Source organism: Caulobacter sp. FG7, assembly GCF_057808875.1.
This window is the reverse complement of sequence record NZ_JBMDIW010000008.1, coordinates 106041-160344: the sequence shown is the minus strand read 5'-3', so window position 1 is coordinate 160344 and position 54304 is coordinate 106041. Positions and strand designations below refer to the sequence as shown.

The 54304-nt window shown below is 68.5% G+C and carries 58 protein-coding genes, 3 tRNA genes and 1 other RNA gene (1 of these 62 running past the window's edge); 27 read left to right on the top strand and 35 right to left on the bottom strand.

The genetic code is table 11. The annotated features are described in order from the left end of the window. The 4 genes from argH to aroC all read left to right on the top strand — a co-directional run. Positions 1 to 1149, top strand: the 3' portion of a protein-coding gene (gene argH, locus ACODR1_RS09045) for an argininosuccinate lyase (protein ID WP_488880142.1). The gene continues 270 nt to the left of window position 1, outside the view; 1149 of the gene's 1419 nt are visible here — the last part of the coding sequence; its start codon lies beyond the left edge, outside the window; it ends in the stop codon at positions 1147 to 1149. Further along, entirely contained in the window at positions 1146 to 1460 is a 315-nt protein-coding gene (locus ACODR1_RS09040) for a hypothetical protein (RefSeq protein WP_488880141.1), read from the top strand. The genes argH and ACODR1_RS09040 overlap by 4 nt, the downstream gene beginning before the upstream one ends. Before the next feature lie 18 nt (positions 1461 to 1478). Continuing rightward, on the top strand, positions 1479 to 2744 hold the full coding sequence (gene lysA, locus ACODR1_RS09035; protein WP_488880140.1) for a diaminopimelate decarboxylase: 1266 nt from the start codon (positions 1479 to 1481) through the stop codon (positions 2742 to 2744). A 198-nt stretch (positions 2745 to 2942) separates the two neighbouring features. Next, complete coding sequence (gene aroC, locus ACODR1_RS09030) at positions 2943 to 4070, top strand: chorismate synthase (protein ID WP_488880139.1); 1128 nt, start codon at positions 2943 to 2945, stop codon at positions 4068 to 4070. Between the two features lie 156 nt (positions 4071 to 4226). On the opposite strand, the gene ACODR1_RS09025 is transcribed toward aroC, so the two are convergent. Continuing rightward, positions 4227 to 4442 carry a hypothetical protein gene (locus ACODR1_RS09025; protein ID WP_488880138.1) on the bottom strand — a complete coding sequence of 72 codons (216 nt, stop codon included), beginning with the start codon at positions 4440 to 4442 and terminating at the stop codon, positions 4227 to 4229. A 204-nt stretch (positions 4443 to 4646) separates the two neighbouring features. On the opposite strand from ACODR1_RS09025, the gene ACODR1_RS09020 reads away from it, so the two are divergent. Continuing rightward, the gene (locus ACODR1_RS09020) at positions 4647 to 4880 is read left to right on the top strand and encodes a hypothetical protein (protein ID WP_488880137.1); all 234 of its coding nucleotides are present in this window, start codon (positions 4647 to 4649) and stop codon (positions 4878 to 4880) included. A gap of 4 nt (positions 4881 to 4884) precedes the next feature. Here ACODR1_RS09020 and ACODR1_RS09015 read toward each other — a convergent pair whose 3' ends face one another. The 5 genes from ACODR1_RS09015 to queC all read right to left on the bottom strand — a co-directional run bounded on the left by ACODR1_RS09015 (position 4885) and on the right by queC (position 7708). After that, complete coding sequence (locus ACODR1_RS09015; RefSeq protein ID WP_488880136.1) at positions 4885 to 5280, bottom strand: YciI family protein; 396 nt, start codon at positions 5278 to 5280, stop codon at positions 4885 to 4887. Between the two features lie 68 nt (positions 5281 to 5348). Next, positions 5349 to 5822: a recombinase family protein gene (locus ACODR1_RS09010; protein ID WP_488880135.1), complete on the bottom strand. Its 474-nt coding sequence runs from the start codon at positions 5820 to 5822 to the stop codon at positions 5349 to 5351. 73 nt (positions 5823 to 5895) lie between these two features. After that, complete coding sequence (locus tag ACODR1_RS09005; RefSeq protein WP_101719387.1) at positions 5896 to 6264, bottom strand: 6-pyruvoyl trahydropterin synthase family protein; 369 nt, start codon at positions 6262 to 6264, stop codon at positions 5896 to 5898. Between the two features lie 71 nt (positions 6265 to 6335). Continuing rightward, complete coding sequence (gene queE / locus ACODR1_RS09000) at positions 6336 to 6968, bottom strand: 7-carboxy-7-deazaguanine synthase (RefSeq protein ID WP_488880134.1); 633 nt, start codon at positions 6966 to 6968, stop codon at positions 6336 to 6338. After that, positions 6965 to 7708: a 7-cyano-7-deazaguanine synthase QueC gene (queC, locus tag ACODR1_RS08995; protein WP_488880133.1), complete on the bottom strand. Its 744-nt coding sequence runs from the start codon at positions 7706 to 7708 to the stop codon at positions 6965 to 6967. The genes queE and queC overlap by 4 nt, the downstream gene beginning before the upstream one ends. 473 nt (positions 7709 to 8181) lie before the next feature. Between queC and ACODR1_RS08990 the strand changes: the two genes are divergently transcribed. The 5 genes from ACODR1_RS08990 (at position 8182) to ACODR1_RS08970 (ending at position 15373) form a co-directional block, all read left to right on the top strand. Beyond that, positions 8182 to 11175, top strand: a complete 2994-nt coding sequence (locus ACODR1_RS08990) for a TonB-dependent receptor (RefSeq protein WP_488880132.1) — start codon at positions 8182 to 8184, stop codon at positions 11173 to 11175. A gap of 143 nt (positions 11176 to 11318) precedes the next feature. Further along, entirely contained in the window at positions 11319 to 12842 is a 1524-nt protein-coding gene (locus ACODR1_RS08985) for a response regulator (protein WP_488880131.1), read from the top strand. Between the two features lie 163 nt (positions 12843 to 13005). Beyond that, positions 13006 to 13734, top strand: coding sequence for a helix-turn-helix transcriptional regulator (locus ACODR1_RS08980; protein WP_488880130.1), 729 nt, complete (start codon positions 13006 to 13008; stop codon positions 13732 to 13734). A gap of 274 nt (positions 13735 to 14008) precedes the next feature. Next, positions 14009 to 14830, top strand: coding sequence for an acyl-homoserine-lactone synthase (locus ACODR1_RS08975; RefSeq protein WP_488880129.1), 822 nt, complete (start codon positions 14009 to 14011; stop codon positions 14828 to 14830). Between the two features lie 111 nt (positions 14831 to 14941). Next, positions 14942 to 15373 carry a helix-turn-helix domain-containing protein gene (locus tag ACODR1_RS08970; protein ID WP_488880166.1) on the top strand — a complete coding sequence of 144 codons (432 nt, stop codon included), beginning with the start codon at positions 14942 to 14944 and terminating at the stop codon, positions 15371 to 15373. A 75-nt stretch (positions 15374 to 15448) separates the two neighbouring features. Here ACODR1_RS08970 and ACODR1_RS08965 read toward each other — a convergent pair whose 3' ends face one another. The 4 genes from ACODR1_RS08965 to ACODR1_RS08950 all read right to left on the bottom strand — a co-directional run bounded on the left by ACODR1_RS08965 (position 15449) and on the right by ACODR1_RS08950 (position 18378). Then, positions 15449 to 15802, bottom strand: a complete 354-nt coding sequence (locus ACODR1_RS08965; RefSeq protein ID WP_488880128.1) for a PilZ domain-containing protein — start codon at positions 15800 to 15802, stop codon at positions 15449 to 15451. A 96-nt stretch (positions 15803 to 15898) separates the two neighbouring features. Continuing rightward, the gene (locus ACODR1_RS08960; RefSeq protein WP_488880127.1) at positions 15899 to 16264 is read right to left on the bottom strand and encodes a hypothetical protein; all 366 of its coding nucleotides are present in this window, start codon (positions 16262 to 16264) and stop codon (positions 15899 to 15901) included. A 38-nt stretch (positions 16265 to 16302) separates the two neighbouring features. Then, complete coding sequence (locus ACODR1_RS08955) at positions 16303 to 17952, bottom strand: pilus assembly protein TadG-related protein (protein WP_488880126.1); 1650 nt, start codon at positions 17950 to 17952, stop codon at positions 16303 to 16305. Further along, entirely contained in the window at positions 17953 to 18378 is a 426-nt protein-coding gene (locus tag ACODR1_RS08950) for a TadE family protein (protein WP_488880125.1), read from the bottom strand. A gap of 262 nt (positions 18379 to 18640) precedes the next feature. Between ACODR1_RS08950 and ACODR1_RS08945 the strand changes: the two genes are divergently transcribed. Beyond that, positions 18641 to 19543 (top strand): PAS domain-containing protein, encoded by a 903-nt coding sequence (locus ACODR1_RS08945; protein WP_101719394.1) that lies wholly within the window; start codon positions 18641 to 18643, stop codon positions 19541 to 19543. Positions 19544 to 19673: 130 nt separating this feature from the next. Then, positions 19674 to 20063, top strand: coding sequence for a helix-turn-helix domain-containing protein (locus ACODR1_RS08940; RefSeq protein WP_488880124.1), 390 nt, complete (start codon positions 19674 to 19676; stop codon positions 20061 to 20063). 12 nt (positions 20064 to 20075) lie between these two features. On the opposite strand, the gene ACODR1_RS08935 is transcribed toward ACODR1_RS08940, so the two are convergent. The 3 genes from ACODR1_RS08935 to ACODR1_RS08925 all read right to left on the bottom strand — a co-directional run bounded on the left by ACODR1_RS08935 (position 20076) and on the right by ACODR1_RS08925 (position 21986). Beyond that, positions 20076 to 20558, bottom strand: coding sequence for a protein activator of alkane oxidation PraB (locus ACODR1_RS08935; protein ID WP_488880165.1), 483 nt, complete (start codon positions 20556 to 20558; stop codon positions 20076 to 20078). A 259-nt stretch (positions 20559 to 20817) separates the two neighbouring features. Then, positions 20818 to 20894 (bottom strand) — tRNA-Met (locus ACODR1_RS08930). Between the two features lie 42 nt (positions 20895 to 20936). Beyond that, positions 20937 to 21986, bottom strand: a complete 1050-nt coding sequence (locus ACODR1_RS08925; RefSeq protein WP_488880123.1) for a glycosyltransferase — start codon at positions 21984 to 21986, stop codon at positions 20937 to 20939. 173 nt (positions 21987 to 22159) lie between these two features. Here ACODR1_RS08925 and ACODR1_RS08920 point away from each other — a divergent pair, with 173 nt between their 5' ends. Continuing rightward, a complete protein-coding gene (locus ACODR1_RS08920) occupies positions 22160 to 23407 on the top strand; it encodes a PQQ-dependent sugar dehydrogenase (RefSeq protein ID WP_488880122.1) in 1248 nt (415 codons plus the stop codon). Between the two features lie 4 nt (positions 23408 to 23411). On the opposite strand, the gene ACODR1_RS08915 is transcribed toward ACODR1_RS08920, so the two are convergent. From ACODR1_RS08915 to ACODR1_RS08900, 4 genes are all read right to left on the bottom strand, one after another. Further along, positions 23412 to 23780, bottom strand: coding sequence for a hypothetical protein (locus tag ACODR1_RS08915; RefSeq protein WP_101719401.1), 369 nt, complete (start codon positions 23778 to 23780; stop codon positions 23412 to 23414). Positions 23781 to 23846: 66 nt separating this feature from the next. Continuing rightward, on the bottom strand, positions 23847 to 24968 hold the full coding sequence (locus ACODR1_RS08910; RefSeq protein ID WP_488880121.1) for an NAD(P)/FAD-dependent oxidoreductase: 1122 nt from the start codon (positions 24966 to 24968) through the stop codon (positions 23847 to 23849). Next, positions 24958 to 25251, bottom strand: coding sequence for a type II toxin-antitoxin system RelE/ParE family toxin (locus tag ACODR1_RS08905; protein ID WP_488880120.1), 294 nt, complete (start codon positions 25249 to 25251; stop codon positions 24958 to 24960). Before ACODR1_RS08905 ends, ACODR1_RS08910 begins: the two co-directional genes overlap by 11 nt. Beyond that, entirely contained in the window at positions 25248 to 25514 is a 267-nt protein-coding gene (locus tag ACODR1_RS08900; RefSeq protein ID WP_488880119.1) for a hypothetical protein, read from the bottom strand. Before ACODR1_RS08900 ends, ACODR1_RS08905 begins: the two co-directional genes overlap by 4 nt. Positions 25515 to 25626: 112 nt before the next feature. Between ACODR1_RS08900 and ACODR1_RS08895 the strand changes: the two genes are divergently transcribed. Further along, on the top strand, positions 25627 to 26445 hold the full coding sequence (locus ACODR1_RS08895; RefSeq protein ID WP_488880118.1) for a TonB family protein: 819 nt from the start codon (positions 25627 to 25629) through the stop codon (positions 26443 to 26445). 10 nt (positions 26446 to 26455) lie between these two features. On the opposite strand, the gene ACODR1_RS08890 is transcribed toward ACODR1_RS08895, so the two are convergent. Continuing rightward, positions 26456 to 29902, bottom strand: a complete 3447-nt coding sequence (locus ACODR1_RS08890) for an indolepyruvate ferredoxin oxidoreductase family protein (RefSeq protein WP_488880117.1) — start codon at positions 29900 to 29902, stop codon at positions 26456 to 26458. A 142-nt stretch (positions 29903 to 30044) separates the two neighbouring features. On the opposite strand from ACODR1_RS08890, the gene ACODR1_RS08885 reads away from it, so the two are divergent. The 5 genes from ACODR1_RS08885 to ACODR1_RS08865 all read left to right on the top strand — a co-directional run bounded on the left by ACODR1_RS08885 (position 30045) and on the right by ACODR1_RS08865 (position 32806). Continuing rightward, positions 30045 to 30542, top strand: a complete 498-nt coding sequence (locus ACODR1_RS08885; protein WP_058348122.1) for an Lrp/AsnC family transcriptional regulator — start codon at positions 30045 to 30047, stop codon at positions 30540 to 30542. Positions 30543 to 30665: 123 nt separating this feature from the next. Continuing rightward, positions 30666 to 31010 (top strand): Mpo1-like protein, encoded by a 345-nt coding sequence (locus ACODR1_RS08880; RefSeq protein ID WP_488880116.1) that lies wholly within the window; start codon positions 30666 to 30668, stop codon positions 31008 to 31010. Positions 31011 to 31250: 240 nt separating this feature from the next. After that, positions 31251 to 31751 carry a bactofilin family protein gene (locus ACODR1_RS08875; RefSeq protein WP_488880115.1) on the top strand — a complete coding sequence of 167 codons (501 nt, stop codon included), beginning with the start codon at positions 31251 to 31253 and terminating at the stop codon, positions 31749 to 31751. A gap of 82 nt (positions 31752 to 31833) precedes the next feature. Further along, positions 31834 to 32346 carry a DUF3617 family protein gene (locus tag ACODR1_RS08870; protein WP_488880114.1) on the top strand — a complete coding sequence of 171 codons (513 nt, stop codon included), beginning with the start codon at positions 31834 to 31836 and terminating at the stop codon, positions 32344 to 32346. A gap of 148 nt (positions 32347 to 32494) precedes the next feature. After that, on the top strand, positions 32495 to 32806 hold the full coding sequence (locus ACODR1_RS08865) for a hypothetical protein (RefSeq protein WP_488880113.1): 312 nt from the start codon (positions 32495 to 32497) through the stop codon (positions 32804 to 32806). 74 nt (positions 32807 to 32880) lie between these two features. Here the strand turns inward: ACODR1_RS08865 and ACODR1_RS08860 are convergent, their stop codons facing one another. The 11 genes from ACODR1_RS08860 to ACODR1_RS08810 all read right to left on the bottom strand — a co-directional run bounded on the left by ACODR1_RS08860 (position 32881) and on the right by ACODR1_RS08810 (position 42907). Further along, positions 32881 to 33450, bottom strand: coding sequence for a DUF3035 domain-containing protein (locus ACODR1_RS08860; RefSeq protein ID WP_488880112.1), 570 nt, complete (start codon positions 33448 to 33450; stop codon positions 32881 to 32883). A gap of 126 nt (positions 33451 to 33576) precedes the next feature. Then, entirely contained in the window at positions 33577 to 34077 is a 501-nt protein-coding gene (lspA, locus tag ACODR1_RS08855) for a signal peptidase II (protein WP_488880111.1), read from the bottom strand. A 127-nt stretch (positions 34078 to 34204) separates the two neighbouring features. Further along, on the bottom strand, positions 34205 to 37114 hold the full coding sequence (ileS, locus tag ACODR1_RS08850; protein WP_488880110.1) for an isoleucine--tRNA ligase: 2910 nt from the start codon (positions 37112 to 37114) through the stop codon (positions 34205 to 34207). A 321-nt stretch (positions 37115 to 37435) separates the two neighbouring features. Beyond that, positions 37436 to 38188 carry a YebC/PmpR family DNA-binding transcriptional regulator gene (locus tag ACODR1_RS08845; RefSeq protein ID WP_488880109.1) on the bottom strand — a complete coding sequence of 251 codons (753 nt, stop codon included), beginning with the start codon at positions 38186 to 38188 and terminating at the stop codon, positions 37436 to 37438. Positions 38189 to 38308: 120 nt separating this feature from the next. Next, positions 38309 to 38725 carry an organic hydroperoxide resistance protein gene (locus tag ACODR1_RS08840; RefSeq protein ID WP_165257709.1) on the bottom strand — a complete coding sequence of 139 codons (417 nt, stop codon included), beginning with the start codon at positions 38723 to 38725 and terminating at the stop codon, positions 38309 to 38311. Positions 38726 to 38838: 113 nt separating this feature from the next. Beyond that, the gene (locus ACODR1_RS08835; protein WP_488880108.1) at positions 38839 to 39660 is read right to left on the bottom strand and encodes a TIGR00282 family metallophosphoesterase; all 822 of its coding nucleotides are present in this window, start codon (positions 39658 to 39660) and stop codon (positions 38839 to 38841) included. Positions 39661 to 39666: 6 nt separating this feature from the next. Beyond that, positions 39667 to 40281, bottom strand: coding sequence for a 5-formyltetrahydrofolate cyclo-ligase (locus ACODR1_RS08830; RefSeq protein WP_488880107.1), 615 nt, complete (start codon positions 40279 to 40281; stop codon positions 39667 to 39669). 41 nt (positions 40282 to 40322) lie between these two features. Then, positions 40323 to 40485, bottom strand: a non-coding RNA gene (ssrS, locus tag ACODR1_RS08825) — 6S RNA. 46 nt (positions 40486 to 40531) lie between these two features. Then, positions 40532 to 41917: an SRPBCC family protein gene (locus ACODR1_RS08820; RefSeq protein ID WP_488880106.1), complete on the bottom strand. Its 1386-nt coding sequence runs from the start codon at positions 41915 to 41917 to the stop codon at positions 40532 to 40534. A gap of 209 nt (positions 41918 to 42126) precedes the next feature. After that, positions 42127 to 42453: a cell division protein ZapA gene (locus ACODR1_RS08815; RefSeq protein WP_058348093.1), complete on the bottom strand. Its 327-nt coding sequence runs from the start codon at positions 42451 to 42453 to the stop codon at positions 42127 to 42129. A 4-nt stretch (positions 42454 to 42457) separates the two neighbouring features. Further along, positions 42458 to 42907, bottom strand: a complete 450-nt coding sequence (locus ACODR1_RS08810) for a hypothetical protein (protein ID WP_488880105.1) — start codon at positions 42905 to 42907, stop codon at positions 42458 to 42460. Positions 42908 to 43124: 217 nt separating this feature from the next. Between ACODR1_RS08810 and gap the strand changes: the two genes are divergently transcribed. The 3 genes from gap (at position 43125) to fba (ending at position 46797) form a co-directional block, all read left to right on the top strand. Continuing rightward, complete coding sequence (gene gap / locus ACODR1_RS08805) at positions 43125 to 44132, top strand: type I glyceraldehyde-3-phosphate dehydrogenase (protein WP_101719418.1); 1008 nt, start codon at positions 43125 to 43127, stop codon at positions 44130 to 44132. Positions 44133 to 44308: 176 nt separating this feature from the next. Then, positions 44309 to 45499, top strand: a complete 1191-nt coding sequence (locus ACODR1_RS08800) for a phosphoglycerate kinase (protein WP_488880104.1) — start codon at positions 44309 to 44311, stop codon at positions 45497 to 45499. Between the two features lie 206 nt (positions 45500 to 45705). Next, positions 45706 to 46797, top strand: coding sequence for a class II fructose-bisphosphate aldolase (gene fba, locus ACODR1_RS08795; protein WP_488880103.1), 1092 nt, complete (start codon positions 45706 to 45708; stop codon positions 46795 to 46797). A gap of 119 nt (positions 46798 to 46916) precedes the next feature. On the opposite strand, the gene ACODR1_RS08790 is transcribed toward fba, so the two are convergent. From ACODR1_RS08790 to ACODR1_RS08780, 3 genes are all read right to left on the bottom strand, one after another. Further along, complete coding sequence (locus ACODR1_RS08790) at positions 46917 to 47579, bottom strand: DUF1109 domain-containing protein (protein WP_488880102.1); 663 nt, start codon at positions 47577 to 47579, stop codon at positions 46917 to 46919. A gap of 214 nt (positions 47580 to 47793) precedes the next feature. Then, a complete protein-coding gene (locus ACODR1_RS08785; protein ID WP_488880101.1) occupies positions 47794 to 48174 on the bottom strand; it encodes a ribosomal maturation YjgA family protein in 381 nt (126 codons plus the stop codon). A gap of 45 nt (positions 48175 to 48219) precedes the next feature. Further along, complete coding sequence (locus tag ACODR1_RS08780; RefSeq protein ID WP_488880100.1) at positions 48220 to 48792, bottom strand: TspO/MBR family protein; 573 nt, start codon at positions 48790 to 48792, stop codon at positions 48220 to 48222. A 58-nt stretch (positions 48793 to 48850) separates the two neighbouring features. Here ACODR1_RS08780 and ACODR1_RS08775 point away from each other — a divergent pair, with 58 nt between their 5' ends. Next, positions 48851 to 49393, top strand: coding sequence for a GNAT family N-acetyltransferase (locus ACODR1_RS08775; RefSeq protein ID WP_488880099.1), 543 nt, complete (start codon positions 48851 to 48853; stop codon positions 49391 to 49393). A 73-nt stretch (positions 49394 to 49466) separates the two neighbouring features. On the opposite strand, the gene ACODR1_RS08770 is transcribed toward ACODR1_RS08775, so the two are convergent. Continuing rightward, the gene (locus tag ACODR1_RS08770; RefSeq protein WP_101719426.1) at positions 49467 to 50438 is read right to left on the bottom strand and encodes a glycosyltransferase family 9 protein; all 972 of its coding nucleotides are present in this window, start codon (positions 50436 to 50438) and stop codon (positions 49467 to 49469) included. Next, on the bottom strand, positions 50435 to 51631 hold the full coding sequence (locus ACODR1_RS08765; RefSeq protein ID WP_488880098.1) for a glycosyltransferase family 4 protein: 1197 nt from the start codon (positions 51629 to 51631) through the stop codon (positions 50435 to 50437). Before ACODR1_RS08765 ends, ACODR1_RS08770 begins: the two co-directional genes overlap by 4 nt. Before the next feature lie 57 nt (positions 51632 to 51688). Here ACODR1_RS08765 and ACODR1_RS08760 point away from each other — a divergent pair, with 57 nt between their 5' ends. Next, a complete protein-coding gene (locus ACODR1_RS08760; protein ID WP_488880097.1) occupies positions 51689 to 52561 on the top strand; it encodes an alpha/beta fold hydrolase in 873 nt (290 codons plus the stop codon). An 85-nt stretch (positions 52562 to 52646) separates the two neighbouring features. Then, on the top strand, positions 52647 to 53036 hold the full coding sequence (locus ACODR1_RS08755; protein WP_488880096.1) for a hypothetical protein: 390 nt from the start codon (positions 52647 to 52649) through the stop codon (positions 53034 to 53036). A 3-nt stretch (positions 53037 to 53039) separates the two neighbouring features. On the opposite strand, the gene ACODR1_RS08750 is transcribed toward ACODR1_RS08755, so the two are convergent. Beyond that, positions 53040 to 53900: an SDR family oxidoreductase gene (locus ACODR1_RS08750; protein WP_488880095.1), complete on the bottom strand. Its 861-nt coding sequence runs from the start codon at positions 53898 to 53900 to the stop codon at positions 53040 to 53042. A gap of 170 nt (positions 53901 to 54070) precedes the next feature. Between ACODR1_RS08750 and ACODR1_RS08745 the strand changes: the two genes are divergently transcribed. Together ACODR1_RS08745 and ACODR1_RS08740 are read left to right on the top strand one after the other, a co-directional pair. Continuing rightward, positions 54071 to 54145, top strand: a tRNA-Gly gene (locus tag ACODR1_RS08745). Positions 54146 to 54191: 46 nt separating this feature from the next. Next, a tRNA-Gly gene (locus tag ACODR1_RS08740) sits at positions 54192 to 54266 on the top strand. Positions 54267 to 54304: the final 38 nt, after the last annotated feature.

The window sequence follows — 54304 nt, the reverse complement described above, 5'->3', positions numbered from 1 at the left end:
TTCCGCGACGAATACGAAGACATCCACATGAACATCGAGGCGCGGCTGCGCGAGCTGATCGGCCCGACGGCCGGCCGGCTGCACACCGCCCGTTCGCGCAACGACCAGGTGGCCGTCGACTTCCGCCTGTGGGTGCGCGACGCCGCCGACCGTTCGGCCGCCCAGCTGGTGGAGCTCCAGAAGGCGCTGCTGGCCCAGGCCGAGACCTATGCCGACGCCCTGATGCCGGGCTTCACCCACCTGCAGCCGGCCCAGCCGGTGACCTTCGGCCACCACCTGATGGCCTATGTCGAGATGTTCGGCCGCGACGCCAGCCGCTTCCGCGACGCTCGCGCCCGCATGAACGAGTGCCCGCTGGGCGCCGCCGCCCTGGCCGGCTCGCCCTTCCCGATCGACCGCCACCAGACGGCCGCTTCGCTGGGCTTCGACCGTCCGACCGCCAACTCGCTGGACAGCGTCTCGTCGCGCGACTTCGCCCTGGAAGCCCTGTCGGCCGCCTCGATCACCGCCACGCACCTGTCGCGCCTGGCCGAGGAGATCGTGCTGTGGACGACGCCGATGTTCGGCTTCATCAAGCTGACCGACGCCTTCACGACCGGCAGCTCGATCATGCCGCAGAAGAAGAACCCCGACGCGGCCGAGCTGATCCGCGCCAAGGTCGGCCGGATCCTGGGCAGCCTGACCACCCTGACGGTGGTGATGAAGGGTCTGCCGCTGGCCTATTCGAAGGACATGCAGGAAGACAAGGTCCCGACCTTCGAGGCCTTCGACGCCCTGGAGCTGTCACTGCTGGCCATGGCCGGCATGATCGCCGACCTGACGCCCAACACCGAGAAGATGGCTGTCGCCGCCGGCGCCGGCTTCTCGACCGCGACCGATCTGGCCGACTGGCTGGTGCGGGAGTTGAACATGCCTTTCCGCGACGCCCACCACGTGACAGGCTCGGCCGTGAAGGCTGCCGAAACCAAGGGCGTGGATCTGGCCGAGCTGAGCCTGGCCGAGTTCCAGGCCATCGAGCCGCGGATCACCGACGGGGTCTACGCCGTCCTCACCCCGGCCGCCTCGGCGGCCAGCCGCATGAGCTATGGCGGGACCGCCCCCGCCCAGGTGCGCGCCCAGATCGCGCGTTGGAAGGAAACCCTGGCATGATCCGTCCCGCCACCCTGATCGCCATCGCGGCCCTGGGCCTGACCGGCGCCGCCCTCTCCGCCTGCGGCAAGCAGGCCGAGCTGGAGCGTCCGGCTCCTCTGTGGGGTCCGGAGAAGAAGGCCGCCGAAGCGTCCAAGCGCCGCGAGGCCTCGGCCCGCGCCAACCAGCCGGCTCGCCCGAACGGCACGCAGGAGAACGTCGACCCGGCGTCGAGCAACCGCACCACCCGTGCGGCCCCGCTGCGCGGCGCGCCGTCCGACCCGTTCGGTGGTCCGTCCGCCGCCGGCTTCCCGTCCTCGACGCCGAACTGATCCCCTGAAAGCCCAACAGTGAACCACTTCGAATACGGCCCCGAGGGCCTGGCCTGCGAAGGCGTCCCCCTGGCCAGGATCGCGGCCGAGGTCGGCACGCCTGTCTACGTCTATTCCCGCGCCACGCTGGAGCGGCACTTCACCGTGTTCCGCGATGCCCTGATCCAAGCCGGCGTCGTCGATCCGCTGGTCGCCTATGCGGTGAAGGCCAATTCGAACGTGGCCGTGCTGAAGGTGCTGGGCGACCTGGGCGCCGGCGCCGACACGGTGTCGGAGGGCGAGGTCCGCCGCGCCCTGGCCGCCGGCATCCCCGGCGAGCGCATCGTGTTCTCGGGCGTCGGCAAGAAGCGCGAGGAGATCGCCTTCGCCCTGAAGGCCGGCGTCGCCGAGATCAACGTCGAGTCCGAGCCGGAGATGGAGCTGATCGCCAGCGTCGCCGCCGAACTGGGCGTGCGGGCCAAGATCGCCTTCCGGGTCAATCCGGACGTCGCCGCCGGCGGTCACGCCAAGATCGCCACCGGCAAGTCGGAGAACAAGTTCGGCGTCTCGTTCGCCGAGGCCGCTCGCCTCTACGCCAACGCCAGCAACAACGCCGCCCTCGAGCCGATCGGCGTGGCCTGCCACATCGGCAGCCAGATCACCGATCTGGAGCCCATGCGCGCGGCCTTCACCAAGATGCGGGGCCTGGTCGAGCAACTGCTGGGCGAGGGCCTGTCGGTCGAGCGCCTGGACCTGGGCGGCGGCCTGGGCGTGCCCTACTTCAACCACCCCGAACCGCCCCCGCCGGCCGAGTTCGCCGCCATGGTGGCGCAGGTCACCAAGGGCCTGCCGGTAAAGCTGGCCTTCGAGCCCGGCCGGGTGATCGCCGCCAACGCCGGGGTGATGGTGTCGGAAGTGATCCACGTCCACGAGCGCCCGGAAGGCCGCAAGTTCCTGGTCATCGACGCGGCCATGAACGACCTGGTGCGCCCGGCCATGTACGACGCCTTCCACGACATCCGCCCTGTGCTGCCGAAGTCGGGCGAAGCTGTCTACGACGTGGTCGGCCCGGTCTGCGAGACCGGCGACACCTTCACCCGAGACCGCGCCCTGCCGCCGTTCGGCCCCGGCGACCTGGTGGCCTTCATGTCGGCCGGCGCCTACGGCTCGGCCATGGCCAGCGAATACAACACCCGTCCCCTCGTGCCCGAGGTGCTGGTCGACGGCGACCGTTACGCCGTGATCCGCAAGCGCCCGACCTATGACGAGATGCTGGCTCGGGACCTGGTTCCGGACTGGGTGTAGCCAATCGAGAACCTCGCCCTTCGACAGGTTCAGGGTGAGGTTCTCTACTGGTCCGCAGCGCCTGCCCTGGTCCTCATCCTGAGCCTGTCGAAGGACGAGGACCACGCACGGCGGCAAGTTTTTGCCGATTGGAGACCGTTGGGCCTCACCGCCCGCAAAGTCTCGCCCCCAAACGCCCTTTGGGCTAGAAGCCTCGCCATGTCGCACAACACCTTCGGTCACCTGTTCCGCGTCACCACCTGGGGCGAAAGCCACGGGCCCGCCCTGGGCTGCGTCGTCGACGGCGTGCCCCCGGGGATCCTGCTGACGGCCGAGATGATCCAGGGCTTCCTCGACAAGCGCCGCCCGGGCAACGGCAAGTTCGTCACCCAGCGCCAGGAGCCGGACGCCGTGCGCATCCTGTCGGGCGTGTTCGAGGACGAGCGCACCGGCGGCCAGCGCACGACCGGCACGCCGATCAGCCTGATGATCGCGAACACCGACCAGCGGTCAAAGGACTATGGCGAGATCGCCCAGGCCTTCCGCCCCGGTCACGCCGACTATCCCTATTTCGCCAAGTACGGCGTGCGCGACTATCGCGGCGGCGGCCGCAGCTCGGCCCGCGAGACCGCCGCCCGCGTCGCGGCCGGCGCCGTGGCCCGCCTGGTGATCCCGGGCGTCACGGTGCGCGCGGCCCTGGTGCAGATCGGTCCCTACAAGATCGACCGCGCCAACTGGGACTGGGCGCAGACCCAGGAAAATCCCTACTGGTCGCCCGACGCGGCGATCATCCCGGTGTGGGAAGAGCACCTGGAGAAGATCCGCAAGGCCGGCTCCTCGACCGGCGCCGTGGTGGAAGTCGAAGCTGTCGGCGTGCCGGCCGGCTGGGGCGCGCCGCTGTACGGCAAGCTCGACGCCGAACTGGCCGCCGCCCTGATGTCGATCAACGCCGCCAAGGGCGTCGAGATCGGCGAAGGCTTCGACAGCGCCGCGCTGACCGGCGAGGACAACGCCGACATGATGCGCCTGGGCCCCAACGGTGAGCCGGAGTTCCTGTCCAACCACGCCGGCGGCGTTCTGGGCGGCCTGTCGACCGGCCAGCCGGTAACGGCCCGCGTGGCCTTCAAGCCGACCTCGTCGATCCTGATACCGCGCCAGACCCTCAACGAGGCCGGCGAGGAGATCGACCTGCGCACCAAGGGCCGCCACGACCCCTGCGTGGGCATCCGCGGCGTGCCGGTGGTGGAAGCTATGACCGCCTGCGTCCTGGCCGACGCCTTCCTGCGTCACCGGGGCCAGACGGGCGGCGGCGCGTTCCTGCCGGGCGGCGGCGGCGAGCGGGTCTGAGGACATTGTTCAAAACGCTCCCCCTGAAGGGGGAGCTGTCGGCGAAGCCGACTGAGGGGGAAGAGATTGCTGGTTCAGCAACCGCCTCAACGTCACAGGACAATTCCCCCTCCGGCCCTCTGGGCCACCTCCCCCTTCAGGGGGAGGATCTAGTCCCTACCCCCGCCCTCTCCGCTCGCGCCAATCCTCCGGGCGCGTAATCATCGATGACCTGAGGAAGGGCGACTGGACGCGGTCGTACTCGGCGATGTCGAGGCCGCCGCAGATCCTGTCGAGCAGTTCAACGCCGCTCAGATCGGGGACCGGCTCGCCGTGCAGCTCTCGCCACAGCGCCTGGGCCTCCTGTTTGATCATGTCTTCGCGGCGTGGCATCGGTCAGGTCTCGGCCTTTCGGCAGAAGAACCATCGAACTTTGGATCTCGTTCCTGACTTTTTTGTTTACAAATACTGAATGCACCGGGCCGACGCATTTTCGCCACAAGAACTGTCGGCCAGACGACAGCGTCTTCTGGTCGCGGAGATCGTAAACCTTTGATCGGCTAGAACCCGTGGACCTTCGTTCCGCGAGTTCATTTCATGCGCGCTTCCCGCCTGCTTCTCGTTCCCGCCCTGCTGGTGATCGCCGTCGGCGCCCAAGGCTGCCTGGCCGGCGCCGTCGCCGGAGCGGCCGTCGACACGGCGGGCGCCGTGGTCGGCACGACCGGCAAGGTCGTGGTCGCCGGCGGCAAGGCGGTGATCCCGGGCGAAAGCAAGAAAGACCGCGAGAAGCGCGAGTTCCGCGAGTGGAAGAAGGCCCAGCGCGGCCGGTAGGCTTCTACTCCGCCGCCTGCGGGACCTGGTCGCCCACGGCCACGCCCTGCAGATAGAGCGACAGCGGCCGGATCTCGTAGGCGCCGGTCGGATTGGCCTCGCCCAGGGCGCGGGCCACGTCGAGCGCCTCGTCCATTGAGGCGCAGTCGACGATGTAGAAGCCCAGCATGGCTTCCTTGGTCTCGGCGTAGGGGCCGTCCATCACCACCGGCGGCTCCTGGCCCTTGACCAGGGTCTTGGCCGAGCCGGTGAAGCCCAGGCGCCCGGCCGGGCCCAGCTTGCCCTCGGCATAGAGCCGGTCGTGGACCACCGACAGGTCGGCCATCACCGCCTCGTCCTGCGCCTTGGTCCAGCCGGCGACGAGGTCCTGGTCGTTGTAGCAGAGGATGGCGTAGAGCACGGCGGGACCTCCCGGGTCATTGGGTGACGAGAGGGGTATCTCGACCGTCGTTCTCTGGAAAGAGGCCTTCAAGCCTCGTCGGGGGCCTCTGCGTCCGTTTCCGACGCAGGCTCCTCAGCCTCCGCCTCGGCCGGCATGGGACGCGGACGGCCCAGGCGCACGATCTTTTCCTCGGCGGTGCGCACCATCCGGGTCTGGTCGTTGAACTGCAGCAACTGCGCGCAGACCGGGAAGAAGCCGCCCGGCATCCGGGTGTCGATTCCCTCGCTCAGGCTCATCAGGTAGAGGCCGGCGTCCTGCAGCTTGCCCATGACCTGCAGCAGGTCGACGATGTGGGCGGCGAAGGCGTGCAGGCTGGGCACAACCAGCAGGTCGCCCGGCTTGGCCGAGGCGATGGCCGCCTCCAGGCCCGGCTTGTGCACGGCCAGGGCGTAGCAGGCGTCGTGGTGCAGCGCCTGGCAGCCGGCCGCCGCCAGCTTGTCCGCCAGGGGTCCGTCGAAGGTCGCGCCCCGAACGGGCGGGACCCGGAAGTAGCCGATCATCCGCATGGCGCGTGTGTGGCGAACTCCGCGCCGCCGCGAAAGAGGCGGCGGCGTCAAAGTCGGGGATAAACCCTCAGAGGCTGAGCGCGCAGCTCTCGCCAATGGTCGGGCGCGAGAGGACCACGCGCGACAGGCCGGGGAACTGCGGCTTCAGGCGCTCGGCGAAATAGAGGCAGATCCGCTCCAGGGTCGGGCTTTCCAGGCCGGGGCGGTCGTTGAGCAGGCCGTGGTCGAGCTCGGTGGCCACCGCCTTCAGGGCGACGTCCAGGCTTTCCAGGTCGGCGACCCAGCCGGCAGGCTGCATGACGCCCTTGACGCTGGCCTCGACGCGGAACGAGTGGCCATGCAGGCGGCGATAACGGTGATCGCCGGGGCCTTGCTCAATGTAGTGGGCCGCATCGAAATGCGCGGCCTTCGTGATCTCGAAGACGGGTTCGGACATGGACTTCTTTTATGACTAGGCCTGGGAGGCTCTAGCGCGCGGTCCTGTCACCAAACCGAGCGCCCTATCCGTCAGGGCAGGCCGAGATACTTGTGTGTCTGGACGCTTAAACGCCATTTGGGGTGGGCAAGGCAATAGGCGACGGCCAATTGCGTGTTCCTGTCGCGGTCCGGACCGTCCATCGGCTGCAGGTAGAAACGTTCGAACTCCATGCCCTCGAAGCGCTCGGGCATGGCCTTTTCCTGCGGAAAGACGAGCTTCAGCTCCTGGCCCGAGGTCTGTACCACGGGGGCGTCGGCCTTGGGGCTGACGCAGATCCAGTCGATGCCGTCGATGGCCGGCAGGGTGCCGTTGCTCTCCATGGCGATCTGGAAGCCGCGCCGGTGCAGGGCCTCGACGATGGCCGCGTCCAGCTGCAGCAGCGGCTCGCCGCCGGTGCAGACCACCAGCCGGTCGTCCGGGCCGCCGGTCCAGGCGGCCTCGACGGCGCTGGCCAGATCGTCGGCGGTGGCGAACTTGCCGCCGCCCTCCCCGTCCACACCCACGAAGTCGGTGTCGCAGAAGGTGCAGACGGCCTTGGCGCGGTCCTGCTCGCGGCCGGTCCACAGGTTGCAGCCCGAAAAGCGGCAGAACACGGCGGCCTTGCCCGCCTGACCGCCTTCGCCCTGCAGGGTCAGGAAGATCTCTTTGACGGAATAGGTCACGGAACCAGCGCCTCGCGCCCGGCCGCGTCCCATTCGGCGTAGCCCTTCTCGCGCAGCTCACAGGCGGGGCATTCACCGCAGCCGTGGCCCCAGGGATGCAACTCGCCCCGTTCGCCCTGGTAGCAGGTGTGGCTCTCGACCACGATCAGGTCGACTAGGTCCTCGCCGCCCAGTTGCTTGGCCAGGGCCCAGGTCTGGGCCTTGGTCAGGTACATCAGCGGCGTCTCGACGCGGAAATTGCGGTCCATGCCCAGGTTCATGGCGCTCTGCATGGCGTCCAGCGTGTCGCGACGGCAGTCGGGATAGCCCGAGAAGTCGGTCTCGCACATGCCGCCGACCAGGGCGTCGATGCCCCGGCGATCGGCCAGGGCCGCGGCGTAGATCAGGAAGACGAGGTTGCGGCCGGGCACGAAGGTCGACGGCAGGCCGCGCTCGGTCATCTCGATGGCGCGGTCGGCGGTCAGGGCCGACTGGGCGACGGCGCCGAAGCTCTTGATGTCGAGCACGTGGTCCTCGCCCAGGCGGTCGGCCCAGTGCGGAAAGCGGGCGGCGACCTGGTGACGGACGGCCTGGCGGGCCTCCATCTCGACCGAATGGCGCTGGCCGTAGTCGAAGCCCAGGGTCTCGACGCGAGCATAGCGCTCGAGCGCCCAGGCCAGGCAGACGCTGGAGTCCTGGCCGCCGGAGAACAGCACCAGGGCGGCGCCGGAGGGCGCGGAAGGCGTGAGGGATGCGGACATGCCCGCTCCTCTACACGACCTTGCCCCCGGCTGGAACGGCGACGCGCGGCGCGCTGCGCCCCGTGCGTTCAGGGAACATCGTTTTGCGCTGTACCTTTTACGGGAATAGGCCAAGATACGCGCCGTGGGGGAGCGGATTTCCTCTCTGTATTCAGACCATCCGCACGCTTGACCCTAGGTCAGGCGATACACCCGTTTTTCTAATTTTTGCGAAAACGTGAACTTCAAACAATTAGGTGACGTTGCGGAAAGTGAAAAGCCGTAACCTATCGCTGTTTACTTACAGCGCCGCCAGTTGACAGCCAAAGAACGCAAGTATGCAATCTCGCAAAGTCGAAGCAGGTCTGCCGGACACCTGCACGCCGATCTCCGCAACGGAGATACGACAATGAAAATGTGCGGCGACGAGGAAACAACGGGACGCGGATAGGGGCCGCCAACAAGGCGTCATCGCGTCCAGGGAGGGATTTCGAATGACGCAGACCCCGCGCTTGCGGCGCCTCTTGGCCATGGGCGCTTCCGCCGCCGTGCTGACCGCCGTGGCCGCCCCGGCCGCCTTCGCCCAGACACAGGTTCCGGCCAAGCCGGCCTCCGACAACGTGATCGAGGAACTGGTCGTCACCGCCCAGAAGAAGGAGGAAGCCCTCCAGGACGTGCCGATCGCGGTCTCGGCCTTCAGCCAGGACAGCCTCGAAGCCCAGAAGATCGACGGCGGCCCCAACCTGCAGCAGGCCATCCCGAACGTCAGCTTCGGCAAGAGCAACTTCACCAACAGCTTCAACTTCCAGATCCGCGGCATCGGCTCCAAGGGCGTCGGCGTCTCGGCCGACAGCGGCGTCGGCGTGCACGTCAACAACGCCCCGCTGCAGGCCTCAAACCTGTTCGAGGCCGAGTTCTACGACGTCGAGCGGGTGGAAGTGCTGCGCGGCCCGCAGGGCACGCTGTACGGCCGCAACGCCACCGGCGGCGTCGTCAACATCATCACCGCCAAGCCGTCCGATCGCTTCGAGGCCCTGGGCCGCGTCGAGTACGGCAACTACGACACCAAGAAGGTGCGCGGGATGGTCAACATCCCGATCGTCGAGGAGAAGATGGCCCTGCGCATCGCGGGCGCCCTGGTGCAGCGCGACGGCTTCGTCACCAACACCTTCAACAACCACAAGGTCGACGACCGCGACCTCTATTCCACCCGCGTCAGCCTGGCGGTGAACCCCAACGAGCGCCTGCGCGTCAACCTGATGTGGGAGCACTTCAAGGAAGACGACAACCGCGCCCGCATCGGCAAGCAGCTCTGCACCAAGGACGACGGCCCGGCCACGGTCGGCGGCGTCGCCACCGGCACGTCGCGCCGCTACCTGACGCAGGGCTGCGCCTCGGCCAGCCTCTACAGCAACGCCGCCTACGGCACGGTCAACACGTCCGGCACCCTATACGGCGTGCTGGGCAACCTGGTGGGCTTCACCAGCGGCGACCTCAACGCCGGCGACACGGTCACCAAGGACCTGCGCGAGATCGAGACCCGCTTCGACCCGATCTACCGATCGACCTCGGACGTCTACCAGTTCAACTTCGCCTATGACCTCACCGACCAGCTGACCTTCACGTCGCTGAGCTCGATCAGCACGGGCGACATCTATTCCAAGCAGGACTACTTCCGGAACATCTCGCCGGGCACGTTCAACAACACGGCCTTGACGCCGGGCGGCAACTTCACCGATCCGCAGACCGGCACGGCCAACACCTTCCTGACCTACGACATCTCGAAATCCAACGCCAAGCAGATCAGCCAGGAGTTCCGCTTGCAGTCGGCCTTCGACGGACCGATCAACTTCAACATCGGCGGGATCTATTTCGACTACCGCGGCACCACCGACTACTACGTGGTCTCAAACGGCCTGACGATCTCGGCCCTGGCGCTGAACTTCCAGAACACGGGCAACCCGAACTGCAATCCGACCACCACGGCCAACTGCATCGGCATCGACACCTCGCCCAACCCGACGGGCGAGGGCCACAACTACTTCGACAACCGCACGCCCTACCATCTGAAGGCCACGGCGCTGTTCGGCGAGGTCTACTGGCAGGCCAGCGAGGACCTGAAGTTCACCCTGGGCCTGCGCCAGACCCACGACAAGAAGACCTCGGACAACATCTCGACCGCCCTGCTCGCCCCCGGCTACGGCCTGATCACCGGCACGCCGGCGCAGCAGAAGTCGGACTTCAAGGAACTGACCGGCCGCCTGGGCTTCGACTACAAGGCCAACCTGCCGTTCACCGACGAGACCCTGCTCTACGCCTTCTATTCCAAGGGCTACAAGGGCGGCGGCGCCAACCCGCCGGGAGCCATCGGCGTGGCCGGCGTGGCGGCGACCTACCAGCCGGAATTCGTCAACGCCTACGAGATCGGGGCCAAGAACACCTTGCTGGGCGGCAGCCTGCTGCTGAACGCCACCGGCTTCTACTACGACTACCAGGGCTACCAGATCTCGAAGATCGTCAACCGCACCTCGGTCAACGAGAACATCGACGCCACCGTCTGGGGCGTCGAGCTCGAAACCCTGTGGCAGCCGGTCAAGGGCCTGCGCCTCAACGCCAACGTCGGCTACCTGAACACCAAGATCAAAGACGGCGTGTCCTCGATCGACGTGATGAACCGCACCCAGGGCGACCCGGCCCTGACCCTGGTCAAGGCCGCCCGGCCGACCGCGGCGCTGGGCAGCAACTGCGTGCTGACCACCGCTGGCGTGGCGACAATCATCGGGTCGGGCCTGGGCGGCACCCTGCCGCTGGCCTGCGCCGGTCCCGGCACCGGCGCCAGCAGCTACTACAGCAACCTGGCAAACACCCTCTACACCCTGCCCACCGCTTCGGGCGGCGCGGGCCTGACCGCGGCCCAGGCCACGGCCGTGCAGACCATCCTGGCGGCGGCCGGCGGTCCGGCGGCCGGGGCCTCGACCCTGGCCGGAGCCCTGATCTCGCAGGGCTTCACCCCGGCTCAGGCCACCGGCCTGGTGACGGTGGCGCTGACGGCCAACACCCTGGCCAACGGCGTGGGCCTCTACAACTACGCGGCCGGGGCCTCGATCGACGGTCGCGCCGCCGACCTGTCGGGCAACGAACTGCCCAACTCGCCGCACTGGACCCTGTCGCTGGGCGCCCAATACACCTGGGACCTGCCGTCCGGCTGGGCCGCCACCGTGCGCGGCGACTACTACCGCCAGAGCGAGCAGTACGCCCGCATCTACAACACCGAGTACGACCGGCTGAAATCCTGGGAGAACGTCAACCTGACGCTCAAGATCGAGAAGCCGGAGCTGGGCCTGTCGATCGACGCCTATGTGAAGAACCTGCTGAACAAGACGCCGATCACCGACGCCTACACCACCGACGACACCTCGGGCCTGTTCACCAATGTCTACACGCTGGAGCCGCGCCTCTACGGTGTCAGCCTGACCAAGACCTGGTGAACCTGATCGGGCCGGATCGGCTCGAGGACGAAGGGCGGCGGAAGCAATTCCGCCGCCCTTCTGCTTTCAGTGCTGTGACTTAACGACTCTGCAAGGCCAAGTCGTCCAAGCTGTGAATTCCCCGACGACCAGCCCCCGGCCGCATGGAAACGCTCGCCCGCCTCATCGATCGCCGCGATCCGGTCGATCCCCACACGTCCTGCCGAACGGTGCTGGAGATCTTCGCGAGCGAGCCCGCCCTCGCTGCCCTGGCGGTGACGCAGGACGGCGCGCCCATCGGTCTCGTGTATCGCGACGTCTTCGTCGGCCAGATGCTGGTCGCCGCCGAACAGCTGAACGCCCGCCCGATTTCGGAGGTCATGGACCCCGAACCGCGCAGCGTGCGCGTGGCGATGGAGCCGGGCGTCTTCGTCGACGCCCTGGCCCAGAGCGCCACCCCCGTCTTCCGCACCGCCTTCGTCGCCACCGACGAGAACGGCCATTATGTCGGCGTCGGCGGCTTGGCCTCGCTGCTCGCCTCGCATCGCCGCAAGCAGCGCGAGGCTCGCGAGGCGATGGGCCTGGTCGAACGCATGGCGCACGACATCGGCCTGCACCTGGACGGCGTCCAGGCCTTCACCGACCGGCTGGAACAGCAGCGCCTGGCGCCCGACGCGGCCGCCTGCGTGCGCGCCATCAGCGACACCAGCCGCGACATGAGCGACATCCTTGGTCGGGCCATGGACCTGCACCGGGCGGCCACCGGCGGCCTGTCGCTGTCGCCCGAACCGACCCGCCTGCGCGACCTGGCCGATGCGGTCGAGGCCCGCTGGGCCCCGCGCGCCGCCGAGAGCGGCTCGACCCTGCTGTTCTCCTATGACGGCGAGCCCGAAGCCGCCGCCCTGGTCGACCCCTCTCGCCTGCTGCAGGTGTTCGACGCCCTGATCGACGGCGCCCTGGCCCACGGCCGCGGCGTGATCGAGGCCAGCCTGCGGGCCCGTCTCGACGACGGCCGCCTGCGCCTGGAAGGCGACGTGCGCGACAACGCCGCCGCCGTCACCGCCGAGGAACGCCTGGCGCGCGTATTCGACCCGCTGGGCGAAGGCCGCATGGACGACCGCGCCGAGATGGCCCTGGGCGTGGGCATGGCCCTGGCCCACCGCGTGCTGCGCGAGATGGGCGGCCAGGTGCGCGCCGAGCCCAACCGCGGCGCCGGCCTGACCCTGCGCTTCGCCCTGACCGCTCCCACCGCCGAAGTCGAGACCCACGACGAGGAAGACCTTAGCGTCTCGGCCCGTCCGGCCCACATCCTGATCGTCGACGATAACGCCACCAACCGCATGGTCGCCGAGGCGCTGTGCGAGATGTTCGACTGCACCTCCGAACAGGTGGCCGACGGCGTCGAAGCCGTCGAGGCCGCCCGCACCGGCCGCTTCGACCTGATCCTGATGGATATCAAGATGCCGCGCATGGACGGGGTGGCCGCCACCCGCGCCATTCGCGAGCTGCCCGGCCCGGCCGGCGCTGCCCCGATCGTCGCCCTGACCGCCAACGCCGGCCCGGAGGACGTCGCCGTCTACCTGGCCGCCGGCATGCAGGACGTGGTCGAAAAGCCGATCAAGCCCGAGCGCCTGGCCGTCGTGCTGAGCGCCCTGCTGAGCGGCGAGGACGAGCAGGAAGCCGCCTGAGCGCTTTCGCGTCAGTATAGACACCTCAACCATCGCGAAAGCTGGACAGCCAAGAGTTGCCAAAAGTGTTGGCTTGAGTAAAGCCCGCGACACATCGACGCCGCTACTGGCGCCGCCGCTTCACCACCTCTAAGTTGATGGCGTGGCGGGAGACGGTAGCGGCGTGTTGAATTCGGCCGAACAGCAGGCCTGGGAGTTCCTGAGCAAGGCGCCGCACTACGGCGCGCCGGCCGAGGTCGAAGCCCATTTCGGGCGCGCCCTGGCCGCCTTCGGCTACGACCGCTTCGCCGCCACCCTGGTCAACGCCGAGCGCTACGGCAAGGAGCCTCCGGCCCTGTCGCGCCAGGACTTCGAGACCTGGGATGCGCGCTACTGGAGCGAACGTCACGTCGTCCACGATCCCTGCGTCAAGCTGCTGCTGAAATCCTCCAAGTCGTTCGCCTGGAGCGACGCCAAGCCGCTAGGCGACCAGCGGGCCCAGGCCATGTGGGGCGAGGCCTCCGAGTTCGGCATGAACGACGGCTATGTCGTGAGGGTGTTCGGCCCGGCCGGCCACGAGGTGCTGATCCGCATGGCCACGAACGCGCCCGACACCGACCCGGCCAACCGCGCCGTGGTCGAGAGCCTGGCCACGGTGTTCGGCACCATCATGCTCAAGCACTGGGAACTGCAGGACGACAAGCCCGACTACGGCGTGATCTCCGAGCGCCAGGCCGAGTGCCTCTACTGGGCCAGCCGCGGCAAGACCGACTGGGAGATCGGGGCGATCCTCGAACTGTCGCCCCGCACGGTCCACCACCACATCGAGGCGGCCAAGAAGCGCCTGGGCGTGGTCAAGCGACAGGAGGCGGTGATGAAGGCCGGCGAACTGGGCCTGCTGAAGGCCGTATGAGAGACCACGCGCGTAACGCTGGAATATGAAATTTCACAACCTTGAATGTGCTCCGATCATCTGTTAGGTGTTCGACATAGCGTTTCGCACCAGCACTGCTTGGCCTTGCGAAACCCTTTTGCGCCAAGGTGTGCGTCAGCGCACAGAAGCGCCCTCCCCGATCATTGGTAATGACCGCACGGACTGGGGCGGCGCGTCGCATAGGCCGTTTGGCCTATCGGCGATTGGGCGGATCATGCCGCCTAATGCGGGCTGTCCAGAACGGGGGACAGCCATGATCCACATCATCACCTGCGAGAACCGCCACCTCTACGGGCCCCAGCTGTGGGCCATGCACGAGGAACGCCGCAAACAGTGCGTCGAGAAGAACGGCTGGGTCGACCTGGTCGTGCTCGACGGCGGCGAAGTCGACGACTACGACGACGCCCGCGCCATCTACCTGCTGGGCTTCGACGAGGACATGCAGCTGGAGGTCGGCCTGCGCCTGCGGCCTACCGACGACCGCTGCATGCTGGCCGACAAGTTCGCCCACCTGATCGCGCCGGACGAGACCCCCAAGAAAGGTCACGACGTCTGGGAGGCCAGCCGCCTGTTCACCACCGAAGCCTATCGCGCCAAGAAAGGTCCGGGTCGGGGGACCCGGGTGTTCGAGGCCTGGGCTGCGGCCATGGAGCTGGCGCTGGTCAACAACGTCACCCGCTTCGTCGGCATGATCGACATGGCGCTGTACCCCGGCATCATGAGCTCGCCGATCGACACGCGCCTGGTCGGCCTGCCGCGGCCGTACGAGTTCGGAATCGTCGCCGGCTCGGAAATTCCCCTGTCGCGAGAACTGTTGCAGCGGGTGCGCGAATCGATCGCCATCGAATCGACGGTCGGCTATCACGTCGACGAACTCGACCTGCGGGCCTTCGGCGATCTCGCCGCCGTGCAGCGTCAGGTGCTGCGGGCGATGACGCCCCAGATTCTTCCGGGTTCGGAGCGTGACGAAACCCTTTCCGCAGAAGCGCTTTACCGCTTGCACGACGCTAGCGGCCAAGCTCGGCGGATCTGGAACGATCGCGGTCGGAAATCGGAGTTTCAGCTTAACGCTTAGGCGGAGCCCAAGCTCCACCTCAGCGACGTAGCGCCGCACCTGTCCTAGCTCGGCTTTCGCCTACGCCCCGGTCGTGTCATTTTACACAAACAACCGTTGGAGGCGAAAAAGTTGAGTGAAGAAACCGAAGGCCGGCGACCCAACCCGGTCGATCTGCACGTCGGCGGTCGTGTCCGTATGCGTCGCAAGCTGTTGGGCGTGAGCCAGGAACAACTGGCCGATTCCCTGGGCCTGACGTTCCAGCAGGTCCAGAAATACGAACGTGGCGCCAACCGCGTCAGCGCTTCGAAACTGTATGAAATCGCCCGCACCCTTCAGGTGCCGGTGTCCTTCTTCTTCGACGGCCTTGCCGACCCGATGAGCGGCGCCGAAGAGGACGAAGTCGGTCACCACGCCGAACGCGTCGTTCAGGAATTCCTGACCACGCCGGAAGGCCTGGAACTGGCCGAGGTGTTTCCGAAGATCAACCGCGGCCGCGTCCGCCGCCAGGTCGTGGACCTCGTCCGCGCCATGGCCGAGGAAGCCGCCCGCGCCGACGCCTGATCCTCGCGATAACCGAGTAAAAGCTTAGAAGAGCCTCGCCTCCCCCCAGGCGAGGCTTTTTCTATTGGGGCCCTGTCAGCCGGTGCTGGCCCGGCTCTGCGCCGCCAGCCAGATCCGCTTGGCCGTCTGCAGGCTGGCGGGCGCCAGGCCCCGCAGGTCGTGACTGCGCAGGAAGGTCAGGCCCAGTTCGCGGTCCTTGCGCCAGGCCACCTTCACGTCATGCGCGAAGCCGCCGACCAGATCGACAAGCTGGACATTGGGCGGCGGGGTCGACCCCGACAGCATCAGGATGCGTGCGCCGCCGTCCGAGACGTCCTTGATAACGCAGTCCCAGGCGAAGGCGCCGCACAGCACCTTGCCCGACCTGTTAGTATTCAGGCGCGGCGCAGCGCGACGATCGGCCCCCGTGCCTGAATCAAACTTCGACATGACCTCAACAACGCACGGCGCGGTTAATCGGTCGTCGTTTTAGACGGTTTTTCCGCTGTTTACCTAAGCTTGGCCGTGGATAGTTCGGACGTCGGCTCAGGCTGCGTCCCGCCCAGGCTCGGGCCTCCAGCCGTTGTTCAGCAGGTCCAGCGCCATCAGGTGCGCCAGTTCCAGCACCTGGCCTTCGAGGCTGTCGAGCAGCTCCAGGCGGCGCGAGGGCGACGGCGTATGGGCGTAGAGCGCGCACAGCACGTGCAGGCGGGCGCGGATGCTGGGCGGCTGGAAGGTCGAATGCAGCACCGACGGCGTCGACAGCTCGGCGTCGGAAACCCCGCGGCGGCCGAACGGCCCGGACGGCGCGTCGTCGGGCGCATCTCCGAGCCCCGGCCACGACGAGCCACCCTGACCCGCCCCCCCTTGTGCTGGCGCCTGACCCTGCTGCTGCGACGACTTCCTGGACATGACTGAACTACGCTTTCCTTCCTCGGGGTTAGAACTCATCAGGCCACCAGGGCCGGGGCGCCGCAGCGCATGCCGTTGGTCCGCACGTCAGCCTCGCCCAGGCCCACCCCGACCAGGGCGGTCAGGCGGTTGATGGCCACGTCCAGGGGCGAGGCGGCGGCCGCCAGCAGCGGCTTCAGGGCGGCCAGGATCGACGACTCTCCCAGGCCCAGCTGCAGGCCCAGCAGATTGACGTCCAGCGACAGGTTGCCGATCAGGGTGGCCACCGTGGTCGACACCAGGTCGTTGGTCTTCACGGTCTTGACCGTACCGGCCGCAACGTCGGCGCTGCTGAACACGACATTGCGGAACGTCGCGCCGCCGAGGTCGACCTTCGACGAGCCGTCGACGGTGAACAGCGGGGCCTGGACGATACGGCCCTTGGTCGGGGTCAGGCCGACCTTGAAGTTGTTCAGCTTGGTGGTGTCGACCTGGCCGATGGTCAGGGAGCCGACGCTAGGCTTGACCGCCAGGGTGGTCGTACGCGCCTTGCAGTCCAGCGCGGCCAGCTTGGCCTCGCCCGAGGCCAGCTCGACCAGCAGCGGCACCTTGACCTGGGCCAGGCCGCCCAGGATGCCCGACCCCAGGAGCTTGGCCTCGACATAGAGCCGCGTCTGGGCGGTGCGGATCACCACCGACTTGTCCTGCGTCACGGTCATGTACGGCGAATTGTTCATCGGCTCGCCGATGGCCAGCCAGGCGTCGACGTCGGCCAGTCCGGGAACGGCGGCTCCCAGGTCCAGCTGCACCTGCCGGGCGCCGTTGCTGAGCATCAGCATGGCGTTGGCCAGTTGCATGGCGTCGGTGCCAATCCCGGCGCTGGAGCCGCCGGCCACGTGGTCCTGGCCGCCGTAGGGGCCCAGATCGACCAGGGTGCTGAGCTTGACGCTCTGGCTGGAGGCCGTCGCCGAAGCCAGCACGGTGGCGGCGCTGGCGGCGCGGCTGTCGCCGGCGGCGTTCAGCACGTCGGCCAGAACCGACAGCGCCTTGCCCGTCTTGACGTTGGTCGCCAGCAGGTCGTCGTAGCTGGCGGCGTTGATCCCCAGCTTGGTGTCCAGCGCATCGAGATAGTCGAACAGGTCGACATCGGCGTCGGCCAGGGCGTTGTAGTCCATGACCGACAGGCTGACCTTGCTGCCGGTCAGGCCGGTCAGCAGGGCGTTGGCCACCCCGGCGTCGAGGCTGGCCAGCCGGGTGCCGATCGAGAAGCTGGCCAGGTCGGCGCGCGTGGCCGTAGCCTGGCGGCGGATCGGGATCTTCTTCTTGCCCAGCAGGGCCTGGCCGAAGAACAGGTCGGCCTCGCCGTCCAGAACCACGCGGGCGGCGTCGGGCTCGACCTCGCCGGGCTTGAAACGCTGGCTGGGACCGCCCGTCGCGCGAGGATCATAGCGACCGCGCGCGACCTGCGCAGTAACCGCGCCCCCGACCGGGTTGACCTCGACCGTGGCGTTGGCCGCGGCCTGGGCGCGGGCGATATCGCTCGCGGCGGCCAGGGCCGCCAGGTCGGCCACGCCCTGCAGCCGGCGCGCCTGCAGGTAGACCGAGCCCACGTCGACGGCCAGGGCGGCCAGGCCGACACCCCCGGTCAAGGTGGCCGCGGCGATGATCGCCACGCCCCCCTTCTGGTCGCGAAGCCAGCGGCGCATCATTCAGTAGCCTCCCAGGCGAACCGAGGCCTGGCGCGTGATCATGCTCGACGGCATCGGCGCGATCTTGGCGAAGGCGAAGACGACGGTCTTGGAGGCGTCGTAGGAAACCGCGACCACGGTGCGGTCGGAGCGCTCGGTGACGGTGGTCTTCACCAGGCTCGTGTCGAGGCCGGAATAGTCGGCGATGCCCTCGGTCACCGCGGCCTTGGCCAGCGAGGCGCGCTCGGCGCCGGTCAGCCCGGCCACCGCGGCTCGCGCGGCGTCGTTGGCCACCTGCTGCACCGAGTGAGCCATCCAGAAATAGGCGCCCCAGCCGAGCATGCCCACCACGAGCATGATGAGCATGGGGGCCACGAGGGCGAACTCGACCAGGGCGGTCCCGGTCCGGTCCGCGCCGAACTTCTGGAAGAACTGCTGTTTGCGCATCTACGCCTCCGCACATCCCTTCGGTTGCGACATGAGCGTAAGTCGACCTTGGCTGTCGGCGAGTTCCCACGGAAAATCCGCGTTATTTGAAGTTCGCGTAGTTGAGAACTTGGCCTTAGTGCGACGTTGTGCCGCTGGGATAACACTGTTGTCCCCAGACTCGCGTGGCGGTAACTTTAAGTCGCAACCAACCAACCATTCCGAGAGTTTGTTTCAGCGATTGCGGAGCGTCCGGATTTTGCGTGGATCTGGAGAGGGTGACATGAAGTCGCGCGACATCGCACCGGCCAGGGTGACCGCCGGGGAGATCAGCAGGAATTTCGGCCAATGGCAGGACGTAGCCCTGTCTGGCCCCGTGATCGTGACTCACCACGGCCGACCAAGGGTGGTGATGATCTCGGCCGAGCACTACGCGGCCGCGGGCCTGGCCGAAGGACCGGCCGGCTTCGACAACGATTCCGCCTTGCAGACCGCCGAGACGGCCCGGTCGGCTGTATTGGGGCATCTGAACGAGGCCTTCGTGGCGCTCGACCCAGACCTCAGGATCACCGCCGTCAACGCCGTCTTCGAGGACCTCAAGGGGGCCAGCGCGGCGCAGCTGGTCGGCCTGGCCTGGACCGAGGTGTTCAGCGCCCCGGTGCAGGCCCTGATCGGCGAGCAGTTCCGCCGTGTGCTGCGCACCGGCGAGACGCTGGAGTTCGAGTCGGAATCGACGGTGCAGTCGGGTCGCTGCTTCGGCGTGCGCGTGTTCCCCTATCCCGGCGGCGTGGCGGCCTTGTTCGTCAACCGCACCGAAGAGCGTGACCTGCGCGCTCGCCTCGACCGCGCCGCGGCGCTGGAAACCGCTCTTTCGGTGCTGCCGGACGTGGCCACCGCTCGCCTCAACATTCGCGGCGTGCTGGCCTCGATGGACGCCGACTTCCTGCGGCTGACAGGCTTTTCCGAGGCCGAGCTGCGCGACTGCCGGCTCAGCGACATCGTCCGGCCGGCCGAACGCCGCGCCCTGACCCAGGCCGTCGAACACGCACTGCAGGGCGACGCCCCCACCCGCCTGCCGGTGACCCTGCTGGTCAAGGACGGGGCCGAGCGCACGGTCGAACTGGCCCTGGCCACGGTGCGCCGCGACGGCGTTCCGGAGGGCGTGCTGGCGGTGCTGTCGGCCTGATCCCGTCGCGCCGCCGCGGATCGAACTTGACCGGACGGAACATTCGCGTGGGCGCGCGCCTGGACGCTTGTGTTTTCAACGCCCGCGAGGCAAAGCCAAAACGTTGATTTTCGTATACGGAAATAACGTCATGGCGACACCGCCTCCCACGCACCCGATCGACCGGCACGTCGGCGCGATGATCCGCGCCCATCGCCGCGCGGCCGGCGTCTCGCAGGAGGAGCTGGGCACGGCCCTGGGCCTGACCTTCCAGCAGATCCAGAAGTACGAGACCGGCGAGAACCGCATCAGCGCCTCAAAGCTGGTCGAGGTGGCCCGGGCTCTGTCGCTGCCGGTCGGGGCGCTGTTCGAGGGCGTCGACATCGTCGCCGCCGGCGGCGAAAGCCTGATCGCCCGCTTCATGAGCCTGCGCGAAGTCGCCCAGTTCATGGAAGCCGCCGTCGCCCTGCCCGAACCCGTGCGCAACGAACTCTTCCGCCTGGCGACCGTATACGCGGCCGAAGCGCAGGCGGCAGGCTGAGGTCGCGGCTGCCTACATGATGGTCACCGAATGCGAGGCGGTGAGCGTGCCGGTGACGGAGCAGCCTGGCGACCCGGGCACGGTCGCGCTCGAGAAGGTGACCGTGCTGGGGGCCCCGTTCGTCCAGCTGGCCGTCGTCGCGCCGCCGCAGGTCCAGGGTGAAGTGAAACCCATCCAGATCATGACCGAGGACGTGCTCGTCGGCAGAACGATCCAGGGCGTTCCGCTGGCCGTCAGCAGATAGCCGCATGCCCAGGAGCCAGGCTGGATGGCCACGCTGGAGATCACCGCCGTGGCGCCGCTGCTGTCGATGCTGCCCGTCATCTCGACCGCGCAATCGACGCTGGCGGCCTGCGGGTGTTCGACCGTCAAGCTTCCGCTCAGGGTGAAGTTCGAGACGGGACTGGGCGTGAACGTCGCGGCCGAGGCCGAACTGGCGGCGCCCGCGGTCGCTAGGGCAATGGCGGCGGACAGGACGGCTGCGCACTTGATCACGCTCAACTCCCCACGCTTTGTTGTTATCTGCCGCCAATATTTACATTGATATAAATTATCCGCAACCAGCCTCTTCAACCCTGGGACGCGTATCGCAACAAGCGATCGGCGAGGGCGACGAGCCGCTCGCGGCCGGCGTACCGGAATTCGCTTGGGCAGCTTGAATGGAGGGATCGCCCACTGCCTCGAAAGCCAAGGCAATTTCGCCGCAGCCAGCGTTGAAGCGGAACAGGATCAACGGATTGTCGGGAGAAACCGTTGGTGGCTGGGGGCGGGATCGAACCGCCGACCTGTGGGTTATGAATCCACCGCTCTAACCATCTGAGCTACCCAGCCGCCGAAGCGGAGCGGGCTTATAAGCGCAAACCGGGGCGGGCTTCAAGCCCGGTTTGCGATCTCATCCACAACTGCGCTCAAACGCTTGGCCAGGCTGTCAGGACCGTAGTCGGCCAGCACAGCTTCCCGCGCCTTTTTGCCGAAAACGACCGACGCGGCAGGATCGGCGATCAGGTCAGCCAGGGCGTCGGCCAGGGCCGCAGCGTCGCCGGGCGGCAGCAGGCGGCCGCTGGCGCCCTCGACGATCATCTCGTCGGGCCCGGGAATGGCGCTGGCGGCGACCGGCAGGCCGACGGCCATGGCCTCCAGCAGCACCAGCGGGAATCCTTCCTGGTAGGAGGGGAAGGCGAAGACGTCGCCCGTGGCCAGGAAGGCCGAGGCGTCGCGCCAGCCGACCAGCCGAACGCGGTCGCCCAGGCCATGCTCGGCGATCAGGCCCTCCAGCTTGCCGCGCTCGTCGCCCTCGCCGGCGATCTCGACCTCGAAGGCGAGACCCCGGTCGCGCAGCAACGCCGCGGCCGCGATCAGCACGTCGAAGCCCTTCTTGGGATGCAGGCGGCCAGCGGCGACGATGCGCGGCGGCCGTCCGGCCTGCGCGAACGGCTGGGCCAGCGTGGTGGGGATCTTCACGGCGTTGGGCACGAAGTGCACGCGGTTCGCCGGCACGCCGCGCTCGACCGCCAGTTCGGCCAGGTGGCGGCCGACGCAGATGTAGTCGGTGCGAGTGGTCTCCACGTCGAACACCGGCTTGTGGACGCAGATGGCCAGGCGCGCCTCCTTAGGCGCGGCCTTCTCGAACAGGCGGGCCGGTCGCTGGCCGTGGCTGAGGATGATCGCCGGCTTCACCGCCCGCACGATCCGCCCGGCCGCGCCCAGGGTCAGCGGGTCCCAATCGGTGTGGGCTGACATCGACAGCAGCGGCGGCGTCCGCCCAGCCTGCGCCTTGGCCACGGCCCCGCCGCTCCGGACCACGCCCGCGCAGATCCCGCCCCGGCGCGCCGCCCAGGCCTCGAGGATCGGCTGGTAGTCGAGGAACACCTGCTCCAGTCCGCCCAGACCCTTGCCCAGCATGGCGTGCAGGATGGCGGTCAAGGGCGGGCTCCGGAAACGAGTGGGGAAACGAATGGGGGAAGCGCCGGAACCTTCATCGCGCCGCGGTCGGTGTCAATGAGCAGCGAAAAATGGGAGCGGCGGAAAAAGGAAGCGGCGGAAAATGGGCCGCCTCCCCCTCGCCCGCCGGACGAAAAGGCGGTTATGGTCGCCGCATGCGTTCTTCCCTGATCTTCGCCGCCTCCGCCCTGCTCGCCATCGCCGCCTGCGGCCCCGGCGAGGCCCAAGACAGCAGCGCTCCGGCGGTCACCGCCGACGGCGGTCCGGTCGAGACCCGCCCCGCCAACGCGCCCGACCAGAAGCCCGCCTTCGCCGGCCAGACCCGGGCACCACTGAAGGCCGCCGGGGTCGAGTATCAGGTGCAGGTCGTGGCCAAGGGGCTGGACCACCCGTGGGCCATCGCCTTCCTGCCCGACGGCTCGGCCCTGGTGACCGAGAAGGGCGCCGGTCGCCTGCGGATCCTGGCCAAGGACGGCAAGCTGTCGCCCGCCGTGGCCGGCCTGCCGGCTGTGGACGTCAACGGCCAGGGCGGCCTGCTGGGGCTGGCGATCGATCCGCATTACGCCGAGAACGGCCTGGTCTATTGGAGCTACGCCGAGCCGCGCGACGGCGGCAACGGCACGGCGGTGGCCCGCGGCAAGCTGGTCCCCGGCGCCGCCCCCAAGCTCGAGAACGTCCAGGTCATCTGGCGCCAGACCCCGACCCTGGCCTCCTCGCTGCACTTCGGCGGGCGGCTGGTCTTCGCCCGAGACGGCGACCTGTTCGTCACCACCGGCGAGCGCTCGATCCTCGAGGGCCGCATGCAGGCCCAGCGCCTGGACGGCACGCTGGGCAAGGTGGTGCGGATCAAGCCCGACGGCTCGATCCCGACCGACAATCCCTTCGTCGGCCAGGCCGGCGCCAAGCCCGAGATCTGGTCGATCGGCCACCGCAACCTGCAGGCCGCTGCGATCAATCCCAAGACCGGCGAGCTGTGGACCGTCGAGCACGGCGCCAAGGGCGGCGACGAACTGAACATTCCCCGCGCCGGCAAGAACTACGGCTGGCCGTCGATCACCTATGGCGAGGAGTATTCCGGCAAGCCGATCGGCGACGGGATCACCGCCAAGGAAGGCCTGGAGCAGCCGATCTACTACTGGGATCCGGTAATCGCGCCTTCGGGCATGGCCTTCTACGAGGGCGCGCTGTTCCCGGCCTGGAAGGGCAGCCTGCTGGTCGGATCGCTCAAGGAGCACCACATCGCCCGCCTGACGCTGGACGGCGACAAGGTGGTCGGCGAGGAGCGTATCGCCGTCGAGTTCGGCGAACGCATCCGTGACGTCGTCGTCGGCCCCGACGGCGCCGTCTGGGCGGTGACCGACGAGGACGACGGCAAGGTTATCCGGATCGTCCCGAAGGGCTGAACCGCTAGTCCACCTCGCGCCGGGCGCGCCAGGCCTTGCGCGCCTCCGACGGCTTGCCCTTGACCAGGGCGCCGGCCGCGAGGCCCGCCAGGAACGAGGCGGTCGGGTGGGCCAGAATGATGTCGGCCACCCGCTCCTCGATCGGGGCCTTGCGCTCCTTGGCCTGCTGGTTGGACTGGGCCAGCGCCCAGATCGCCACCACCGCCGCCGCGATCGCCGCGACGATGGCGTGGGCCCAGGCCGCGCCGACCAGCGAAGCCAGGAAGGCGAATACCGCCATCGCGCCCGAAATCGCGGCGATCGCCGCCGCCATGACCAGGCCCGCGCCGCGCACCAGGCGCGAAGTCAGCCTGTCGATGAAATCGTCCACCATCGCCCTCTCCGTCGAACAGCCTGTTGGGTTAACGCACGAGGCGGGGTTTGGTGTCAGCCAGCCGACTTAAGGCGCATCGGCCAGCAGGTCGGCGACCGCCTCGCCGATCGCCAGGCTGCTGGTCAGGCCGGGGCTCTCGATGCCGAATAGCGCCACCAGGCCCGACAGGCCATGGGTGTCGGCGCCGCGCAACTGGAAGTCGGGCTGGGGCTCGTCGGGGCCGTGGATCTTGGGCCGCACGCCGGCGTAGTCGGGCGTCAGCGCGCCGTCAGGCAGAGCGGGCCAGAACTTGCGGATATAGGCGGCGAAAGCCTCGGCCCGGTTCGGATCGATCGAATAGTCCGGCGCCGGGACGTACTCCAGGTCGGGGCCGAACACCGCCTGGCCGCCCATGTCGTTGCGGTAGTGGGTGCCCAGCGCCCCATGGATCGGCGGCGGATAGACGAGGCGCTGGAACGGCGCCTTTCCCGTCAGGCGGAAATAGACCCCCTTGCCGTAGTGGGCCTTCGGGATCTGCGCCTTCGGAAAGCCCTCGATGCTGGCCGCCACATCCTGGGCCGAAAGGCCCGGCGCGGTGACCAGCAGGCGGCAGGTCAGGCTGGTCGGCTCGGCGCCGCCGGCCCGGACGGAAAAGCCGCCAGCTTCCAGAGGGGTCGCGCCCTCGAAAGGTGTAGACAGAACCACCGCCCCGCCCGCGGCCTCGATCTCGCCGTGCAGGGCCAGCATGTAGTCGTGGCTGGCGAAGACCCCGCTTTCGGGCGACAGCAGGGCGGCGTGGGCGTTGAGGCCAGGCTCCAGGGCCTGGGCCTGCGCCCCCGTCAACCGCTCCATGCCCTCGACGTCGTTGGCCAGGGCCTGGTCCCAGATGGCGTCGAGGCGGGCGATCTCGTCGTCGCTGGTGGCCACCACCAGCTTGCCGCACTTCTTGTAGGGCGCCTTGTGGGCGTCGAGGAACGCATAGAGCCGCCGCCGCCCCTGCACGCACAGGCGGGCCTTCAGCGATCCGGTCGGATAGTAGAGCCCGCCGTGGATCACCTCGGAATTGCGCGACGAAACGCCCTGGCCGATGTGGCCCTGCGCCTCCAGCACCGCCACGACCAGCCCCCGCTGCGCCAAGGCGTAACCGCAGGCCAGCCCCACGGCGCCGGCGCCCACCACCACGGCGTCGAAATCGAAGTCAGAGGTCATGTGATGATCTTCGGCAGCCGAGCGCCGTGGATGACGCGCTCGATGAACACCGCCTCCTCCGAATGCGGTAGAGGATGACGTAAGGCTTGACGGAAAGGCCTCGCACGCCCTCGCCATACACGGGAAGAAGCGGCGCCATCTCGGGCGTCACCCGCAAGGCCTCCGCGCTTTCGATCAGCCGGGCGACAAGACGACGCGCCGCCATGGGACGGTCGGCGGCGATCCAGTCGCCGATGCCGATGAGGTCAAGTTCCGCGCGCCGCGAGAACCAAAGACGCTTCAATCCTCGCCCTCGCCATAGCGCTGGCGCAGCTTGGCAATCACCCCTTCGGCGTCTTCGTAGTCGCCTTCCGCAACGGACGCCGCGATGGAACGACGGACATCCTCGGCGGCGCCGAACTCCAGGCGATCGGCAAAGACCTGGCAAGCGACCAGAACCGCCTCGCCAATGCTCCCAAGCTGCCCATCCTCGACGGCCGGACCAAAGCGTTCGGACAGGGTGGACGGAATGAAGTGCCTATCAGGATCTCGAACCGGCTTGTTCATGACGGAAAGCCTAGCACGAAGCCCTGCCGACGCCATCCGCTCCCAAGCTCGACCATTGCCAAAGCCGGCTCGGCGTGGTCAGCCGGAGATTGTGTCCGGAGCCTCGACGTCCATGCGCATCCCTGTCCTGCCCGCCATCGCCCTGCCCTGCGCCCTGCTGGCTGCGACCGCCCAGGCGCAGACGCCGCCCTACCACCGGCTGACCGGCGACAAGGTCGTCTGGAACCGCAAGCCCGAAGGCGGCGACATGGCGGCGGCCTATCCCCACGCGGCCATGGACGCCGAACGCGGCGGGGCGGCGGTGCTGGAATGCCTGCTCACCCCCAAGGGCGGCGTCGCCGACTGCGTGGTGCTGGCCGAATCCGAGCCCGCCTTCGGCGAGGCGTCGCTGAAGGTCGTGCGGAAGTTCGGCTTCGACCCGCGCAAGGCGCCGCCGGAAGCCCTGACCGGGGCAGTCGTGGCGATCCCGATCAGCTGGGGCGCGCCCCAAGCCGTGCCGCCCTCGCACCTGGAGTATGTCGCCGGCCGCCGCGCCTATCTGATGACGCCGACCAAGGCCGGCGGGAAGATCGCCTGCGGGACCAAGGCCGCACCCGACCAGCGCTGCGAGCTGCACGACCTGTCCTGGGACAGGCAGCCCTATCTGGAAGACACCGCGCTCGCCGTGAGGAGCGTCAACGGCGGCCCTCCCATCACCGGCCTGCTGTGCACCACGCGCCCGGACCGCCAGCTGGACGGCTGCGAGCCCCTCGGCGAACCGACGGACGCGCAGCTGAACGCCATGGACCAGCTGGCCGGGATGTTCACCGCCAAGGCCGAAGCCGACGACAAGACCCCGCTGGCTCAAGGCCGGGTCATGCTGCGGTTCAACTGGCCGGTGCTGCGGCGGGCGGTCGACGCCAGCCGCCTCAGCCCGCCGACCAAGCCCTGACGCCGCCCGCTCAGGCGGCGCCCTCCCACTGCCCCCACAGCTTGGTCGCAGTCGCCTTGGCCTTCTCGACCGACGCTTCCTTGACGTGGCCATAGCCGCGGATCTCGGACGGAACCTGGGCCAGCTTGAGGGCCAGCGCCTTGTTCTCCGGACGCAGGCCCGCACCCAGGCGGTCCAGCGTGACCTCGTAGTCGGCGATCAGGCCGCGCTCCATCCTGCGCTCCTCGGTCTTGCCGAAGATGTCGAAGGCCCCGCCGCGCAGGCCCTTCATGCGGGCGATCATCGGGAAGGCCAGGTCCAGCATCCAGCCGCCGAAGGCGATCTTCCGCGGCTTGCCGTCCTTGCCCTTGGGCGCGATCAGCGGCGGCGACAGCCAGACCTTGGCCTTGCCGCCCTTGAAGGTCCCGGCCAGTTCCTGGGCGAAGCGTCCGTCGGTATAGAGGCGAGCGACCTCGTACTCGTCCTTGTAAGCCATCAGCCTGTAGAGGTTGGTCCCCGCCGCACGGGTCAGCGGCAGGTCAGCCCCCTCGCCCACCACCGCGACCTCGGCATGACGCAGCTTGGCGATGCGCTCGGCGTAGCGGGCGGCGTAGTGGGCGTCCTGGTAGGCGACTAGGTCTTCCACACGGCGAGCGATCAGGGCGTCCAGCGGCTCGGTCTCGGGCGTTACGACCGCCACCGGCTTGTCGCCGGCCGCGGCCGGGTCGAAGGCGATCTGGCGGCCCAGTTCGAAGGCCTGCAGGTTGGCCTCGGCGTCCACCCCGTTCAGCTTGATGGCGCGATAGAGGGCGCGGCTGGAGACCGGGATCACCCCGCGCTGCCAGGCGAAGCCGACCATGATCATGTTGGCGTAGATGGCGTCGCCGAAGCGGGCCTCGGCCAGGCGCTGGGCCGGGCAGGCGTCGAAGGCCTTGGTGGCGGCCTTCACGCGGCGGGCCATGGCCCCGCCGTCGAACTTCACGTCGCGACTGGTGACGAAGTCGGCTGTAGGGGCAAAATCGCTGTTGCCGAAGGCCATGGTGCGGTCCTTGGCGTAGAGGGCCAGGGCCTCGGGGCTGGCGGCCACCAACAGGTCGCAGGCGATCAGCACGTCGGCGCTGGCGGCAGGCACGCGGCCGCCGACCACCGTCTCCTCGGTCTCGCCGATCTTGACGTGGCTGAACACCGAGCCGCCCTTCTGGGCAAGGCCCGTCATGTCGACTACGCTGCCGGCGCGGCCGTCGACGTGGGCGGCCATGGCCAGGATCGAGGCCACGGTGGTCACCCCGGTGCCGCCGACGCCCGTGAAGATGATCCGGCGTACGCCATGGAACTCTTCGAAGGCCGGCAGCGGCGTGGAATCGGCCGACAGCGGCGCGGGCTTGGCCTTCTCGCCGGCCTTCTCGGCCCCTTCCAGGGTCACGAAGGACGGACAGAAGCCCTCCAGGCACGAATAGTCCTGGTTACAGCTGGACTGGTTGATCTTGCGCTTGCGGCCGAAGGCGGTGTCGAGCGGCTCGACCGACACGCAGTTGGACTTCACCGAGCAGTCGCCGCAGCCCTCGCAGACCAGCGGATTGATAAAGACCTTCTGAGTGGCCTTGGCCATGGTCCCGCGCTTGCGGCGGCGTCGCTTCTCGGTGGCGCAGGTCTGGTCATAGAGCAGCACCGTGGTCCCGGGCGTGTCGCGCAGGGCCTTCTGCACGGTCATCAACTCGGACCGCGGAAACACCTCGACCCCGGGGGCCAGATCGGTGACCCCGGCATAGCGTTCCAGCTCGTCGACGACGATGACCGTCTTGGCCACGCCCTCGCTGGCCAGCTGGCGGGTGATCTGGGCCGGGGTGAAACCGCTCTCGGCGCGCTGCCCGCCGGTCATGGCCACCGCGTCGTTGAACAAGAGCTTGTAGGTGATGTTGGCCCCAGCCGCGACGGCCGCGCGGATGGCGAGCGAGCCGGAGTGATTGTAGGTGCCGTCGCCCAGGTTCTGGAAGACGTGCTTCTCGGTGGTGAAGGGGGCCGCGCCCACCCAGGTCAGGCCCTCGCCGCCCATGTGGGTATTGAGGTCGGTCGAGGGATCGTTGAAGCCGGCCATGTAGTGACAGCCGATACCCGCCAGCGCCCGGCTGCCTTCGGGCAGCTTGGTCGAGGTGTTGTGCGGGCAGCCCGAGCAGAAGAACGGCTTGCGGGCCTGGTCCGAGGCCAGGCTGACGGCGGCGACGCCGGCGGCCGAAACGCGATTGAGGTAGGCCCGCGCCCGCTCCATGTGCGGTCCGTCGGGCAGGCGGTCGTAGATCGCCAGGGCGATTTCGGCCACCGACAGCGAGCCCAGCTCCGAGAGCAGCGGATGGCCCTTCTCGTCGGTCTTGCCGATGATCCGCGGACGGGCCTGGGCCGGCAGGTCATAGAGAGCGGCACGGGCCTGAGGCTCGATCAGGGCGCGCTTGTGCTCGATGACCATGAGCGTTTCGAGGCCGGCGGCGAAGGCGCGCAAGCCCAGCGGCTCCAGCGGCCAGGGCATGCCCACCTTGTAGACCGACACGCCCAGGTCGGCGGCTTCCTGCAGGCTCATGCCCATGGCCGAGAAGGCCTCCAGCACGTCCTTGTAGGCCTGCCCTTGGCAGACGATGCCCAGGCGCGCCTTGCCGACCTTCACGTGCGAGCTGCCCAGCACCACGCGGTCGATCTGGTTGGCGCGGGCGAAGGCCAGGGCGGCGGGGATCTTGTGGAGGCGGAGGCGGCGCTCCTTCTCCATCGGCTGGTCCTTCAGCCGGATGCCCAGCCCGCCGGGCGGCATGGCGAATTCGGGAATGACCGCCTGGTGGCGACCCAGCGAGACGTCGATCGTGACGCCGCTGTCCATGGTGTCGGCGAGAGCGATCAGGCCGGTCCAGAGCCCCGAGAACCGCGACATGGCGATGCCGAGAATGCCGTAGTCCAGCACCTCCTGCACGTCGGCGGGCGACAGGACGGGGATCTCGAAGTCCTGGAAGGCGAACTCCGACTGCGACGGCAGGGTCGAGCTCTTGCAGGCGTGGTCGTCGCCCGCCACGGCCAGGACGCCGCCGGTCGGGAAGGTTCCGGCGAAATTGGCGTGCTTGAAGACGTCGCCGGTGCGGTCGACGCCGGGAGCCTTGCCGTACCACATGCCGAACACGCCATCATGCGTGGCGCCGGGGAAGAGGTTGGCCTGCTGGCTGCCCCAGACCGCGGTGGCGGCTAGGTCTTCGTTCAGGCCTTCCTTGAAGACCACGTCGTGCGCGTCGAGCAGCTTGCGAATGCGCGCGGCCTGCTGGTCGAGGCCGCCGAGCGGCGAGCCGCGATAGCCCGACATGAAGCCGGCGGTGTTCAGGCCGGCGAGTCGGTCCAGGCGCTTTCTATCGAGCAGCACACGGAGCAGCGCCTGCACGCCAGTGATGAAGGCGCGACCATCTTCGAGCACATATTTGTCGTCGAGCGTGACTTCCGAGTGCCGCATGGCAAAAATTTTCCTCCCGGGTCTTTTCGCCCGTAAGGCAATATCTTATAGAAGCGCGGAAATTGTTTGCCCAAGGCGTGCCCGACTCGGGCGGGCTTTGCGCAAGATCGACGCGTCAAACACCCTCTGGGGGGAGGAATTCTTGTCCGAACAACTCGACGCCGTGGATGCCAAGATCCTGGATCTCATCCAACACGACGCCGGACTGTCCGTCGCCGAGATCGCCGAGCGAGTCGGGCTGTCCTCCAGCCCGTGCTGGCGGCGTATCAAGCGCCTGGAAGACGCCGGCGTCATCCAGCGCCGCGTGACCATCCTGGACCGCGAAAAGCTGGGCCTGGGCTTCGAGGTCTATTGCACCGTGAAGCTGTCGCTGCCGACCAAGGAAAACCTCGAGACGTTCGAGCACGCGGTCGCCAAGTGGGCCGAGGTGGTGCAATGCGCCACCGTGACCGGCGCGGCCGACTACGAGATGCGCATCGTCACCCGCGACATGCACGCCTTCGACGAGTTCCTGCGCGACAAGATCCTGTCGCTGGGCCTGGTGTCGAACATCGAGAGCCGCATCGTCATCCGCGGCGTCAAGAACTCGACCGCCGTGCCGCTGGGCCTGGTCAGCCCCTACGTCAGCCCGCTGGGTTGAGGCGCGTTCGTTCGAGGGCGGCGGGGGCCGCCCTCGACCCCTTGCATCCCCCCTTGCATCCGAAGACGGACCGTCCTCTCCTAGGCGCAAGGTCGAGCCACATCGACCGGGAGGACAAGCCCCATGGGCCAGCACGCCGACCAAGCCGGCGAACACCGCGCCGCGAGCGAGGAGCGCTATCGCACCTTCGCCGACTTCTATCCCTTCTATCTCTCCGAACATCGCAACCGCACCAGCCGCCGGCTACACGTCGTCGGCACGGGCCTGGTGATCGTCAGCCTGGTGATGGGCTTCACGATCAGCCCGTGGTTCTTCCTGGTCGCGCCGCTCGTCGGCTACGGCTTCGCCTGGGTGGGCCACTTCGTGTTCGAGAAGAACCGCCCTGCCACCTTCAGCTATCCGCTCTACAGCCTGATGGGCGATTTCCGGCTGTTCTTCGAGACGGTGGCGGGCCGCCGCCCCTGGTGACGGCCCAGGGCTGATCGACATTCAGAATCTGAGACGAAAACCTCGTCCTTCGACAGGCTCAGGATGAGGTTTTTCACGATCTCGGCCTGTAAATGGTCCTCATCCTGGGCTTGTCGAAGGACGAGGACCACGCTCGAACCTCGAATGTCGATCGAACCCCACCGAAACGGGGCTTTCCGATTGGCGCCGCGTTTGCTGCTCAAGCTGGCAAGCGACCCAATTCGAGAAAGCCGCCGCCTCATGTTCCAGAAGAAGAAAGACGCCCCCGCCCCGCTGGCCCTGGAGCCGCTGGCGGCCGCTCCGACGCCCGCGCCGCTGACCCAGGCCGCCGCGCCCGCGCCGCCGCCGCGTCCCAAGCCCGCTTCGCTGATCGCCCAGGGCCTGACCATCCGTGGCGATGTCTCCGGCGATGGCGAACTGCACCTGGACTGCGTGGTCCAGGGCGACATCAAGGTCGGCAAGCTGGTCCTGGGTCCCAACGGCCGCGTGGAGGGCTCGATCGCCGCCCAGGCCGTCGAGATCCACGGCAAGGTGATCGGGGCCGTCGCGGCCCGCCAGGTGCGCCTCTACGGCACGGCCAAGGTCGAGGGCGACATCGCCCACGAGCAGCTGGCCATGGAGAGCGGCGCCGACTTCCAGGGCCGCAGCGTCAAGTTCACGCGCCCAGCGCCTCAACCGGCCCCGGCGCCCGCCGCCCAGTCCCCGGTCACGCCGGCGGCTTACGCGCCCGCCGTCGGCTGACCCTCTGGCAACCGGGCGGGAGGTCCGGGTATTGTTCGGATCGAGGCGCCTGACCGCGCCGCGCTTTTCGGGACAGTAGCCGATGACCACCGCCGCCCGCCTCGCCCTGCTCCTGGCCGTCCTCGCGGCGGCAGGCTGCTCGCGCAACGACGACAAGGCCGCTGCTCCGGCCACGGGCGCGCCCTCGGCCGAAAGCGAAGCGGCGCCCGCGGCCGGCGGCCCGCCCAGGCCGCTGCGCGCCGGTCTCTGGAAGACCACGGCCAGCACGCCCAGCGGCGAGCAGAGCACCACCCAGTGCATCGCCGAGGGTCATGACCCCGCCGCCGAGGCCGCCAAGGCCGCGCCCTGCGGCCGGCCTCAGGTCACCCCGGTCATCGACGGCTTCACCCTGGAGCTGACCTGCCGCAAGGACGCCATCACCTACAGCCTGGCCGGCGTGGTGAAGGGCGACTTCCAGACCCGCACGACCACCGACCTGGAAATGAAGGTTCAGGCCTACGGCGCGTCCAAGACGATGCGGCTGCACAGCGAGAGCGTCTATGTGGGCCCCTGCGAGGCCAGGGATGAGCAGACGTCGTCTAAGCCCAAGGAATAGGCGCCAAGCTTAGCCAAAATACCTTATGTGGCGCCTGCGCCACAAACGCCGAGCTTCGCAGATAACGTCGCTTTTTTACAGGAACAGCAAGGCTTGTAGGTTCATTGTCTCTGCATGGGGGTTCCGTGAGTTTGAGGAGCCGATGACGATGAGCGGTCCGCATCTGACCGTCGTGCCGGAAGAAACCGCCGGCGCCGAAGTCTACAACCTGACCCGTGGGCCGGAGACGACGGCCCAGCGCCTGCAGCGCCTGCAACAGGAAGCCCGCCAGCTGGCCCGGGAAGAAGTCGAGGCCCTGGAACGGGACCTGATCGCCCTGGGCGAACGGGCCCAGCAGATCGCACACGGGGGCGAGGCCTATGCCGTAGGCCTGCGGGAGATGGCCTCGCGGCTGTCGTCCGAGCTGCCTCAGAAGGCCCAGTCCATGCGCGCGATCCTGGAACGCACCGCGCGCGACTGACCCCGCAAAGCAAACGGCCCGGAAGCAAAGCCTCCGGGCCGTCGAACATCTCGAAGACTGGTCAGCGCCGGGTCTTACAGGCCCGGCAGCTTGATCTTGCCCTGCTTGTCGCGGCTGATGATGACCGCGCCGCCGCCCGTGAGGGTCTTCAGGCGCTCTTCCTCGGCGGCCGCGTCGACCGGCACCGGAGCCGTGGCGCCAGCCTCGGCGGCCGTCACCGCACCGGCGGTCTTGTCGTCCTTGCGCCAGAACATGACCTTCTTGGCGAAGCTCTCGTCCTTGTGCGCCAGGTCGCCGTTCTCGTCGTCGACGACGAAGCGGATCAGCGGGTCGGCCTTGTCGACGCCGGCCTTGGAGACCAGCAGCTTTTCGCCGTCGGTGCGGCTGGCGGCCAGGCTCTGGCCCAGCAGCGCCTGACGCGCGGCGCTTTCCGGCTGCAGCTCCTGCGGACGCGGCTCGCCGGGCGCCGGCGGGCGCAGGCTGTAGTCCGGCGGAACGACGAGCGGAGCCTTGGTGACGACGCGGAACTCGTCGGGGACCACCTTGCTCATGCCCAGGGCCTTCGAGGCCGACTGGCAGCCGGCCAGACCGGTGGCGGCCACGGCGGCCAGCACGCTCAGGGTCGCAACCCGGTTGAACTTCATGAACCCATGCTCCAGCGGCCGCCCCCGGGGCCGAAAATCGGACGCCCTCGATACGACATCCGAAGGCGGGCGCCAATGTCCTTCGAATTTGTGGCCTTGCTTGGGCGCTAAGCCCCCGTTTGGCCCCTATTCCGTCTGGTGCGAGAGCTTCTTCTCTTCACCGATGAAACTGTCCAGCAACAGGAACGCCACCCCGACGCTGATGCCCGAGTCGGCGACGTTGAACACCCAGGGGAAATAGAGTCGCGACACGTCGATGAAGTCGACGACGTAGCCGTAGATCACCCGGTCGATCAGGTTGTTGCCGATCGCCCCGCCGATGATCATGCCCAGGCCCAGGGCGGTCAGCGGCCGCACGGCCTTGCGCGCCCAGATTCCCAGGCCGACCACCACCGCCGCCGAGAAGATCGTCAGCAGCCAGCGCCCCCACTCGGCGTGGTCGCGCAGCAGGCCAAAGCTCATGCCGTAGTTATGGACCATGGTCAGCTTGACCGGCCCCAGCAGCGAGGCGCTTGAGCCCTGGGCAGAGCCCAGCAGGCCCAGCACCCAGAGCTTGGAGATCTGGTCGAGCACCACCGTTGCGACGGCGACGGCGTAGGCGGTCCAGCCCAAGCGGGTGATCTTCAAGGTTAGCTCCCAACTGAGCCCTCCCCCTCGATGGGGGAGGGTTGGGTGGGGGTGGCTACGGCCGTACGCGTTGAACCGCCGCATCACCCCCATCCCCGACCCTTCCCCATCTAGGGGGAAGGGAGATTTAAGCCCTTTGCGCGTCCCAGAAGGCCACGGCGTCGGCGTCGCGAAGGCTAAGCTCCGGATAGCGGGGGTCGGTTCCCACTTCCGGCAGGATGCGCCACGAGCGGGCGCACTTCTGACCTTCGGCCTTCACCGGATCCACCGACACGCCCTTGACCTCGTCGATCGCGAACGCACCGCCCTCGCCGGCGACCAGGGTCGCGGCGCTGGTGCGGAACACTTCGGCGGCGTCCAGGCCCTCGAACGCGGCCAGCAAGCTCTCGTCGGCGATGTGCACCACCGGCGCGGCCTCGAGGGCCGAACCGATGCGCTTTTCGCGGCGCTCAACCTCCAGGGCGCCGGTGACGACGCCGGTGACGGCTTCGACCTTGGCCCAGCGTGCGGCTTCGGCCTGGTTTTCCCAGGCCGCCGGGGTTTCCGGGATCACGCGCAGGGCCACCGGGCCGGCTTCGGGGAAGCGCGTGACCCAGGCCTCTTCCATCGTGAAGCTGGCCAGCGGGGCCAGCCAGATGGTCAGGCGATCGAACACGTAGTCCAGCACGGTGCGATAGGCGCGGCGGCGCAGGGCCGTCGGCGTGTCGCAATAAAGGCTGTCCTTGCGGATGTCGAAGAACAGGGCCGAGAGGTCGCCCTGGCAGAAATCGACCAGCGGCCGGATCACGTCGGAGAAGCGATAGCTCTCGTAGGCGGCCTTCACCTGGCTATCCAGCTCCCACAGGCGGTGCAGGATGAACGTCTCCAGCGGCGGGAACTGGTCGTAGTCGGTGACCCGCTCTTCCTCGTCAAAGCCGGCCAGGGCGCCCAGCAGGTAGCGCATGGTGTTGCGCAGCTTGCGATAGGCGTCGGTGGTGGTGGCCAGGATCGTCTTGCCGATCCGCTGGTCTTCCGAATAGTCGACCATGGCCGCCCACAGCCGCAGGATCTCGGCGCCGGACTCCTTGGTGATGGCCTGGGGCTCGATCGTGTTGCCCTTGGACTTGGACATCTTCTCGCCGTTCTCGTCCATGGTGAAGCCATGGGTCAGGACGGCCTTGTAGGGCGCGCGACCGCGCGAGCCGCAGCCTTCGAGCAGGCTGGACTGGAACCAGCCGCGATGCTGGTCGGAGCCTTCCAGATAGAGATCGGCCGGCCAGGCGCTGTCGTCGCGGCCCTCGATGGTGAAGGCGTGGGTGCAGCCGCTGTCGAACCAGACGTCGAGGATGTCGACGACCTTCTCGTACTGGGCCGGATCATGCGCGCCCAGGAAGTCGGCGTCCGGACGGGTGAACCAGGCGTCGGCGCCGCCTTCCTTGATGGCCGCCAGGATGCGGGCGTTGACCTCGGCGTCGATCAGCGGGTGACCGGTATGCTTGTCGACGAACATCGCCAGCGGCGTGCCCCAGTTGCGCTGGCGGCTGATCAGCCAGTCGGGACGGGTCTCGACCATCGCGCCGATGCGGTTGCGGCCGGCGTCGGGGTGGAAGGCAGTGTCGGCGATGGCCTGGACGGCCGTTTCGCGCAGGGTCTTGCCGCCCAGGGCCTCGACCTCGTGGTCCATGCGGATGAACCACTGCGGGGTGTTGCGGAAGATCACCGGGGCCTTGGAGCGCCAGCTGTGCGGATAGCTGTGCTCGACGCGGCCGCGGGCCAAGAGGTTGCCGGCCTCGATCAGCTTGTCCATCACCGCGCCGTTGGCGGGGCCGAACTTGCCGGTCTTCTTGCCCTCAGTCTCGATGACCTTGAGGCCGCCGAACAGTGGCACATGGGCGTAGTAGGCGCCGTCCGGGTCGACGGTGTCGGGGATTTCGCGATGACCGTGGGCCAGCCAGACCTGGTAGTCGTCGGCGCCGTGGCCGGGCGCTGTGTGCACGAAGCCCGTGCCCGCGTCGTCGGTGACGTGGTCGCCGGCCAGCAGCGGCACGGCGAAGCCATAGTGGCTGTCGAGGTCGGCCAGCGGGTGGGCCAGGACCATGCCCTCGCAGTCGACGCTTTCGATCTTCTCGAAGGCGGCGACCTTGGCGGCCTTGAAGACCGCCTCGGCCAGCTTCTCGGCCACGATCAGGCGATCGCCGACCTGGGACCAGGGCGCGAACTCGAGCCCCTCTTCCAGCGCCTTCACCTCGAAGACGGCGTAGGGGATGTCGGGGTTATAGGAGACCGCGCGGTTGGCCGGGATGGTCCAGGGCGTGGTCGTCCAGATCACCAGCTTGGCGCCCTGGGCCGCGTCCGAGCCCTCGACGACCGGGAACTTCACCCAGATCGTGGGCGAGACGTGGTCGTGGTACTCGATCTCGGCGTCGGCCAGGGCCGTGCGCTCGACCGGGCTCCACATCACCGGCTTGGAGCCGCGATAGAGCTGGCCGCTCGAGGCGAAGCGGTGGAACTCCTCGACGATCTTGGCTTCCGAAGTGAAGTCCATAGTGGCGTAGCGGTTCCACCAGTCGCCCAGCACGCCCAGGCGCTGGAACTCGACCTTCTGGGCCTCGATCCAGCCGGCGGCGTAGGCGCGGCATTCGCGGCGGAACTCCTCGGCCGGGACCTCGTCCTTGCGGCGGCCCTGGCTGCGGAACTTCTCCTCGATCTTCCACTCGATCGGCAGGCCGTGGCAGTCCCAGCCCGGCACGTAGTCGACGTCGTAGCCCAGGGCGAAGCGCGAGCGGACCACGAAGTCCTTCAGGGTCTTGTTCAGCGCGTGGCCGATGTGGATCGCGCCGTTGGCGTAGGGCGGACCGTCGTGCAGCACGAACAGCGGCGCGCCGTCGGCCTGGCGCTTGGCGCGCACGGCGCCGTAGAGACCCTTGTCGGACAGGGCCGCCCAGCCCTCGAGGATCTCGGGCTCCTTCTTGGGCAGGCCCGCGCGCATCGGGAACGGCGTGTCGGGAAGGAAAACGGTTTCGCGGTAGTCGCGGGCGGGCGCGGCGTCGTCGGCCATGGGAAGGCTATCCAGCTCTGGAATGTCGGAAGAAGGCGGGTGGAACCCGGCGCGCGCTGGAGGTCTCGTCCGGCGGCGTCACGCCGGGCGGATAATTCGCGCGATCTTCCGAACGAAACTCATGAAGCGAGGGGATAGCAGAGCGGGCGCGAGCCGCAAAGGGGAGCCTGAAAAGGAAACGGCCGCTCCAGATGGAGCGGCCGCTTGCTTGGTGCGTGGTCCTCGTCCTTCGACAGGCTCAGGATGAGGACCATTGCGCGCTCGGTTGGCAGAGAACCTCATCCTGAGCTTGTCGAAGGATAAGGTTCACACCACGAAGGATCAGCCCAGCTTGGCCAGTTCTTCTTCGCTGATGTCGGCGCTGGAATAGACGTTCTGGACGTCGTCGTCCTCGTCGAGCGCGTCGAGCAGCTTCATCAGGGTGGCGACGCTGTCGCCGGTGACCTCGTTCAGCAGCTTGGGCTTCCAGACGATCTTGGTCGAGGAGGCTTCGCCGAACTTGGCTTCCAGGGCCGAGGACACCTCGTTGAGGTCCTCGAAGGCGGTGTAGACGGTGTGGCCGCCCTCTTCGCCCATGTCGCTCTCGACGTCCTGGGCGCCGGCCTCGATGGCGGCTTCCATCATGTCGTCTTCGCTGGCCTTGGCGGCCGGATACTCGATCTGGCCAAGGCGGTCGAAGTTGAAGGTCACCGAGCCGGTGGCGCCCAGATTGCCGCCGTACTTGGAGAACAGCGAGCGGACGTTCGACGCCGCGCGGTTCTTGTTGTCGGTCAGCACCTCGACGATCACGCCGACGCCGCCGGGACCCATGCCCTCGTAGCGGATCTCGGTGTAGTCGGCCGCATCGCCCATCTGCGACTTCTTGATCGCGCGCTCGATGACGTCCTTGGGCAGGCTTTCGGCCTTGGCGTTGTTCACGGCCAGGCGCAGGCGCGGGTTCATGGCCGGGTCCGGCAGGCCCGTCTTGGCCGCCACGGTGATTTCGCGCGACAGCTTGGAGAACAGCTTGGAACGCGCGGCGTCGGCGCGGCCCTTGCGGTGCATGATGTTCTTGAATTTCGAGTGGCCGGCCATTCGGAGGCTCTTCTCTGATCTGACGATGGAATGGGTTGGCGGCGCTTCTACCGCCTGGAAGCGTGTCTTGTCACCCCAGGGGGCGCGCGCGGCCTTCCCATTCCATCGCCGGACGCGGGATCAGGCGACCTTCAGCTCCACCACCACGTTGCCGCGGGTGGCCTTGGAGTACGGGCAGACCTGGTGGGCCTTGTGCAGCAGGTCCTCGGCCACGGCGCGGTCGACCTCGGGGGCGTTCAGCGTCAGGCGCACGCCGATGTGGAAGCTGACCTCGTCCTTGATCAGGTCCACCTCGCTGTCGAGGCTGTGCTCGCCCAGCTTGACGCTCTGGTTACGGGCCACCAGGCCCAGCGCACCCAGGAAGCAGGCCGCGTAGCCCGCCGCGAACAGCTGCTCGGGATTGGTGCCTTCGCCGTTGCCGCCCAGCGACTTGGGATAGCCCAGCTGGACGTCCAGGTGGCCGTCGTCGGTCTTGGCGGTTCCCTGGCGCCCGCCGACGGCGTGGGCCTTGGCGGTGTAGACGGTGGCGTCGGTCATGGAGGGCTCCTGTGCTTGCCTCCGGGGGAGGTTGGGCCGGAGATCGTGACGGATGCAAGCGGGAGTGGATTGAACCTTTTTATCCCCTCTCCCCGAGGGGAGAGGGAGGGTCTTCAAATCACCGGCACGCTCTGCTTAAGCCGCCCGCCGACGCGGATCGGCTCGACGCGCACCGCCAGGCCCGTGCGGTCGTCGGTTTCGACGAACACGCCGCAGACCGTCGCCGGGCCGCTGGCGGGCTGGTAGCGGCCGCCGCTGATCTTGGTGGTGAAGCGCCGCAGGGGCTCTTCCTTCTGGTTGCCGATGACGCTGTCATAGTCGGCGCAGGCGCCGGCGTCGGTCTGGTAGGCGGTGCCGCCGGTCAGGATCTGGCAGTCGGCGGTCGGCACGTGGGTGTGGGTGCCCACCACCAGGCTGGCGCGGCCGTCGCAATAGTGGCCCATGGCCATCTTCTCGGAGGTGGCCTCGCAGTGCATGTCGACGATCACCGCGTCGGCGACCTGGCCCAGCGGGGCCTTGTCGAGCTCGCGGTCGGCGGCGGCGAACGGGTCGTCCATGGCGTCCATGTGCACCCGGCCCAGCAGGTTCACCACGAACACGGTCTTGCCCGAGTCCGTCTGGAAGAGGTGGCTGCCGCGCCCCGGAGCATCGGACAGGATCGGGTAGTTGGCCGGACGGATCAGGCGCGGCTCGCGCACGATGTAGGTCAGGGCCTCGCGCTGGTCCCAGCTGTGATTGCCCAGGGTCAGGCAGTCGGCCCCGGCGTCGAACAGCTCACGAGCGGTGTTCTCGGTGATGCCGAAGCCGGCGGCGGCGTTCTCGGCGTTGATGATGACGAACTCGAGGCCAAGCTGGCGACGGAGGCCCGGCAGGTGGTCGGCCAGGCCGTCGCGGCCCGACTTGCCGACGACGTCGCCGAAGAAAGCAAAACGCATGATCGATCAGTCCTTTCGGACCTCGATATACTCGTTTTCGGTCAAGATCGCGTCCAATCGTTGATCGTGCCGTTCGTCGGGCAGGCCGTGGGTCTCCTGGCCCTGGTAGGCCAGGCCCAGGACGAAGACCTCCTTGCGGTCGCGCAGGGCCTCCAGCGCCCGGTCGTAATAGCCCCCGCCCTGCCCCAGCCTGCGCCCCTCGCGGTCCCAGGCCAGCAGCGGCGCGACCACCAGGTCGGGCTGGACGATCCGGTTTTGAGCGATCGGCGCGACCATGCCGATGGCGTCGCGGGCCAGGGGCTCGCCGGGCGTCCAGGTCCGGAAGACCATCCGCCCGCCCTTGCCGTGCGGATCGGCGCCCTCGACGCTCGGCAAGGCCAGGCTCCAACCCTGCTCGGCCAGCCAGTCGGCCAGGGCGCGAGCCGAAACTTCCGAGCCCAGGCCGTGATAAAGCGCGGCGACCTTGCCTTTCGGATCCGGAAAGCGCGCCGACAGCGGCTCGCGCGCCACGTCCACCGCCATCCAGTCGGCTTCGGGATGCTCGAGGGCCAGTTGCTTGCGGCGATTGCGCACGAAGACGCGCAGGGCGGTCTTGGCGGCGGCGGGGTCGGCGATGGTCATCGCGACCTTCTAGCCGAAGGACAGGGATAAAGGGAAAGGGTGGCGGCGCCGCGAAGAACCGTGAAGACGTTTCAATCCACTCGAACCTGTTAGATACAGGTGGGCTCCGTGTTCCCGCAGCCACGGCCACGGGAGGGAACAGATCCCGATAGAGAGATTAAGGTCCCTGGGAATAGAAATCTTCGACGAGAGCCGCAGCACGACCCGCCGTCCGACAAGATAGGGGTTCGGAGGCTCCGGCGATAGGGCCCTATTCCGAAATCGATGTCGCAGGCGCCGCGCCCGCAACTTCGCGCCCCGCCTCCGCCTGTCGGCGGAAGTGGTTCAGCACCCGCTGCTTGTTGGCGTGCACCGCCCATTGCGCCATCGGCGTCCAGTAGGCTGCCGGCGCCAGGTCCAGGTCGTGGTGCGTGGCCAGGGTCAGGCGGCTGCGCCCGCCCGGCAGCGGCATGATCGAGAAGCGCGCGTCGCGGGTGCGGAAATAACCGTTCATGTGCGGGGCGTTCACCCGCTCGTAGGGCGAAAGCTCCTTCAGCGACGGCGGATCGCTGAGTACGATGAAATCCAGCCGCTTGCCCGGCTCCCAGGCGACGACGCGCTCATAGGCCACGCCGGTCGAGAAGACGCCGCGACGAATGGCGCCGACGCCCTCGCCCTGGATCTCGCCCCGCATCGGATAGGCCAGCCCCCAGCGGAAGGGCGCGGCCGGCGCGCCCGGGATCGGCCCCATGTGGACCACCGAATCCCATACGGCGGCCGGCGGGGCGGCGATCTCGATCGACTCCACGCTCTCGAAGTCGGCGCGTGGCGGCGCCAGGGCCTCGCCCGCCAGCAGGATCGGCAGCACGGCGACGCTGGCGAGGGTGGTTCCGCGTCCCGGCCGCCCCATGCCGGCCAGGGCTCGGCCGATCAGCGCCCCGATCCACCCCATCAGCGCGATCAGGGGAGTCGCCATCACCAGGCAGATCACGCCTTCGAACGCGAAGCCGATCAGCGCCAGCCCGCCCAGCAGGAAGGCGGCCGAGACCAGGCCCGCCGTTCCCAGCCTGCCCGCCCGCGCCGGCCTGTTGGCGATGTACCCGATGACGAGGGCGATCACGAACGGCGCGCCCAGGAACAGGGCATAGCCATAGGTTCCGAGCAGCAGGGCCGAGAACGCGACCACAAGTACGGTCAGGCCCACGCCCGCCAGCAGGCCGAGCGCCACCGTGCGGGCGGCCTGGCGGGCGTCCCGCGACGTCTGGTCTTCGAGCGGCTCGCGCCGCGCGGGCGCCGCCGCCAGCCAGGCGATCACCAGCACCTGCAGCACCGGCGTGATGGTCAGGATCGGGATCCAGGCGGGCCCCCGCACGTAACGAGCGCGCCGGAAGGCCAGCCCGACCAGCAGCGCGTCCGCCGCCAACATCACGACCATGCCCACGGGCAGCGCCGCGGAGCCCAGGCCCTCGCGCCCCATGAAGGCCCCGACCATCAACTCGCGACCGGGATTGATCCAGATCCACCAGGGCGGAAGGGTGGCCTCGCGCGACCACCATGCGATCGCCAGCAGGACCAGATGCTGGCCGAGTAGGACCACGGACGAGACGAGCAGGTAGCGGGCTCCGCCGACAGGCCCCTCGAAATTGAACCGCGCCATGCCTCCCCCCCGAGGACGTCGAAGCTGGAATTCAGCTTCATTACATATAAATAGCTAATTCCTTAAATACCTGTCGTCAAGCGATGCGCCGAGCGACCGCGGATGGGCGTTGGGTTGGTCAAGTAAGGAAACCTTCGCGCCCTAGGGGCGTCACGAAGCAGGCGCCGGCTCGGGCAAGACCCTGACCGAGATCCCCGAGAGAGAGGCGCCTACCCGGCCGCCAGCTTCTCGATGCGCTCGGCCGCGGCGTCGATGGCCTTGATGGCGCGGATTTCGACGCGGGTCTGTTCGTTCTGCAGGCGGGCCAGTTCCGACTGGTTGTGGGCCAGGCGCAGCTTCAGATCCGACAACTCGTCGGCCAGCAGCAGGGCGCCCATCAGGAACAGGCGCGTCTCGCCCAGTTGGCCGACCTCCTGGCTGACCTGGCGGACCTGGCGGTCGAACAGGCGCGCGATCTCCAGGAGGTGGGCCTCCTGGCCGTCTTCGCAGCCCACGCTGTAGGGACGGCCGTTCACGTGGATGGTCAATTGCGCCATGGGCTCAGGCCTTCGCGGGCGGGTCGGGGTCGAACGGCGGGTCGTCCTCGTCGTACAACGCTTCAGGTTCGTCTTCGGTCTCGTCGTCGGCGAATTCGGCGGGCGCGGCGCCCTCCTCGTCGTCATGGACGCCTTCGCCGATCAGGCTTTCGTCGCCCAGGGCGGCGCGGATCTCGGCGATGGCGCGGCCCAGGGCCTCGCTGGCCTGTTCACCGGCCTCTTCCAGCGCGCGCTCGCGAACGCGGGCGGCCTCCAGGTCGGCGGCCAGCTGGGCGGCCTTCTCGACCACCGCCGCGTCGGCGACGGGCGCCTCGAACAGGTCGCCCGAGGCCGGCTGGGCGGCGGCGCGCGCGCGCTCGGCCCGTTCGGCGGCGATCTTCTGCTCCAGGTTCGCGACGGCGCGCTCCAGCCGCCGCGCGGCCAGATCGAGAGCGCTTCCTTCGCCCGGTATCATCGGCAAGTTCCCATCATGCGGCGCAACATATAGATCGTCGCCGACTTCGCCACCCGGCGTGACCACAATTGGGCGATGTAACGAGCGTCACAACAATAGCTAATGTCTTGTGAGCGTTCCTGGGCTTGACTTCGCCGCTTTCGACCGCGAAACCGCCTGCAAAATCAAGGAACGCCGCTCGCTTCCGAGCGGGTCCGATCGTGAGGAGAAAGACCACATGGCCCTTCGCGTCGCCATCAACGGCTTTGGCCGTATCGGCCGCCTCGTGCTGCGCTCCATCGCCGAGCACGGCCGCCGTGACATCGAGGTGGTGGCGATCAACGATCTGGGCCCGGTCGAGACCAACGCCCACCTGCTGCGCTACGACAGCGTGCACGGCCGCTTCCCGGGCGTCGTCACCTCGGGCGAGGACTGGATCGACGTCGGCACGGGCAAGATCAAGGTCACTGCGATCCGCAACCCCGAAGAGCTGCCGCACGCCGAACTGGGCGTCGACATCGCCTTCGAATGCACCGGCATCTTCACCGCCCGTGACAAGGCCGCCCTGCACCTGAAGGCCGGCGCCAAGCGCGTGCTGGTCTCGGCCCCCGCCGACGGCGCCGACAAGACCATCGTCTACAAGGTCAACCACGAGACCCTGACCGCCGACGACATCGTCGTCTCGAACGGCTCGTGCACCACCAACGCCCTGGCCCCGGTGGCCAAGGTCCTGCACGATCTGGTCGGCATCGAGCGTGGCTACATGACCACGATCCACAGCTACACCGGCGACCAGCCGACGCTGGACACCATGCACAAGGACCTCTACCGCGCCCGCGCCGCGGCCCTGTCCATGATCCCGACCTCGACCGGCGCCGCCAAGGCTCTCGGCCTGGTTCTGCCGGAACTGAAGGGCAAGCTGGACGGCTCGTCGATCCGCGTCCCGACCCCGAACGTCTCGGTCATCGACCTGAAGGTCGTCACCGGCCGCGACACCTCGATCGCCGAGATCAACGCCGCGCTGCAGGCCGCCGCCGACGGTCCGATGAAGGGCGTCCTGGCCGTGACCACCGACCCGCTGGTCTCGACCGACCTCAACCACATCGCCGCCAGCTCGACGGCCGCCCTGCCCCAGACGCAAGTCATCGAAGGCAAGCTGGCCCGCGTGCTCAGCTGGTACGACAACGAATGGGGCTTCGCGACCCGCATGAGCGACACCGCTCTGGAAATGGCGAAGTTCCTCTAAGCCTTCAAAACCCCCGCCCCTCCCGAGGAGCGGGGGTTTTCCTTGGCCTCTCTCGTGAGGTCGCCCTCGTCCTTCGACAGGCTCAGGATGAGGGCTAATGCGATGCCCGCTCTTGGATCCTCATCCTGAGCCTGTCGAAGGACGAGGATCCAACGCACAGACCATCAGGATCCCCGATGACCTTCCGCACCCTCGACACCGCCGATCTCGCCGGCAAGCGCGCCCTGGTCCGGGTGGACTTCAACGTGCCCGTCGACGGCGGTCGGATCACCGACGACACCCGCCTGCGCGCGGCCTTGCCGACCATCCACTACCTTTCCAAGCAAGGCGCCAAGGTGGTGCTGCTGGCCCACTTCGACCGCCCCAAGGGCAAGGTCGTGCCGGAGATGAGCCTCGGCTTCGTCGCCGAGCCGCTGTCGGCGCTGCTTGAGCAGCCGGTGGCCTTCGCTTCGGACTGCATCGGCCCTGAGGCCTCCAAGGTCGTCGACGGCCTGGAGAACGGCGGCGTGGCCCTGCTGGAGAACGTCCGCTTCCACGCCGGCGAGGAAAAGAACGACGCCGAGTTCGCCGCCGCCCTGGCCGCCAACGGCGACGTCTATGTCAACGACGCCTTCAGCGCCGCCCACCGCGCCCACGCCTCGACCGAAGGCCTGGCCAGGCTGCTGCCGGCCTATCCGGGCCTGGCCATGCAGCGCGAACTCGAGGCGCTCGACGCCGCCCTCGGCAACCCCAAGAAGCCGGTGATCGGCATCGTCGGCGGCTCTAAGGTCTCGACCAAGCTCGACCTGCTCAACAACCTGGTCGCCAAGCTCGACCGCCTGGCCATCGGCGGTGGCATGGCCAACACCTTCCTCTACGCCCAGGGCCACGACGTCGGCGGTTCGCTCTGCGAAAAGGACCTGGCCGACACCGCCCGCGAAATCATCGCCAAGGCCGACGCCGCCGGCTGCGAGCTGCTGCTGCCGGTCGACGTGGTGGTGGCCAAGAAGGTCGCCCCGGGCGTGGAAACGGCCGTCCGCCAACTGAACGAAGTGCAGGCCGACGACCTGATCCTCGACGCCGGCCCGGAAAGCGCCAAGCGCCTGCTGGCCGCCATGGATCAAAGCGTCACCTTGATCTGGAACGGCCCGCTGGGCGTGTTCGAAGTGCAACCTTTCGACGAAGCGACCGTTTCGGCGGCGAAACACGCCGCGTCGCTCGCGAAATCGGGTAAGATCGTCGCTGTCGCTGGTGGCGGTGATACCGTCGCGGCGTTGAACCACGCAGGCGTGTCGGCCGACTTCACTTTCGTGTCGACGGCGGGCGGCGCGTTCCTGGAATGGATGGAGGGCAAGACGCTTCCGGGCGTCGCGGCTCTCGAAGCCTAAAGGGAGGATCCCGGCGAGCCGAGAACGGCCACGGGACCATCAGCCAAGTCGGAACGCCTCGCCCCGAGTCTTTCGGGGCGCAGGCCTCCGCTCTCGGGGCGCCAGGCGAGGAACCGGCTCCGAGATTTCCGGGCAAAGAGCGCAAAAGCGTCGCGCCCCAACAACAAGAACCAATTCAACGACTTCAAAGCTTGCAGGAGAAATACGTGGCGAGGATCACGCTTAGGCAGTTGCTGGATCATGCGGCGGAGCATGAGTACGGGCTGCCCGCCTTCAACATCAACAACATGGAGCAGGGCCTGGCCATCATGGAGGCCGCCGATGCGGTCGACAGCCCGGTCATCATCCAGGCCTCGCGCGGCGCGCGGAACTACGCCAACGACATCATGTTGGCCAAGATGATCGACGCCCTGGTCGACATCTACCCGCACATCCCGGTCTGCATGCACCAGGACCACGGCAATGGCCCGGCGACCTGCGCCACGGCGATCCAGTACGGCTTCACCTCGGTGATGATGGACGGCTCGCTGATGGAGGACGCCAAGACCCCCGCCAGCTACGAATACAACGTCGAGATCACCCGCCGGGTGGTCGAAATGGCCCACGCCTGCGGCGTGTCGGTCGAGGGCGAACTGGGCGTGCTGGGCTCGCTGGAAACCGGTATGGGCGAGGCCGAAGACGGCCACGGCTTCGAGGGCAAGCTGAGCCATGACGAACTGCTGACCGATCCGGACCAGGCCGTCGAGTTCGTGCAGGCCACCGGCGTCGACGCTCTTGCGATTGCGATGGGCACCAGCCACGGCGCCTACAAGTTCACGCGCAAGCCGGACGGCGACGTCCTGGCCATGAACGTGATCGAGGAAATCCACCGCCGCCTGCCCAACACCCACCTGGTGATGCACGGCTCCAGCTCGGTGCCGCAGGACCTGCAGGACATCATCAACGCCTATGGCGGCGAGATGCCCCAGACCTGGGGCGTGCCGATCGAAGAGATCCAGCGCGGCATCAAGCACGGCGTGCGCAAGGTCAATGTCGACACCGACAACCGCCTGGCCATCACCGGCGCGGTGCGCAAGATCCTGATCGAAAAGCCGCACGAGTTCGACCCGCGCGCCTATCTCAAGCCCGCCAAGGACGCCATGCGCAAGGTCTGCCAGGACCGCTTCGAGCAGTTCGGCTCGGCCGGCCACGCTGGCAAGATCCGCGCGCTCTCGACCGCGACCATGGCCAAGCGCTACCTGACCGGCGAGCTGAACGCCAAGTTCGGCGCCCCGGCCGGCAAGGCCGCCGCCGAGTAAGACTTCCCGCCTCGCGCAGGAACGAGGGCCCTTCCGGTTCGCCGGGAGGGCCTTTTCGTTGGGACTTTCTCGTGAGGAGGTGCTCGCCCGGCCTCAGGCCTTGATCGGGCGCTGCGGTGTCAAAGCGCGGCCAGCCGGTTGAGGGCGGCGCCGGCGAGGCCGCACAGCAGCACGCCGACGAGGTACCACAGGCCCACGAACACGAAGGTCGAATGCGGGCAGTGCAGGCCATAGACGCTGGCGGCCAGTCCGCCGGCGAACGTCCCCGCCGCGAAGCCGGCCAGGATCGGCCGCTCGGTCTCGACGCCGCGCAGCACCGTGAGGGCCAGCAGCAGGGTCGGCAGGGCCAGGGCCACGATGTTGAAGAAGCACGCGCCCACCGAGGCGGGCGAGAACAGCCGCGCCAGCTTGGCCGGCTCCATCTGCATCGCCTCGGTCACGCCGCCGACGGCGAAGACCAGCAGCGCGATGACCGCCACGACGATCGCCGTCGGGGCGGGCGGACCGCGCCTTATCAGCCGCGCCAGGCCGTCGAAGCCCGCGGCGGCCAGGGCGACGGTGTAGGCCATCTTCAGCCAGAAGAAGGGTTGTTGATGCGCGGTCTCGATGTCGGGCCGCAGGTCCAGCCAGAAGAACACCAACAGCAGGGCCGCCAGGCCGCCGGCGACGCCGATCTCGGCCAAACGCCAGGCCGGCCGCGTGGCTTTCGGCCGCCAGCCCGCCCCATCAGGCGTGCGGACGGCGAGCACGCCATCCTCATAGGTCGCGTCGTCGAAGGCCAACCGCTTCCCCCCGCAACAGGCTTGTTCTGTCGGCCGTCGTCCCCTGGCGGCGCGTGCTCGTGAGAGGCGCTCTCAAAAGCAGGGGCGAATGCGTAAAGGTTAGGCAGCGGAAGTCAATACCACCGTTCTGCGAGCGCTGTGGAGCGGCTGTGGACAGCCTCACAATGCTTGGTTGAGCGGCGCCAGCGACCGCGAGCACCGGCGCGGCGCCCGATCAAGCGGCGACCGGTCCGCCCTGACGGCGTCGGTCAAGCAGCACGGCCAGGCCGACGCCAACGGCGTAGCAGGCCAGGTCCTTGAGGTCGAAGACCCCGCCGAACACCACCCGCGCCACGCGGCTGCCGCCAAGGCCCGCGTGCTCGAGCACGTTCAGCAACTGGCCCAGTTCAATGACCACGCCCAGGCCCAAGGCCATCGCGGCGGCTCCGGCGCGTCCCAGGGGCGTGACGGCCCTCACCGCGAAATAGACCATGGCGGTGGCCAGCACGTCGCCCAGATAGGGGCGCACGAAGCCGTCACGCACGAACAGCGCGATGACGACCTCGACCGCGAACAGGATCGCGGCCGCCGCCAGATGCCCAAACCGAATCCGCATGGCCCCTCCCCGCTCGAAGGCGGAGAGAAAGCCGCCTGAGGAGCCTTAGTGCAAGGTGGGACGCACGGGCGCGCGGCGCCACAGCTGGGCGGTCAGGGCGTTGGCCACGCCCAGCCAGCCGAGGTCGGGCGCCGAGGCGCCGCCGACCTTGCGCGCCTCCACCGCATAGGCGGCCGAAGCGCCCAGCGAGGCGGTGGCCACAGCCAGCTGCCCGCCGCCGCGCTTCGTGCCGAAGGCCAGCCACAGGGCGTTGAAGCCCTGGGTCAGGCTCCACAGGGTCAGCGCCCGGGTGCGGGCCGGGCTGGACGGCGCATTCCAGGTGCGCAGCCCCGACAGGGTCATGGCGATGAACAGCGGCGGCAGCAGCAGGCTGGTCAGCGGCTTGGGCTGGTGGGCGACCGGCTCGTGCATCTCGGCATAGCCGACCGCGTACTCCTCGTCGTCGATCACCCGCTCGTGGCGGCGGCCCAGCAGCGTTGCGGCCAGGATCGCGCCGCCCGCAAGGGCCAGGCCTATGGCCAGCTGAGCGCCGGCGCTGTTGCCGCTGGTGTCCGGCTGGAACGCTTCGCGGCCTGCCAGGGCGCGGGGGGCGTACGGCTTGCCGGGGGTGATGCGCATTGACGGACTCCTCGTTAACTCGGAACCCTAAACCGTCCAGTTTCCGGCTTGGTTCCAGATGAACAGCGCCCCCGCGCCCATCCTGCTACGTCCTGCGCGCGTCGTCGAGGTCGAGGCGATCCGCACGCTTGAACGCGCGTCGGCCCAGCGTTTCCTGGGCCTGATGGACGCCATCGCCGCCGACGAACCTACCCCCGCCCCGCTCCTGGCCCGGCGAATCGTCGAGGGCGGCCTGCTGGTCGCCGAGATTGAGGGCGCCATCGCCGGCTTCGTGATGGTCCGGCCGTTCGAAGGCGGGCTCTATGTCGAACAGCTCGACGTGCTGCCGGCCTTTTCCGGGCGCCGGATAGGCGCGGCGCTACTGGACGCCGCCAGCGAGCGCGCGAATGGCGCCGGCCTGACGCTGTCGACTTTCCGCGACGTGCCCTGGAACGCGCCCTACTACGCCCGGCTGGGGTTCGTGGAGGTCAGCCAGTTGACGCCAGGCATGGCGGCGATCCGCGCCGAGCATCTGGCGCGGGGGCTCGATGAGAACGCGCGGATGTTCATGGCGCGGATGTCGGGTGCGAAGAAACCTCGTCCTTCGACAAGCTCAGGATGAGGTTTCTGCCGCCGCGGCCTCACTTGATCCTCACCCCCGAGCTCGTCGAAGGGCGGGGATCAACGCAACGCCGCTAGCGCGGCAGCAGCGAGATCGCCGTGCTGGCCACGGTGCTGACCGGCAGCGCCTTCAGGTCCGGCGACTTGATTACCGCCACGTGGCCGCGCGGGCCGCACAGGGCCGGATCCGAAGCGTCCGAGAACAGGGCGATGGTCGGCGCGCCGGCCGCGGCCAGCAGGTGCGTGGGGCCGGTGTCGTTGCCGACCACCAGGGCGGCCTTGGCGCCGAGCACCGCCAGTTGGGCGAAGTCGGTGCGGCCAGTGAGGTCGCGGGCCTGGCCGGCGGCCTTCTGGATCTGGCGGGCCATGGCGCTTTCCTGCGGACCGCCGATGATGACGATGTCCAGTCCCTTGGACTTCAGGAGCGCCGCCAGCTGGGCGTAGCTCTCGACCGGCCAGCGCTTCTCGGGCCGGTGGGCCGAGCCGCCCGGCACCAGCAGCACGTAGGGCTTGGGCGTCACCGCGCCGGCCACCGGGCGAGCGTCCTTGTGCTTGCGGAGGATCCACGACAGGTCCGGCGGCGGGGCGCTGCCCGGCTCGGTGGGCGCATCGGGCCAGATGCCGGCCTGGCGCAGCTGGTCGGCGTGCCGCTCCAGCGTGTGCATGTGATAGCGGGCGCGGCCGCGCTGGGGCAGGCTGGCGCCCTTGGCGATGCCCGACCACTGCGGGGGGAACGGACGCAAGGCCTGGAAATACCAGCCGGTGCGGTTGTTGGTCTGCAGGTCGTAGACGCGGTCGTACTTGGCCTTGCGGATACGGCCCAGCATCTTGAACAGGTCGCCCGCATCGCTGGGCCGGCCATCCACCTCGACAGCGTTGAAATAGGGCGACAGGCGGGCCAGGGCCTCGAACGGCGGGGTGGTAAGAAGGGTGATCCGGGCGCGCGGATGCGCCTCGCGGATCTTCTTCATCGCCGCCAGGGCCAGGACGAAGTCGCCCAGCGCGCCCAGCTTGATGACCAGGACCTTCTTGATCTCCTTGCTCAACCCTTCGACTCCAAAACCCCAGCGCGGGCCTTCTGGCCGGCAATCACGCGCGCATAGACCTTAAGGGTCGCCTCGACCATGGCGTCCACAGAATACAACCGTCGCGCTCGCGCGCGAGCCGCCATGCCCATCGACTGGCGTCCGGCGGCACCCGCCTCGCAGGCGTCGTTCAGCGCCTGGGCCCAGGCCTCGACGTCGCCGGGCGCGGCCAGCCAGCCGGTCTCGCCGGGAACCACGGTCTCGCGCGTCGCGCCATGGTCGGCGGCGATCACCGGACGGCCCATGACCTGCGGCTCCACCGCCGTACGGCCGAAGGCCTCGGGCTCCAGCGACGGGGCGATGGCGAGATCCGCCAGCAGATAGGCGGCCGGCATGTCGTCGCAGTGGCCCACCAGCTTGACGCTGTCCTGCAGCCCGGCCTGGGCGATCATGTGTTCGAGCTGCGCGCGATAGCCCTTGCGCCCCTGGTCGTCGCCGGCCAGCAGCAGCAGCACCCGCGTGTCGTTCAGCGCCTTCAGCCGCGCCACGGCCTCGATGGCCAGGCCCTGGCCCTTCCAGCGGGTCAGGCGGCCGGCCAGCAGCACCTTCAGCCGGCGCTCGTCGGGGGCGACGCCCCAGGCCTTGCGCAGGGCCTCGACGCGGTCGGCCGAGACGAATCCTGGCTCGAAGCGCGACAGGTCCACCCCGCGCGGGATGGCCACCACCTTGTCGGGATGGATGCCGTGCTCGGCGATGACGTGGGCGCGGGTGTATTCGGAATTGGCGATCACTAGGTCGCCCTTGGTCATCACGGCGTTGTACCAGCGCTTGAGCGCGGACTTGGCGTTGTAGACCCCGTGATAGGTGGCCACGAACGGCACCTTGGTCGTATGCGCCGCCCACAGGGCCGGAAAGGCCGGGGCGCGCGAGCGGGCGTGGACCAGGGTCACCTTCTCGCGGCGGATCAGGTCGATCAGGCGGGCGGCGTTGCCCAGCATCACCAGCGGGTTCTTCGACTGGGCCGGCATCTGGGCCAGACGGCCGCCGTCGGCCTCCAGCCGCGCCGCCATGCGCCCGCCGCGCGTCGCCACAAGGGCCTTGCCGCCCTGGGCCACCACGCCGTGCGCGACGTCGATCGTGGTCTGCTCGGCGCCGCCGGTTTCCAGTTCCGGCGTCACCTGCAGCAGGGTGAATTCATCGGGAAGGATGGACACGCCGCGCTCTGAAGAGGTTAGGAGGGGTTTAGTTAGCGAAACGAACAAGGCCGCGCCATGACCGAAGTCCGCGATTTCCACCCGCGCGAGGAAAATCAGCGTCTCGCGTACCGCAGGATCGACGGCGAAGGCCCCACGGTGGTGTGGCTGGGCGGCTTCCACTCCGACATGACCGGCACAAAGGCCCAGATCCTGGCCGACCAGGCCCTGGCGACAGGCGGCGCCTATGTCCGCTTCGACTATTTCGGCCACGGCGAATCGTCGGGCGCCTTCAAGGACGGCACGATCAGCCGCTGGCGCGCCGACGCCCTGGCCGTCATCGACGACCTGACCGAGGGCCCGCTGGTGCTGGTCGGCTCGTCGATGGGCGGCTGGCTGGCCTGCCTGGCGGCCATCGCCCGGCCCGAGCGGGTGAAGGCCCTGGTGCTGATCGCCCCCGCCCCCGACTTCACCGACAAGCTGATGGAACCCGACCTGTCCGACGAGGCCAAGGCCGCGATCGCCCGCGACGGCTTCTGGATCCGCCCCTCGGAATACGACGACGGCGGCTACGCCATCACCCGCGACCTGCTGGAGGACGGGGCCCGCTGGTCGATCCTGCCCGGACCCGTGCCGATCGACGTCCCGGTGCGCGTGCTGCAAGGCGGGGCCGACGCCGACGTGCCGTGGACCCACGCCCTGGAGCTGGCCAACGGCCTGACCAGCCAGGACGTCGTCTTCTCGCTGATCAAGGACGGCGACCACCGCCTGTCGCGTCCTCAGGACCTGGAGCGCCTAGTGGCGGCCGTGGCCGAGGCCCGCGTGCTGGCCACGCCCGTCGAAGACGACCCGGTGGCCCGTCGCCTGGCCCGTGCGGCCGCCGCCCGGTCGGCCGGTCAGGCCCCGGCCGCGGCCTGGGCGGCGGCGGATCTGGGCGACGACGAGGACTGACCGCGCAAGGCCATTGCCCGGGCTCGCCCCGCATGGCCAAGCTCGCGCCCAGGTCGATTCGGCCTCGAGTTGAAGTGGGGGTTCCATGCGTCTTCAGAAGTTTTCCATCGCGGCCGCCCTGGGCGTCGCGCTGTCCATCGCGTCCAGCGCCCAGGCCCAGGCGCCGGCGGCTTCGGCCAGCGATGATCTCCGCTGTTTCGTGGCCACCTCGCTGCTGGCCGCCAGCGACGACGAGAGCGTCAAGCAGATCGGCCAGATGGGCGCCCTCTACTTCATGGGCCGCGTCGACGCCAAGCTGTCGGACAAGGAGATCGAGGACCAGATGTTCGCCGTCAGCCAGGGCCTGACCGAGGCCGACACCCGCGCCATGCTGGTGCGCTGCGGCGGGGAACTGCAGAATCGCGGCACGACGATCCAGGAGATCAGCAAGCGCGTCCAGGCGCGCGAAGAGGCCGCCGCGACAGCCAAGAAATAGACCTCAGCCGCCGCCCGCCAGAATCGCCGCGAGGCCTTCACGGTAAGTCGGATAGGCCGGCCGCCAGCCCAGCTCGGCCTTGGCCAGCGCGTTCGAGACGCGCTTGTTCTCGGCATAGAAGCGGCGGGTGGCCGGCGACAGGCCAAGCGCGTTGAACGGCAGGTCCGGCGGGACCGGAACGCCCAACAGGCGGGCGGCGTGCTCCATGACGTCCTGCGGCGGGGCGGGCTCGTCGTCGCACAGATTGTAGACCGCCCCGGCGCGCGGCCGCTCCAGCGAGGCCAGCAGGCCCGAGACGATGTCGTCGCGGTGCACGCGGCTGAACACCTGGCCTGGCTTGACGATGCGGCGGCCCTCGCCGGCCTTCAGGCGATCGAAGGCGCTGCGGCCGGGGCCGTAGATGCCCGGCAGGCGGAAGGTGGCGATCGTCAGGCCCATGCCGCGGCACACCTGGCGCCAGTCGCGCTCGGCGCCGACCCGGCGCGCGCCCTCGACCGACTGGGCCTTCAGCGGGCTCGATTCGAACACCCAGCCGCCATCGAAGTCGCCATAGACACCCGTCGTGGACAGATAGCCGATCCAGTCGGGGAAGGCCTCGGCGGCGGCCAGGGCGGGAATCACCGCCTCAAGCGCCGGACAGCCCTCGCCCGTGGGCGGCGAGGTCACCAGCACCGCGTTCACGCCGCGCATCGCTTCGATCATGGCGGCCTTGTCGTCGGGATCGACGGCGGAAAAGCCCAGGGCCTCGACGGCGGCCCGCGCCTGCGGCGTGCGCCCCGTGGCGCTGACCGACCAGCCGCGCGCGGCCAGAGATTCGGCGAAGGCGGCGCCGACATAGCCCAATCCGAACACGAACAGACGCAAACCCAGAGCCCCGCCCTCAAATCCAAGGGACCAATGAGCCGTCGAAACGGGGCTTTCCGCAAGTGCGGCATTCATCCCCAATGAAGTTGCGCGACAGTGCTTGCCAAGCACGGAACGCTCTGCCATAAGCCGCCTCCTCGTCGCGGGGCGCTGCTTTCAGCCTCTTCGATGCGGGCGTAGCTCAGTGGTAGAGCGCCACCTTGCCAAGGTGGATGTCGAGAGTTCGAATCTCTTCGCCCGCTCCATTCCCTCCCCTCGGGAGACGGATGGACGAGACAAGAAAATCGGTGCGCGGGCGTAGCTCAGTGGTAGAGCGCCACCTTGCCAAGGTGGATGTCGAGAGTTCGAATCTCTTCGCCCGCTCCATTTTCTTTTCCTTCCTCACATTCTGATCCGGATGCGAA

What these genes read in the sequence shown, in the direction of transcription:
- queC (WP_488880133.1), bottom strand. Translation starts at nt 7,708, where the DNA reads ATGTCCGCATCCCTCACGCCTTCCGCGCCCTCCGGCGCCGCCCTGGTG.
- ileS (WP_488880110.1), bottom strand. Translation starts at nt 37,114, where the DNA reads ATGGCCGACGACGCCGCGCCCGCCCGCGACTACCGCGAAACCGTTTTC.
- ACODR1_RS08910 (WP_488880121.1), bottom strand. Translation starts at nt 24,968, where the DNA reads ATGACCTCTGACTTCGATTTCGACGCCGTGGTGGTGGGCGCCGGCGCC.
- ACODR1_RS08860 (WP_488880112.1), bottom strand. Translation starts at nt 33,450, where the DNA reads ATGAAGTTCAACCGGGTTGCGACCCTGAGCGTGCTGGCCGCCGTGGCC.
- ACODR1_RS09010 (WP_488880135.1), bottom strand. Translation starts at nt 5,822, where the DNA reads ATGATCGGCTACTTCCGGGTCCCGCCCGTTCGGGGCGCGACCTTCGAC.
- ACODR1_RS08815 (WP_058348093.1), bottom strand. Translation starts at nt 42,453, where the DNA reads ATGGCGCAATTGACCATCCACGTGAACGGCCGTCCCTACAGCGTGGGC.
- ACODR1_RS08990 (WP_488880132.1), top strand. Translation starts at nt 8,182, where the DNA reads ATGACGCAGACCCCGCGCTTGCGGCGCCTCTTGGCCATGGGCGCTTCC.
- ACODR1_RS09025 (WP_488880138.1), bottom strand. Translation starts at nt 4,442, where the DNA reads ATGCCACGCCGCGAAGACATGATCAAACAGGAGGCCCAGGCGCTGTGG.
- ACODR1_RS08940 (WP_488880124.1), top strand. Translation starts at nt 19,674, where the DNA reads ATGGCGACACCGCCTCCCACGCACCCGATCGACCGGCACGTCGGCGCG.
- ACODR1_RS08945 (WP_101719394.1), top strand. Translation starts at nt 18,641, where the DNA reads ATGAAGTCGCGCGACATCGCACCGGCCAGGGTGACCGCCGGGGAGATC.
- ACODR1_RS09040 (WP_488880141.1), top strand. Translation starts at nt 1,146, where the DNA reads ATGATCCGTCCCGCCACCCTGATCGCCATCGCGGCCCTGGGCCTGACC.
- ACODR1_RS08920 (WP_488880122.1), top strand. Translation starts at nt 22,160, where the DNA reads ATGCGTTCTTCCCTGATCTTCGCCGCCTCCGCCCTGCTCGCCATCGCC.
- ACODR1_RS08900 (WP_488880119.1), bottom strand. Translation starts at nt 25,514, where the DNA reads ATGAACAAGCCGGTTCGAGATCCTGATAGGCACTTCATTCCGTCCACC.
- aroC (WP_488880139.1), top strand. Translation starts at nt 2,943, where the DNA reads ATGTCGCACAACACCTTCGGTCACCTGTTCCGCGTCACCACCTGGGGC.
- ACODR1_RS08890 (WP_488880117.1), bottom strand. Translation starts at nt 29,902, where the DNA reads ATGCGGCACTCGGAAGTCACGCTCGACGACAAATATGTGCTCGAAGAT.
- ACODR1_RS08865 (WP_488880113.1), top strand. Translation starts at nt 32,495, where the DNA reads ATGAGCGGTCCGCATCTGACCGTCGTGCCGGAAGAAACCGCCGGCGCC.
- ACODR1_RS08830 (WP_488880107.1), bottom strand. Translation starts at nt 40,281, where the DNA reads ATGACCATCGCCGACCCCGCCGCCGCCAAGACCGCCCTGCGCGTCTTC.
- ACODR1_RS08775 (WP_488880099.1), top strand. Translation starts at nt 48,851, where the DNA reads ATGAACAGCGCCCCCGCGCCCATCCTGCTACGTCCTGCGCGCGTCGTC.
- ACODR1_RS09005 (WP_101719387.1), bottom strand. Translation starts at nt 6,264, where the DNA reads ATGTCCGAACCCGTCTTCGAGATCACGAAGGCCGCGCATTTCGATGCG.
- ACODR1_RS08870 (WP_488880114.1), top strand. Translation starts at nt 31,834, where the DNA reads ATGACCACCGCCGCCCGCCTCGCCCTGCTCCTGGCCGTCCTCGCGGCG.
- ACODR1_RS08810 (WP_488880105.1), bottom strand. Translation starts at nt 42,907, where the DNA reads ATGATACCGGGCGAAGGAAGCGCTCTCGATCTGGCCGCGCGGCGGCTG.
- ACODR1_RS08880 (WP_488880116.1), top strand. Translation starts at nt 30,666, where the DNA reads ATGGGCCAGCACGCCGACCAAGCCGGCGAACACCGCGCCGCGAGCGAG.
- ACODR1_RS08840 (WP_165257709.1), bottom strand. Translation starts at nt 38,725, where the DNA reads ATGACCGACGCCACCGTCTACACCGCCAAGGCCCACGCCGTCGGCGGG.
- ACODR1_RS08755 (WP_488880096.1), top strand. Translation starts at nt 52,647, where the DNA reads ATGCGTCTTCAGAAGTTTTCCATCGCGGCCGCCCTGGGCGTCGCGCTG.
- ACODR1_RS08760 (WP_488880097.1), top strand. Translation starts at nt 51,689, where the DNA reads ATGACCGAAGTCCGCGATTTCCACCCGCGCGAGGAAAATCAGCGTCTC.
- ACODR1_RS08955 (WP_488880126.1), bottom strand. Translation starts at nt 17,952, where the DNA reads ATGATGCGCCGCTGGCTTCGCGACCAGAAGGGGGGCGTGGCGATCATC.
- ACODR1_RS08985 (WP_488880131.1), top strand. Translation starts at nt 11,319, where the DNA reads ATGGAAACGCTCGCCCGCCTCATCGATCGCCGCGATCCGGTCGATCCC.
- gap (WP_101719418.1), top strand. Translation starts at nt 43,125, where the DNA reads ATGGCCCTTCGCGTCGCCATCAACGGCTTTGGCCGTATCGGCCGCCTC.
- ACODR1_RS08835 (WP_488880108.1), bottom strand. Translation starts at nt 39,660, where the DNA reads ATGCGTTTTGCTTTCTTCGGCGACGTCGTCGGCAAGTCGGGCCGCGAC.
- ACODR1_RS08960 (WP_488880127.1), bottom strand. Translation starts at nt 16,264, where the DNA reads ATGTCCAGGAAGTCGTCGCAGCAGCAGGGTCAGGCGCCAGCACAAGGG.
- ACODR1_RS08820 (WP_488880106.1), bottom strand. Translation starts at nt 41,917, where the DNA reads ATGGCGCGGTTCAATTTCGAGGGGCCTGTCGGCGGAGCCCGCTACCTG.
- ACODR1_RS08800 (WP_488880104.1), top strand. Translation starts at nt 44,309, where the DNA reads ATGACCTTCCGCACCCTCGACACCGCCGATCTCGCCGGCAAGCGCGCC.
- ACODR1_RS08975 (WP_488880129.1), top strand. Translation starts at nt 14,009, where the DNA reads ATGATCCACATCATCACCTGCGAGAACCGCCACCTCTACGGGCCCCAG.
- ACODR1_RS08785 (WP_488880101.1), bottom strand. Translation starts at nt 48,174, where the DNA reads ATGCGGATTCGGTTTGGGCATCTGGCGGCGGCCGCGATCCTGTTCGCG.
- ACODR1_RS08915 (WP_101719401.1), bottom strand. Translation starts at nt 23,780, where the DNA reads ATGGTGGACGATTTCATCGACAGGCTGACTTCGCGCCTGGTGCGCGGC.
- ACODR1_RS08895 (WP_488880118.1), top strand. Translation starts at nt 25,627, where the DNA reads ATGCGCATCCCTGTCCTGCCCGCCATCGCCCTGCCCTGCGCCCTGCTG.
- ACODR1_RS08965 (WP_488880128.1), bottom strand. Translation starts at nt 15,802, where the DNA reads ATGTCGAAGTTTGATTCAGGCACGGGGGCCGATCGTCGCGCTGCGCCG.
- ACODR1_RS09020 (WP_488880137.1), top strand. Translation starts at nt 4,647, where the DNA reads ATGCGCGCTTCCCGCCTGCTTCTCGTTCCCGCCCTGCTGGTGATCGCC.
- ACODR1_RS08875 (WP_488880115.1), top strand. Translation starts at nt 31,251, where the DNA reads ATGTTCCAGAAGAAGAAAGACGCCCCCGCCCCGCTGGCCCTGGAGCCG.
- ACODR1_RS08845 (WP_488880109.1), bottom strand. Translation starts at nt 38,188, where the DNA reads ATGGCCGGCCACTCGAAATTCAAGAACATCATGCACCGCAAGGGCCGC.
- ACODR1_RS08780 (WP_488880100.1), bottom strand. Translation starts at nt 48,792, where the DNA reads ATGCGCATCACCCCCGGCAAGCCGTACGCCCCCCGCGCCCTGGCAGGC.
- ACODR1_RS08950 (WP_488880125.1), bottom strand. Translation starts at nt 18,378, where the DNA reads ATGCGCAAACAGCAGTTCTTCCAGAAGTTCGGCGCGGACCGGACCGGG.